Origin of the sequence: Zooshikella ganghwensis, assembly GCF_018263875.1 — a bacterium.
GTDB classification, from domain to species: domain Bacteria; phylum Pseudomonadota; class Gammaproteobacteria; order Pseudomonadales; family Zooshikellaceae; genus Zooshikella; species Zooshikella ganghwensis.
Genome location: NZ_JAEVHG010000016.1, coordinates 57,672 through 115,342, shown reverse-complemented (window position 1 = coordinate 115,342; position 57,671 = coordinate 57,672). Strand labels below are relative to the sequence as shown.

The window sequence follows — 57,671 nt, the reverse complement described above, 5'->3', positions numbered from 1 at the left end:
TACATTAATTATTAATGAATACCTGAAAGTCAAGCCTTGAATCACAGCGGATTACCCCCATATTGCTGGAAAAATAGCCATTTATACGGTTGCCCTGAACAGCTATAGCAATTAACGGAGAGACTGGGATGACTGATAAAAAGTCGACACCTGAGGTTGAAGAAGTCGTAGCGAATGATCAACAGCCTGAAGTTGAAGATGCTAGTGTAGAAGCATCTGAAGTTGAAGTGGATCAGCTAGAAATCGAAGATGCTGCTGCTGATAAGCATGACATTGAGTCTCTACAAACAGAAGTAAATTCGCTGCAGAATGCCCTGGTGGAGGCTCAGGAACAAGCACTACGAGCGCAAGCTGAAGCTCAGAACATTAAGCGCCGTTCTCAGCAGGATGTGGAAAAAGCGCATAAATTTGCACTGGAAGGTTTTAGTAAATCACTGTTGCCAATTATTGATAGCCTGGAACGTGGCTTAGAAACCGCTAATCGCGATGAGCCTGGGCAAAAGGCAATGTGTGAGGGTATTGAGTTAACGTTAAAGATGTTCATTGATGTGCTGCAAAAACACAATGTTGAGCAACTTGATCCCGTTGGAGAGCCTTTTGATCCTCAATACCATGAGGCAATGTCCATGCAAGAAAGCCCTGATGCTGAGCCAGGTACTGTACTTGCTGCACTGCAAAAGGGGTATACACTTAATGGTCGGTTGATTCGCCCAGCGATGGTGATTGTGGCTAAACCCAGTGAAACAAAAATCGATGAGAAGGCTTGAAATCGCTGGAACAGGACGCATATAGCAAAGCAAATAGAGTAATCACTGGCAATCTCCTTTATGTGCGGACAGCGGTTATCTCAAGGTTTTCAAATTAGGGTTATTGACGAATTAGCTACTCTACAGAGCTAGGGTATGGAGAGATAGAAAATGGGTAAAATCATCGGTATAGACCTGGGTACAACCAACTCATGTGTTGCACTTTTGGATGGTGACAAACCAAAAGTGATTGAAAATGCAGAAGGTACGCGTACGACGCCTTCTATTATTGCTTTCACGGATGATGGTGAAACGCTTGTAGGCCAGCCAGCAAAACGCCAAGCGGTAACAAACCCCAACAACACATTGTTTGCGATTAAGCGGTTGATTGGTCGTCGTTTTGCTGATGATGTGGTGCAAAAAGACATTAAGATGGTTCCCTACAAGATCGTTGAAGCAAAAAATGGCGATGCTTGGGTTGAAGTAAAAGGGGATCAAAAAGCACCACCCCAAATCTCTGCTGAAGTCTTGAAAAAAATGAAAAAGACGGCTGAGGACTACCTCGGTGAAGCAGTCACTGAAGCAGTAATCACTGTACCTGCTTATTTCAATGACTCACAGCGTCAGGCTACAAAGGATGCAGGTCGTATTGCAGGCTTAGAAGTTAAGCGGATTATTAACGAACCTACCGCTGCTGCTCTGGCCTACGGACTGGATAAAAAGCGTGGTGACTCCACTATTGCGGTATATGACTTAGGTGGTGGTACATTCGATATTTCCATCATCGAAATTGCGGAAGTGGATGGCGAGCACCAGTTTGAAGTATTAGCTACTAATGGTGATACTTTCCTGGGTGGTGAAGACTTTGACTTGCGCTTGATTGACTATCTGGCAGATGAGTTCAAAAAAGAGCAAGGTATTGACTTACACAATGACCCACTTGCGTTGCAGAGACTTAAAGAAGCTGCAGAAAAAGCCAAAATTGAGCTTTCTTCAAGCCAGCAAACAGATGTAAACCTGCCTTATATTACAGCTGATGCGACAGGTCCAAAGCACTTGAATGTTAAGGTGACACGCGCGAAGCTTGAGTCACTGGTAGAAGACCTTGTTACTCGCTCTATTGAGCCATGTCGTATCGCATTAAAAGATGCAGGTCTGGACATTTCAGAAATTAATGAAGTGATCCTGGTGGGTGGTCAAACCCGTATGCCTATGGTTCAGCAAAAAGTTAAAGACTTCTTTAACAAAGAGCCTCGTAAAGACGTTAACCCTGACGAAGCTGTGGCAATGGGTGCGGCTATCCAGGGTGCAGTACTGTCTGGTGATGTTAAAGATGTATTGTTGCTTGACGTTACACCACTTACGTTGGGTATTGAAACCATGGGTGGCGTGATGACACCGCTGATTGAGAAAAATACGACAATTCCAACGAAGAAGTCGCAAGTTTTCTCTACAGCAGAAGACAACCAAACAGCTGTAACTATCCATGTGTGTCAAGGTGAGCGTAAGCGTGCAGGTGATAATAAGTCCCTAGGCCGCTTTGATTTGGCTGATATTCCTCCTGCGCCACGTGGTGTTCCACAAGTTGAGGTAACGTTTGATATAGATGCTAATGGTATTTTGAACGTTTCTGCTAAAGATAAGGCGACAGGAAAAGAGCAATCTATTGTGATCAAAGCATCGAGCGGCTTGTCTGATGATGAAATTGATACAATGGTGCGTGATGCAGAGGCCCATGCTGATGAGGATCGTAAGTTTGAAGAGTTGGCAAGTGCTCGTAATGCGGCTGATGGTTTGATCCATGCTACAAAGAAAACAGTAGAAGAAGCTAAAGATAAAGTTTCTGCTGATGAGAAGGAAAAAATTGAGAAAGCCATTGAGGAGCTGGAAGCAGCCCTTAAAGGTGATAATAAAGAAGAAATTGAAGCTAAAACTAAAGCGTTAACAGAGGCTTCTTCTGCACTTGCTCAGCGTATGTATTCAGAGCAAGCACAACAGGGCGAAGCTGGCCAAGCTCAATCAGAAGCTGATAGTGCTAGCAAGTCTTCTGATGATGCGGTGGATGCTGAGTTTGAAGAAGTAAAGGATGAGAAGAAGTAACCTTTGGCAAGGGAACGTTTTTCTCAACAGGGTGACAACCCTAACGGTATAACGCGGGAGCATTCCCGCGTTGTCGTTTGTATCGATAACTGTCTTGTGCCGAAACAGCAATTGTTTTTCGGGGTAATAAGCACGTAGGTTTCCTAAAGCTATGGCCAAAAGAGATTACTATGAAATTCTGGGTGTATCCCGGGATGTTTCTGAAAAAGACTTGAAAAAAGCCTACCGACGTATGGCCATGAAGTATCACCCTGACCGAAACCCAGGGGATAAAGATGCAGAAGAGCATTTTAAAGAAGTAAATGAAGCATTTGAGGTGCTTTCTGACTCGCAAAAAAGAGCTGCATATGACCAGTTTGGGCATGCGGGTGTAGATGGTCAGGCAGGTGCAGGTGGCTTTGGTGCAGGTAGCTTTAGTGATGTTTTTGGCGATATTTTTGGTGATATCTTTGGCACTGCAGCGGGTGCTGGGCGAGGGCGTAGCAGTGTGCAGCGTGGCGCTGACTTGCGCTACTCGATGGACTTAGAGCTTGAAGAAGCGGTAAAAGGTGTCGAGAAGAAAATCCGTATTCCTACTCAAGTAGAGTGTCGTACTTGTGATGGTTCTGGAGCACGAAAAGGTTCTTCACCTGAAACATGTAGTACATGTGGTGGTGTTGGTCAGGTACGAATGCAGCAGGGATTTTTCTCTGTTCAACAAACTTGTCCTGCCTGTCATGGCACGGGTAAGGTTATTAAAGATCCATGTCGTGACTGTCATGGCGAAGGTCGTACTGAAGAATACAAAACCCTTTCAATTAAAATTCCTGCTGGAGTAGATACTGGCGATCGGATTCGTCTAGCAGGAGAAGGGGAAGCAGGGCTGAATGGTGGGCCTGCAGGTGACTTGTATGTTCAGGTCTCTGTGCGTGAACATAAGATTTTCCAGCGTGATGGTAAGCACCTTTATTGTGAAGTGCCAATTACTATCTGTGATGCTGTTTTAGGGGGTGAGCTAGAAGTCCCTACGCTGGATGGTAAAGTTAAATTAAAAATTCCACCTGAAACCCAAACAGGCAAGCTTTTCAGAGTTCGAGGTAAAGGTGTAGCTCCGGTTCGTGGTGGTGCTCAGGGTGACCTATTGTGTCGTGTAATTATTGAAACCCCTGTCAGCTTGACTAAGCGTCAACGTGAATTATTTGAAGAACTGCAAGCTACATTTGAAGGTGAGGGTGGTCATAAACAGTCTCCGCGAAAAACCTCTTGGTTTGAAGGCGTAAAAAACTTTTTTGAAAATATGTAGCTTTTGTAAAAGTCGAGCTTATGTAGGTAAACTCGATGTAGGTACTTCAATATAGTGTTATTAGTTTGGCCAGAAGGTGATTATACGATAATCATGTTCTGGCCAAATTTGTATGGGCCTACTGGTTTTAATAAATTGCTTTGGTGATATAGACTCGGCTCAGTAGGATAGAGTGTTTTATATTTCGCAAAAATCATAAAGTTGAGGGGCGTATGATTCGCATAGCAGTTGTTGGGGCCGCAGGTAGGATGGGACGTACACTCATTCAAGCCATCACTGAAAGTAATGAGTGTCAATTAACTGTAGCGACTGACAGAGCTGACAGTTCTTTGGTCGGCGCTGATGTGGGCGAGTTAGCGGGCTTGGGAAAAATGCATATTAAACTGTCGGCTAGTCTGGATAGCTGTAAAGATCAGTTTGATGTGGTTATAGATTTTACGCGCCCGGAACATACGCTAAACAATGTTGCTCTTTGTCAGCAGTGGAACAAATCGATTGTCATTGGTACCACGGGGTTTAGCGACGAGCAAAAACAGCAATTACAGGACGCCGCCCAATCGACTGCTATTGTTTTTGCCCCAAATATGAGTGTGGGTGTCAATTTATGCTTTAAGTTGCTGGAGCTGGCCGCAAAAGTCATGGGTGATGATGCGGATATCGAAGTAATAGAAGCACATCATCGCCATAAAGTTGATGCACCTTCAGGCACAGCACTGCGTATGGGTGAGGTTGTGGCTGATGCGCTAGGCCGAGACCTTAAGACGTGTGCTGTGTATGGTCGTGAAGGAATAACAGGCGAACGGGATCGCCAGACTATTGGCTTTGAAACGATTCGAGCTGGTGACATTGTTGGTGATCATACTGTGCTGTTTGCGACTGAGGGCGAGCGTGTTGAGATTACTCATAAAGCCAGTAGTCGTATGACATTTGCGCAAGGTGCTGTCCGTGCGGCTAAGTGGCTAGCGAAAAAAGAAACAGGACTTTATGACATGCAAGATGTTTTAGGCTTACGTTAAGGCAGAGGCATTAAGATAAGAAATAGTGCTCAACGTAATTTTTTGTAAGCGACCTTAATTTTCCAATAGACGCCGGGCAGGATTTTATTTTAAAATTCCGAAAATTTGTGCCAAGAAAAGGGGTTTGGTTTCAAATGTCCGGCTATCAAAAAAAAGCAAGATGGAGCAGATAACAACTGCAGGCATCTTGCTTTTTTTTTGCCTATGAAAAATGCATCAGAAAATGTGAGGGAGTTAGCTTTGTCAACACCAGCAATATTAGCCCTTGAAGACGGCTCGATATTCTCAGGAGTGTCGATCGGCGCTGATGGGCAAACAGCAGGAGAAGTAGTTTTTAATACGGCTATTACAGGTTATCAGGAAATCCTGACAGACCCTTCTTATGCTCGTCAGCTTGTCACTTTAACGTATCCACATATTGGTAATACGGGTATTAATCTGCAAGATAATGAATCTGCTCAAGTATGGGCAAGTGGGTTAATTATTCGAGAATTATCACCGGTTGTGAGTAATTGGCGCAGTCAACAATCGTTGTCTGAATTTTTAAAAGAAAAGGGTATTGTCGCCATTGCAGAAATTGATACACGTCGTCTGACTCGTATTCTTCGCGAGAAAGGCGCACTGTCTGGCTGTATTATGGCTGGTACGACAATCTCAGAAGCCGCGGCATTTGCGCAAGCTGAATCTTTTCCTGGTTTAAAAGGAATGGACTTAGCATCCGTTGTTAGCACAGATAAAATTTATGAATGGAATGAAGGTGAGTGGCAGCCATCCACGAATGACTTTTCAGCGACTGTGGATAAACCCTATCATGTGGTCGCTTACGACTTTGGTGTTAAGCATAATATTTTAAGAATGTTAGCCCAACGTGGTTGCCGTATTACGGTGGTACCTGCTACTACTCCTGCCAGTGAAGTGTTGGCGTTACAGCCAGATGGGGTATTTCTATCAAATGGTCCTGGCGATCCCGAACCTTGTGTTTATGCTATTGACGCTATTCAAGCACTGCTGGAAGCTAACATACCATTATTTGGTATTTGTTTGGGGCATCAGTTATTAGCGCTAGCCAGTGGTGCAAAAACAGAAAAAATGAAGTTTGGGCATCATGGTGCTAATCATCCCGTCCAGGACGTTCATACCCGTAATGTAATGATTACCAGTCAGAACCATGGCTTTGCAGTAAGTGAAGACTCTTTACCGAAAAACGTTGAGGTGACTCATAAATCTCTGTTTGATCACTCACTACAGGGTATTCAGTTAACAGACAAACCTGCGTTTAGTTTTCAAGGGCATCCTGAAGCAAGCCCTGGTCCCCACGATGTAGCTCCCCTCTTTGATCGCTTTATCGATTTAATTCGATCTCGACGCTGATTAGCCCTTACAGCAATCACCTCTGCATAAACGTAAACATATAAAACAGTTGTAACTAATTTATCGTCAGTGAAGAGAAAACCATGCCTAAACGTCACGATATCAAAAGTATTCTAATCCTTGGTGCAGGTCCTATTGTAATTGGCCAGGCTTGTGAATTTGACTACTCAGGAGCACAAGCATGTAAAGCACTTCGAGAAGAAGGTTTTCGCGTTATTCTCGTGAACTCTAACCCCGCAACCATCATGACTGACCCTGTGATGGCTGATGCAACTTATATTGAACCTGTTCGTTGGGAAACTGTTGCCAAAATTATTGAGAAAGAAAGACCAGATGCCTTATTGCCTACGATGGGGGGGCAAACAGCACTGAACTGTGCGTTGGACTTATATAAGCATGGTGTTTTAGAAAAGTTTGGCGTAGAGATGGTTGGTGCTAATCAAGATGCCATTGATAAAGCTGAGGATCGGCAACGCTTTGATATCGCTATGAAGGCTATTGGCTTGGAAACACCTAAGTCTGGCATTGCTCACTCCCTTGAAGATGCATTGCAGGTGCTTGAAGAAGTAGGCTTCCCTTGTATTATCCGCCCTTCATTTACCATGGGAGGAAGTGGTGGTGGGATTGCGTACAATCGAAAAGAGTTTTTAGAAATCTGTGAACGTGGTTTAGACCTTTCACCAACCCGTGAATTGCTGATTGATGAGTCATTGATTGGCTGGAAAGAGTTTGAAATGGAGGTCGTGCGGGATAAACAAGACAACTGCATTATTGTCTGCTCCATTGAAAATATTGATCCGATGGGGGTTCATACTGGGGATTCGATTACTGTTGCACCTGCTCAGACTTTAACGGATAAAGAATATCAGTTGATGCGAAATGCATCTGTTGCTGTATTGCGGGAAATTGGTGTTGAGACAGGTGGCTCAAATGTCCAGTTTGCATTAAATCCTGCTAATGGACGTATGGTTGTCATTGAGATGAATCCTCGGGTTTCTCGCTCTTCTGCCTTAGCCTCAAAGGCAACAGGGTTCCCTATAGCTAAAGTCGCTGCCAAGCTGGCAGTCGGTTATACCCTTGATGAGCTGCAGAATGAAATTACAGGAGGGTCAACCCCAGCATCATTTGAGCCTGCAATTGATTATGTAGTGACAAAAGTGCCACGTTTTGCATTTGAAAAATTTCCAAAGGCCGACAGCCGTCTTACAACACAAATGAAGTCTGTCGGCGAAGTGATGGCGATGGGGCGAAACTTTCAAGAGTCATTTTTAAAAGCATTACGTGGCTTGGAAGTGGGTGTTACAGGTCTGGATGCCAAGCTTAATTTAAATCAGGATGGGGCTTTGGAGCAGTTAAAGGCTGAGCTTATAACCCCTCGTGCTGAAAGGATTTGGTATGTTGGCGATGCTTTCAGGGCGGCAATGACTATAGAAGAAGTGCATCAGCTGACGCATATTGATCCATGGTTTTTGACATATATTGAAGACATCATAAAAACTGAGCAGCAGGTGAAGTCTGGAGGTGGACTGAATAGCCTGAGTAAACAAGTCCTTTGGCAATTAAAGCGTAAGGGTTTTTCTGATGCTTGCTTAGCTAAATTACTCAGTGTCAGTGAAAAAGCTGTGCGGGAATATAGGCAAAAATTAGGTGTACATCCTGTATACAAAAGGGTAGATACGTGTGCGGCTGAGTTTGCAACAAGTACAGCCTATATGTACTCCACCTATGACGAAGAGTGCGAAGCATTACCAACTCAGCGTGAAAAAATGATGGTGCTGGGTGGTGGACCCAATCGGATTGGTCAGGGTATAGAGTTTGACTATTGTTGTGTGCATGCGGCTCTGGCGCTTAGGGAAGAGGGTTATGAAACCATTATGGTTAACTGTAACCCAGAGACAGTATCAACAGACTATGATACGTCAGATCGACTCTACTTTGAGCCTGTTACCCTGGAAGATGTGCTGGAAATAGTCGCTATTGAAAAGCCAAAAGGCGTTATTGTTCAGTATGGTGGACAGACACCGCTTAAGCTTGCCAGAGCTTTGGAGGCAGCAGGTGTACCTATTATTGGTACATCACCAGAAGCGATTGACCGTGCAGAGGACCGTGAGCGTTTTCAACATATGATCCAACGCTTAGGGTTGCTGCAACCAGAAAATGCAACGGCAAGAAGCAGTGAAGAAGCGGTCAAAAAAGCAGAAGAAATTGGTTATCCATTGGTTGTTAGACCTTCCTATGTGTTGGGTGGGCGCGCAATGGAGATTGTTAGTCAAGAGTCTGAATTGGTGCGCTATATGCGTGAAGCAGTTCAGGTTTCCAATGAAAGTCCTGTGTTATTGGACTCATTCCTCAACCGTGCCATTGAGGTTGATGTGGATGCAGTTTGTGATGGCGAAACAGTGGTGATCGGTGCTATTATGCAGCACATTGAACAAGCTGGAGTCCATTCGGGCGATTCTGCTTGTTCCCTGCCTCCTTACAGCTTAAGCCAAGAAACTCAGCAAACCATTCGTGATCAGGTGACATGTATGGCACTTGAACTTGGTGTTATTGGTTTGTTAAATGTTCAGATGGCCGTGCAGGATGACAGGGTTTATGTTATCGAAGTTAATCCTCGTGCGTCGCGCACAGTACCTTTTGTGTCTAAATGCATTGGTCACTCGCTGGCAAAAATTGCTGCGAAAGTGATGGCGGGACAGTCACTTGCTGATGTTGGATTTACCTCTGAGGTTATCCCGAATTACTGGTGTGTAAAAGAATCAGTGTTCCCCTTTAATAAATTTCCAGGGGTTGATCCTATTTTGGGACCTGAGATGAAGTCTACAGGTGAAGTGATGGGCGTTGGTGACAGTTTTGCTGAAGCGTTTGCTAAAGGGCATGCTGCTACCAATTTGCCGAATTCAGGAAAAGTAATTATCAGTGTGCGTGATGAAGATAAACCACGTGCAGTGAATGTTGGAAAACTGCTTATTTCACTAGGTTTTGAGCTTTATGCTACAGAAGGTACTGCCAATGCACTTGAAGTGGCAGGTGTTCCTGTAACTAAGGTGAATAAGGTAAGCGAGGGACGCCCACATTTGGTAGATATGATCAAAAATGACGAAATCAGTCTGATGATCAATACCACTGAAGGGCGTCAAGCGATTGCAGACTCTTATACTATTCGCGGCTCTGCCTTGCAGCACAAGGTCCCTAATGCAACGACCATTGCAGGTGCTGAGGCGGTTGCCGAAGCGATCCGTTTTGGACCAGAAAAAACGGTAAGACGCTTACAAGATTTACATAAAGGTGTGACTGGATGAATAGAATACCAATGACAGTCAGTGGTGAGGTAGCACTTAGAGAAGAGCTAAAGCACTTGAAGACTGTAGAGCGTCCTCGGATTATTCAAGCAATAGCTGAGGCTCGAGAGCACGGAGACTTAAAGGAAAATGCTGAATATCACGCAGCCCGTGAGCAGCAAGGTTTTACGGAAGGTCGTATCAAAGAAATAGAAGGTAAACTTTCTTCTGCGCATATCATTGATGTCACAAAGATTACGAAAACAGGCAAAGTAATTTTTGGTGTAACCGTTGAGCTGCTCAACTTAAACACCGATGAAGAGGTGGAGTACCAAATTGTTGGTGATGATGAAGCAGATATTAAGCAAGGGAAAATATCTGTGAACTCTCCCATTGCGCGCGCGTTGATTGGTAAAGAAGAAGGCGATGTGGCACTTGTCAGAACACCAAATGGTGAAGTGGAGTACGAAATAGAGGAAGTTAAACACCTCTAAACATCGTAAAGCTGAGAATGTTGTTTGAATAGTTGCAAACCCCTCTTTCAATTGTGAGCGAGGGGTTTGTTATATTCGGTCAGAAGGAAGCTACAGCGGTTAATGCCGGTGTAAATTCGAAAGTTGTAGATTGGGTTCTTCTGCAGGGCGGTAAATTAGTGCAATGTTACCAATGGTTTGCACCAGTTCAGCTTGGCACTCATTGCAAAGTGCTTGAATTAACTGTTGTTTAACCTCTCGATCACCTACTTGAAATTTCACTTTTATCAGTTCGTGATCATTGAGTGCTCTTAAGGTTTCTTCAACAATGCTACTGGAAGCACCTTTTCCGGCTACAGTTACAATAGGTTTAAGATTGTGCCCGATAGCACGAAACTGCTTTTTCTGACTGGCAGACAACGACATTATTTATAAATCCACTGTGAAAACATAAAATACTCACGGATAACAATACCCGAGTTGGAATAATTTTAGCCTATGAGTACGGTTGATAACTATTTTACAGGCTATTTTTCTAACAATGAATGCTTGCGTTAGTAAGCCAGATAACAGAGTTGTACGTTATGGGTAAGTCGAAAAGTAGTCATCGTTGGTTACAGGAACATTTCTCTGACCACTACGTTAAAAAATCTCAGCAGGATGGATACCGCTCAAGGGCCAGTTATAAATTACTGGAAATTCAGCAAAAAGATAAATTGTTACGGCCTGGAATGACTGTCGTTGATTTGGGTGCAGCACCAGGAGGTTGGTCACAAGTTGCTGTCAGCCTGGTTGGAGATCAAGGAAAAGTTGTAGCATCAGATATTTTGCCAATGGACCCTATCGCTGGTGTCGACTTTATTCAGGGTGACTTTACTGAGGATGAAGTCCTGCAGGAAATTCTTGCTGTAATTGGTGATGCACCGATAGACCTTGTAATTTCAGATATGGCCCCCAATATGAGTGGGGTGCTTGCAGTTGATCAACCAAAAGCAATGTATTTAGCTGAGCTGGCTGTTGATTTGGCACAGCAGGTGCTTAAACCTGGAGGGGGCTTTCTGACGAAAGTATTTCAGGGTGAAGGTTTTGATGCTTACCTTAAGTTATTGCGTCAGCACTTTAAGCAGGTACAAACCCGAAAACCATCATCATCTAGACCTAGATCCCGTGAAGTTTATTTGCTTGCCCGTGGTCTAAAGCGTTAAGGCTGAGATGAGAGTGTCATCAATCTTACGATGAGCTTTAAATGAGAAACTGTTGCAAATAGATAATCTGTAGTATCGTATGGATTACTCCTTGAGCGCTTCTCCAATAACGTGATGAAGCTGGTACGATTACCAGTTGGAAATCTGGTCAGGCAGACTGAGTGACTGTCAAACTTTGTTCACTCTATAGAGGATAGGCCTTTGAATGACATGGCAAAAAATCTGGTGTTGTGGCTAATAATAGCTTTGGTATTGCTAACAGTGTTTAAAAACTTTGGCAATATGCAGTCTTCAACCAAAGAAATTAGTTATTCCGATTTTGTCACGTACATTGAAAACAAACAGGTTAGTAAAGTCGAAATTGATGGTTCTAAAGTAAATGGCCGCTTTACTGATAATCAAACGTTTGAAACCAACTTACCCTTGGCTATTCGTGATGACAAATTAATGGATGATTTGTTGCGTAACCAAGTTGAGGTATCTGTTAAGCCAATTGAAAAGCAAAGTATCTGGACTCAGTTGCTGGTCGCAAGCTTTCCAATTCTAGTCATCATAGCTGTTTTCATGTTTTTTATGCGCCAAATGCAAGGTGGTGGAAGCGGTCGTGGTGGCCCTATGAGCTTTGGTAAAAGCAAAGCCAGACTGCTAAGTGAAGACCAAATTAAAACGACATTTGCAGATGTTGCAGGTGTTGAAGAAGCAAAAGATGACGTTCAAGAGCTGGTAGAGTTTCTCCGTGACCCAGGCAAGTTTCAGCGCCTAGGTGGTCGTATTCCACGTGGGGTACTTATGGTTGGTTCACCAGGTACAGGTAAAACCTTGTTAGCCAAAGCCATTGCTGGTGAAGCGCGCGTACCCTTTTTTACAATATCTGGCTCTGATTTTGTAGAAATGTTTGTGGGGGTTGGTGCTTCCCGGGTTCGAGATATGTTTGACCAGGCTAAGAAGCAATCGCCTTGTATTATCTTTATTGATGAAATTGATGCGGTAGGTCGTCATCGTGGCGCAGGCTTGGGTGGTGGTCATGATGAGCGTGAGCAAACCTTGAACCAGCTACTGGTGGAGATGGATGGTTTTGAAGGTAATGAAGGCGTTATTGTGATTGCTGCAACAAACCGCCCTGATGTGCTTGATCCTGCACTTTTACGTCCAGGTCGCTTTGATCGACAGGTTGTTGTTCCTTTACCAGATGTACGTGGTCGTGAGCAAATTCTTAAAGTGCATATGCGTAAAGTGCCGATTTCTGAAGATGTAAAGCCTGCAGTTATTGCGCGAGGTACACCGGGTTTTTCAGGTGCAGATTTGGCTAATCTGGTGAATGAGGCTGCATTATTTGCGGCTCGTGGTAATCGCCGTGTAGTGGGCATGGAAGAATTTGATAAAGCTAAAGATAAAATCATGATGGGCGCTGAGCGCAAGTCCATGGTGATGAGTGAAAAAGACAAGGAAATGACCGCTTATCACGAAGCAGGTCATGCCATTGTTGGCTTAAAAATGCCAGAACATGATCCTGTATATAAAGTGACGATTATTCCTCGTGGGCGTGCATTAGGTGTCACCATGTATTTACCTGAGGAAGATAAGGTTTCATACAGTAAACGCTATTTGCTAGGCCGCATTGCCTCTGCCTATGGTGGCCGTATTGCTGAGGAGCTGATTTATGGGGCTGATGGTGTCTCAACAGGAGCCCAAAACGATATCCAGCAAGCTACGCAAATGGCCAGAAATATGGTTACTAAATGGGGCTTATCAGAAAAAGCTGGTCCGTTACTGTATGGAGAGGAAGATGGTGAGGTTTTCCTAGGGAAATCTCAGGGGGCACACCATTTAAATGTGAGCCCTGAAACAGCGAAATTAATTGATGAAGAAGTTAAACACATCATTGATAACTGTTACATAACGGCAAAAAGGCTTATTGAAGAAAATCGAGATAAGCTGGAGCTAATGAAAGATGCATTAATGGAGTATGAAACGATTGATGCTGACCAGTTGAGTGACATTATGGCTGGCAAAAAGCCTAAGCCTCCCGCTGACTGGCCTGAAGATGGGACGAATGGAGGTGCAAAAGTTGAAGATGTGAGTGCTAGTGATAGCAAGGAAACTGACAGTTCTTCTGACTCTAAAGAAACTTCCAGTAAACCCTCTATTGGAGGACCTGCAGGTGAGCATTAAGCTCACCTTGCACGCTATTAACCTGCCTTAAAATAAGCTTCTTACTTTTCGAGTATGACAACATCTACTTTGATGCTGAGCTGTGGTGATAAGGTATTAGACTTGTCTACACCACAGGTGATGGGTATTTTGAATGTTACTCCTGACTCTTTTTCAGATGGAGGCCAGTACAGTAATTTTGACAAAGCGCTTCAGCATGCAGAGAAGATGATTTGTGCTGGTGCCTCGATCATTGATATTGGTGGTGAGTCTACTCGCCCAGGGGCAAATCCTGTTACCGTGCAAGCTGAAATGGATCGAGTGCTACCTGTGCTTTCAGCGTTGAAGCAGCATTTTGATGTCATTATTTCTGTGGATACAAGCTCACCAGAATTGATGCGTGAAGCTGCGCAACTTGGTGCTGGTATGATTAACGATGTTAGAGCATTAAAAAGGGATAATGCGCTGACAGTTGCTGCAGATCTAACTATTCCTATTTGCCTGATGCACATGCTGGGTGAGCCTGATACTATGCAGCGGCTTGCCACTTATGATGATGTAGTTGATGAAGTGATAAGTTATCTACAGCAGCGCGTGGCGGCATGCATTGAACATGGTATTGAAAAGCAGCGTTTGCTGATAGACCCTGGGTTTGGTTTTAGCAAAACGCTAGAGCATAATTTGCTGCTTCTTAAGCGACTGGATGAGTTGCAGCGACTTGAATTGCCCTTACTTGTAGGTTTATCTCGTAAGCGCATGATTGGTGATGTGCTAGGTAAGCCAGTGTCTGAAAGGCTATATGGTAGCCTTGCTTTAGCCGCCTGGTCTGTGCTGCATGGTGCTCATATTATACGAGTTCATGATGTGGCAGAAACAGTTGATGTGGTTCGTATGTTAAATGCGATACAAGCATAGTGGCTCGGCTTTAGTTTCATAAAGGGCATTTTTGGAGACAATTTAAATATGGAAAAAAAGTTCTTTGGTACTGATGGTATACGTGGAACCGTAGGCGAGTTTCCAATAACACCAGACTTTATGCTTAAGCTTGGGTGGGCTGCTGGCCGTGTGTTTGCAGGAAGACAGCAGAGCAAAATATTAATTGGCAAAGACACTCGAATTTCAGGCTACATGTTTGAGTCTGCCTTGGAAGCTGGGCTTTCTGCTGCTGGTGTGAATGTTGACTTACTAGGTCCTATGCCTACGCCAGCTGTTGCTTATCTTACCAGAACTTTTAGAGCACAGGCTGGCATCGTAATTAGCGCGTCACATAACCCCTATCAGGACAATGGCATTAAATTCTTTTCAGGAAAAGGATTAAAGCTTGATGATGACATTGAGCTACAAATAGAGAAGATGTTAGATCAAGATATGAGTGTGGTTGGTTCTGATGCAATTGGGAAAGTCACTCGTATTAATGATGCTGCAGGGCGCTATATTGAATATTGTAAAAGCACTGTAAATGGTAGTGTGAGTTTAAAAGGACTAAAAATTGTTGTCGATGCGGCCAATGGTGCAACTTATCATGTTGGACCTGCTGTATTTAGAGAGTTAGGTGCTGATGTTGTTGCTATTGGCGTATCCCCAAATGGCATGAATATTAATAAAAATGTTGGTTCAACATCGTTAGGATCATTACAGCAGGCTGTAATGGATCAGCAGGCTGACTTAGGAATTGCCTTTGACGGTGATGGTGACCGAGTGCTAATGGTAGACCACACTGGCAGTGTAGTTGATGGTGATGAGCTTCTTTATATTATTGCACGACACCAGCAGCAGCATCAGGCGCTACAAGGTGGTGTGGTAGGAACACTGATGACCAACTTAGGGGTGGAGAAAGCACTTGAGTCTGCATCAATCCCTTTTATTAGAGCTAAAGTTGGTGATCGCTATGTGAATGAGCAACTTATTTTAAATAACTGGTGCCTCGGAGGAGAATCTTCTGGGCATATTATTTGTCGCCATGTAACCACGACAGGTGATGGGATTGTTTCAGCGTTACAAGTTTTGAAAGCCATGTTTTGTGCTGAGCAGAATTTATACGACCTGAGGCAAGGTGTTGAAAAATATCCACAAATCATGATCAATGTCAAAATGAAACAGCAGCTGAATATTTCTAATAGTGCAGCTGTTCAACAGGCCGTAGCACATGCTGAAAACAGTTTAGCTGACAAGGGGCGTGTGTTATTGCGTCCTTCTGGTACTGAGCCTGTAATACGTGTCATGGTTGAAGGTGAAAATGAACAATTGGTCTCTCAGTTAGCCGAAGAGTTGGCTGGGGTTGTACAACAGGCCGCGTCGAATTAGCGAGTCGTTCAGTAGGTTGTATATTACTGGCTACTACGCTAACATTGCCGGCCTCAAGTGACTAGGCGAGGTTTTTATGCGCAAGCCCTTAGTGGTAGGAAACTGGAAAATGCACGGCAATACTGCAGAAAATGTAGCATTGCTTGAAGGTTTGCTGAGCGCTGAGTTAGGAACATCAGATGTGGCTGTATGTCCACCCAGTATTTATGTTGCGCAAGTGGCTGAAAAACTAAAGGGCAGTGCAATTGGCTGGGGTGTTCAGAATATTTCTGCAGTAGAAAAAGGTGCGTATACTGGAGAAATCAGTGCTCCTATGGCTAAGGATTTAGGGTCTAAATATGCCATTATTGGTCACTCAGAGCGCAGAACGCTGTTCGGTGAAGTAGATAAAGATGTTGCAGATAAATTTGTTGCGGCTCAGCAGGCAGGTTTGACGCCGATTGCTTGTGTTGGCGAAAATCTAGCAGAGCGTGAAGCTGGAGAAACACTGACTGTCGTTGGTCGGCAACTAGGCGCAATATTGGCTGCCCTATCTGCAGGTCAGGTTGATGGTTTTGTTATTGCTTATGAGCCTGTTTGGGCAATAGGCACTGGTAAAACTGCAACACCTGAGCAAGCGCAAGAAGTACATAAGTTTATTCGTGATCAACTTGCAGCACTATCAGCTGAATTAGCTGAGAATATTCAAATACTCTATGGTGGGAGTGTTAAAGCTGATAATGCAGAAGCCTTATTTGCAAATCCTGATATTGATGGTGGATTAGTAGGTGGAGCTTCATTATTAGTTGATCAGTTTGTAGCGATTTGTCGTGCAGCAGGTTGATGACTGAATGGATACGATCATACTGATAGTTCATGTACTTGCAGCGCTGGCCCTTGTAGGGCTAGTGCTATTGCAGCAAGGTAAAGGTGCTGAAGCTGGAGCCTCATTTGGTGGCGGTGCTTCACAAACGGTATTTGGCAGTCAGGGTAGTGGTAACTTCCTTACTAAACTGACGAGTGTTTTGGCTACTGCTTTCTTTGTCACTAGTTTTACACTTGCTATGCTTGGTAAACATAGCTCAAGTGTGGTATCAGAGTCTGTAATTCCTCAAATTGAGGAAGTTGAGCAAGTGATTGGCGATGCTCCAGTTGTTATTGATGCTGAAGATGTAGCTAATGATGCTCCAGGGGTTGACGAACAGGGTCAAAATGAAGCAAAATCTGCACCCGCTTCAGAAGCTAATGCTGATCAAGTTGATCAGCCAGCTGTAAATGAAAGCGAAGCTACTGTGGATCAGGCTGGTGAACAGCTTGGTACTGAGAGCTCACAACATAGCTCGTCTACTGAAGATAAGACAAGTGCAGTAGATGTAGAAGTAAAGACTGAAAATCAAACCTCATCTTCTGATCAATAATTACCAGTGAAGATCAGAGTGTAGTAAGGTTCTGATGAAGCAATGAAAAGCCGAAGTGGTGAAATTGGTAGACACGCTATCTTGAGGGGGTAGTGGCGTAAGCCGTGCCGGTTCAAGTCCGGCCTTCGGCACCATTTGTTTATTAAGTTGACCATGTAGATGATGCTGAATATAATCTAAGCGCCTTTTTGATGCGGGGTGGAGCAGTCTGGTAGCTCGTCGGGCTCATAACCCGAAGGTCGTTGGTTCAAATCCAGCCCCCGCTACCACTAGATTTTAAAAAACCCCTTAAATAAGGGGTTTTTTATTAGCTGAATTTTTTCAGTGAATGTTTGTGACAAGGAGTAGCCTTCACTGTAAATGTGATATTCAAGCTACTATTGATTTCAGGAGTGGGCGCTATGCCCACTTTTTGTTTGTAAAAAAATTATTTGGGTTGAGGCCGGTGACTTGTGGCAAGTAAACACCAGACACTTGAACAATTAATTGTGCCCACCGTAGAGGCATTAGGCTTTGTTGTGTGGGGTATTGAGTTTTTTTCTCAAGGAAAACACTCAAAGCTACAGGTTTTTATTGATTCCCCAGAGGGAATTAATTTAGACGACTGCGAAAAAGTTAGCCGACAAGTTAGCAGTATTTTGGATGTTGAAGATCCTATTTCTGGTGAATATACCCTTGAAGTTTCTTCGCCAGGTATGGATCGACCATTATTTACTTTGGCACATTATGAAGCGTTTAAAGGGCATCAAGTCCAGTTGAAGTTGCGCTCACCTTATGAAGGCCGAAGGAAATTTAAAGGCGTTATCACTGGTGTGGAAAATGATGAGGTTGTGGTTCAGGTTGATGACCATGAATATTTGTTCGCTATCGATCTGATCGAAAAAGCTAACATAATACCCCAGTTTTAAGGGCTCTCTGGGCTTTTGGGCAGGTTAAGTAACAGGCGAGGCGTAGCATGAGCAAAGAAATTTTACTAGTCGTTGACTCAGTATCAAATGAAAAGGGTGTGCCGCCCGATGTTATCTTTGAAGCAATTGAGATTGCTCTGGCAACTGCAACAAAAAAAAGATACGAAGAAGACATTGATGTTCGTGTAGCCATAGATCGTAAGACAGGTAATTACGATACTTTTCGGCGTTGGAAAGTTGTTGCTGATGAAGACTATGAAAACCCTGCTGCACATATAGTCATTGAAGAAGTCGATGAAAAAGACCCTAACTTGCAAATTGACGATTATTGGGAAGAGCAAATTGAGTCAGTTGAGTTTGGTCGGATCGCTGCTCAAACCGCTAAGCAGGTTATTGTCCAAAAGGTTCGAGAAGCAGAGCGTGCTCAAGTAGTAGAAGCATACAAAGAAAAACTGGGTGAGCTTGTCAGTGGTACGGTAAAAAAGGTAACGCGCGATAACATTATTGTTGACCTTGGAAATAATGCAGAAGCAGTATTACCCAGAGACCAAATGATTCCAAGAGAATCATTTAGGGTTGGTACACGGGTAAGAGCACTGCTTTTTGATATTCGCAAGGATGGACGTGGACCGCAGTTAGTGCTTAGCCGAGCCTGCCCACAGATGTTGATAGAGTTATTTAAAATTGAAGTGCCTGAAATAGCTGAAGAAGTGATTGAAGTTAAAGGTGCTGCACGTGACCCCGGCTCAAGAGCAAAGATTGCTGTAAAAACCAATGATGGTCGCATTGACCCTGTTGGGGCTTGTGTTGGAATGCGAGGGTCTCGTGTACAAGCTGTTTCTGGAGAGCTGGGTAATGAGCGGATTGATATTGTTCTGTGGGATGACAACCCTGCCCAATTAGTAATTAATGCAATGTCCCCTGCTGAAGTAGCTTCAATTGTTGTGGATGAAGATGCCCATACTATGGATATTGCAGTTGCAGAGGATAACCTTGCGCAAGCAATCGGTCGTAATGGTCAGAATGTCAGACTTGCCAGCGAGTTAACCAGTTGGACACTTAATGTGATGACTGAAGATGAAGCGCTGGCTAAACAAGCACGCGAAGTGGGAGATATTGTTAATCGCTTCCGTGAGCAGCTTGAAGTAGATGAGGACCTAGCACAGTTGTTAGTTGATGAAGGCTTTACTTCCCTTGAGGAAATAGCTTATGTACCTCTGGAAGAGATGCTGGAGATTGATGGGTTTGATGAAGACTTAGTAAATGAGTTGCGTCAGCGAGCCAAAGACAATCTGTTAACACTTGCAATTGCATCAGAAGAGCAGTTGGAAGAAGCCCAGCCAGCAGAAGATCTGCTGACCATGGAGGGGATGGATAAGCATCTGGCATTTTTATTCGCCAGTAAAGGCATCATAACCATGGAGGACCTAGCCGAGCAGTCAATTGACGACTTGCTTGAAATTGAAGGCATTGATGAAGAACGTGCTGGACAACTCATCATGACTGCGCGAGCACCATGGTTCGAAGATGGGCAGCAAGGGTAAACCACGGAGAGAGGAGATTTGTTGATGGCAGATGTAACAGTAGAACAACTCGCCCAAGTGGTTGGTGCGCCTGTTGAACGATTACTGCAGCAGATGAAAGATGCGGGCTTACCGCAAACAAAGGCCAACCAGGCTGTTTCTGATAAAGAGAAACAAGTCTTGTTGGCTTATTTAAAGCAAAGTCATGGTGGTTCAGCAGCAGATCCAGGCCGTATAACACTTAAGCGTAAAACTGTAAGCCAGCTTAAAGTAAGCGGTGGCCAAGGGAAGAGTAAAACAGTAAATGTTGAAGTACGTAAAAAACGTACTTATGTGAAACGCAATGAAGCTGAGGCTGAAAAGGCTGAGAAAAAGCGTTTGGCTGAAGAGCAAGCACGTGAGTTAGAAAAGCGTCGTAAGGAAGCGAAGGAAGATGCGAAGCGTGCTAAGGATCAAGAAGAGCGTGCACGTATTGAAGCCGAAGCTCGTAAACAGCTAGAAGCTGAGCAGTCTCAAAAAGAAAAGCCGGCTGATAAAGAAAAAAGCTCACCAAAACGCAAAGCTCGTGAAAAGAGTCGCTTTGAACGTGATGATGATGGTGATGACCGTCGTAAGAAGCGTCGTTCAGTCGATAAGGGCGATGCGAAGCCTGGTCGTGGTGGAAAAAGTACCCGGCGTGGAAGATCATCACCTCAAAAAACACAGCTGCATGGTTTTGAAAAGCCAACTAAGCCGATTATTCGGGAAGTCAATATTCCTGAGACCATTACTGTTGCTGAGCTGGCTCAGAAGATGTCAGTAAAAGCAGCCGAAGTCATCAAGGCCATGTTTAAACTAGGCACAATGGTGACAATTAACCAGGTTATTGATCAAGAAACTGCAGCCATTCTTGTTGAAGAAATGGGACATAAAGTCAAGCTTATTAAAGCTGATGCGCTTGAAGATAGCTTGGCCGTTGAGCTTAATACCGTAGAAGGAGAGCAGACTACCCGTGCTCCTGTGGTGACGGTTATGGGACACGTAGACCATGGTAAAACATCGCTACTTGACCATATCCGAAAAGCTAAGGTGCAAGCGGGTGAAGCAGGTGGTATCACGCAGCACATAGGTGCTTATCATGTTAATACTGAACGAGGCATGATTAGCTTCCTGGATACACCAGGTCACGCGGCATTTACGGCCATGCGTGCTCGTGGTGCCAAAGTGACTGACATTGTTATTTTGGTTGTAGCTGCAGATGATGGTGTAATGCCTCAGACTGAGGAAGCGATTCAGCATGCTAAGGCTGCTGAAGTGCCTATTGTTGTCGCAGTGAATAAAATTGACAAGCCTGAAGCTGATCCCGACCGGGTTAAGAACGAGCTTGCTCAGCGCGATGTCATTCCAGAGGAGTGGGGTGGTGATACTCAGTTTGTCAATGTTTCTGCACATTCTGGTGAAGGTATTGATGAGCTATTAGAAGCCTTGTTGTTGCAGGCTGAACTACTTGAATTAAAAGCTGTTCCAAACTCCCCTGCTCGCGGTATTGTAATTGAGTCTTCTTTGGACAAACGTCGTGGAGCTGTGGCTACAGTTCTAGTGCAAAATGGCACACTCTCACAAGGTGATAATGTACTTGTTGGGCAATTCTATGGTCGTGTTCGGGCCATGTTGGATGAGAATGGCAAGCCTATCAAAGAGGCTGGGCCTTCAATTCCAGTTGAAATCCTTGGCTTGGATGGAACGCCAGATGCTGGTGATGAAGTCTTTGCGGTTCAGGATGAGAAGAAAGCACGTGAGATTGCTTTGTTCCGTCAAGGTAAATACCGTGAAGTAAAACTTGCTCGTCAGCAAGCTGCTAAGCTTGAAAATGTTTTCGAGAATATGAAACAAGATGAGAAGAAAACGCTCAATATTGTTTTAAAAGCAGATGTTCGTGGTTCTCTGGAAGCACTGACCCAAGCGCTTAATGACCTTGGAAATGAAGAAGTTCAAGTAAAAGTAGTTTCTGGTGGTGTTGGTGGTATTACTGAGACCGATGCTAACCTGGCGCTCGCCTCCAGTGCAGTTATCTTTGGCTTTAATGTTCGTGCCGATGCTACAGCGAGAAAGATTGTTGAAACTGAAGGTCTTGATTTACGTTACTACAGTGTGATTTATGACATCATTGATGATGTTAAGAAAGCACTCAGTGGAATGTTGAAAGCCCAGTTTAGAGAAGAAATTGTGGGCGTGGCTGAGGTTCGTGACGTCTTCAAATCACCTAAGTTTGGCCTTATTGCTGGCTGTATGGTGGTTGAAGGTATGGTTTACCGTAATGAGCGTATTCGTGTCCTTCGCGATAACGTGGTTATTTATGAAGGTGAGCTTGAATCGCTACGTCGCTTCAAAGATGACGTCAATGAAGTACGAAGCAACATGGAGTGTGGTATCGGTGTGAAGAACTACAATGACGTGCGTGTGGGTGACAAGATTGAGGTGTACAAATCAATTCAAGTCGAGCGCAGCTTGTAAGTTTGGCTGAGCAACTAAATTAAATGTGAGAGTACATGGCTAAAGAATTTAGTCGAACACAGCGTATAGCGGATCAGATTCAAAAAGAATTAGCAGTGCTAATTCAGCTAGAAATCAAAGATCCGCGCCTGGGTATGGTGACAGTGAGCAGTGTCGATGTGAGTCGAGACCTGGCTTATGCAAATATTTATGTCACCTTTCTGGGGAAAGAAGATCAGGTCAGTAATGATGAGCAAGTTGCTGTATTAAATAAAGCAGCTGGCTTTTTAAGGTCAATGCTAGCAAAAAGACTAACTGCTAGAACTACGCCTCAACTGCGCTTTTTTTTCGATGAAAGTATTCAGCGTGGCCAATATCTGTCCAAGTTGATTGATGATGCTGTAAGTAAAGATCGTAATCACCACGATAAAGGTGTTGAGGAAGAGTAAAACGTGGCAAGACGTCGTCGTCAGCGTGGTCGCCCTGTGCACGGTATACTGGTGCTCGATAAACGCCAGGGTGTTACCTCTAATAAAGTATTGCAGGAAATTAAAAGCTTGTTTGGTGCTGCAAAAGCAGGCCATACAGGTAGCCTTGATCCATTAGCAACGGGGGTTTTACCTATTTGCTTTGGTGAGGCAACAAAGTTTTCTCAATATCTGCTTGATGCAGATAAGGGCTATCTGGCTGGAATTCGTTTTGGTGTACGAACAGCTACTGGCGATGCTGAGGGTGAACCGATTGAGCAGCGTCCAGTTAACTTTTCTGAGCAAGAATTGCTGACAACTTTAGAGCAGTTTACAGGGGAAATATCACAAGTCCCTTCAATGTATTCTGCGATAAAAGTTGATGGCCAGCCACTCTATAAGCTGGCAAGAGAAGGCATTGAAGTTGAGCGAAAGGCAAGAAATGTAGTGATTCGTGAACTGTCTTTAACGTCTTTCAATCAGGATACTGCTGAGATACAGGTTGCTTGTAGTAAAGGTACCTATATTCGAACACTTGTTGAAGATATTGGTGAGGCATTAGGGTGTGGTGCTTATGTAACATCCCTGCGCCGCACGTCTGCAGGCCCTTTTACTTTAGATAACGCCTATACTATCGAGCAGTTAGATGAGGTGTGCCAAAACGGTGGGCATGAAGCACTGGATGAACGGCTACAGCCCATAGATATGGCACTTAAACTTCTTCCTCAAGTGATTCTTGGGGAAACTACTGCTTACTACCTGAGTCAAGGCCAACCAGTGTTGGTTCCTAGAGCACCTACAACTGGTTTCGTAAGGCTCTATCAGGAAGGAAGTCAGTTGGCTTTTCTAGGGATCGGTGAGATTTTAGATGATGGTCGTGTTGCACCACGACGCTTGGTTAGAATTTACTCGTAATTACGGGTAGAATAGGCAAGCTTCTTAAGCAGTGTTGCACTTAATCACTGCTTGAATTGCGAGGATGGCTGTAAATATGCACGGTCATTCCTTCACTTTTCATAACCTGGCTTTTTGGGTAAACCACTGGTTTACAGCAGATTGCTTTGGCTATTTCAATAAGTGCATATTATTTAGGAGAAATGAATATGGCACTGAGTGCTGAGAAAAAAGCTGAGATTATTAAAAACTTTCAAACAGTTGAAGGTGATACAGGTTCACCAGAAGTTCAAGTAGCATTGTTGTCTGCTAATATTGAAAGTTTGCAAGGACACTTTAAATCTCATATTCATGACCACCACTCTCGTCGTGGTTTAATTAGAATGGTTAATCAGCGTCGTAAGCTGCTGGACTATCTGAAGCGTAAGGATGTAAGTCGCTACAGTAACCTGATTTCTCGTTTAGGCTTACGTCGCTAATAAGGTTAGCGATGAAGGTTGGCCAGCTAGACATCATAAACGTCTTAATGCTGGTAATCTGTACACCGCTAAGATCACTGATAGGAAACCCTAGCAGTGGTTAGCGGTGTTTTTATTTGTATAAAAAATATACCAAAAAAGGCCTGTTATCTCTCGCATTCAGTTGCCGCCAGTCCAGCGCCTCTTTGAATATATAGACACTGTAAGGTACGGACTAACTCAGTAGAGTTGGTGCTGCTAGCATAAATCAGTGCAAGATGAATATTTTCAGGCAAGATTATTGAAAGATTTGAAAGAAGGATAACATTGTGAATCCGGTAAGAAAGACTTTTCAGTTCGGTGATCAAACCGTAACACTGGAGACCGGGCGCGTTGCACGGCAGGCTACAGGTGCGGTATTAGTGACTATGGGCGGAGTTACCGTTTTAGTTACAGCTGTAGGCGCTAAACAAGCTGTGGAAGGCGCTGATTTTTTCCCTTTATCAGTACATTATCAAGAAAAAACATACGCTGCTGGTCGTATCCCTGGAGGATTTTATAAGCGCGAAGGGCGACCATCAGAAAAAGAAACACTCACATCTCGCTTAATTGACCGTCCCATTCGCCCACTGTTTCCCAAGGGCTTTATGAATGAAGTACAAATTCTTTGTACGGTTATTTCAACTGATAAAAAGCATGATCCAGATATTGCCGCAATGCTAGGTACCTCAGCAGCTTTAGCCATTTCTGGTATTCCATTTGATGGTCCAATAGGTGCTGCTCGCGTTGGCTTTATTGATGACCGTGGCTATGTACTTAACCCAAGCTATGCTGATTTAGAACAGTCTGAACTCGACATGGTGGTAGCGGGAACTAAAAATGCTGTACTCATGGTTGAGTCTGAAGCTGATCAGCTAACTGAAGATGAAATGTTAGGAGCTGTATTATTTGCTCACCAGGAGTATCAGGCCGTAGTTGATGCTATAACAGAGTTTGCTGCAGAAGCTGGCAAGCCCCGTTGGGATTGGCAGCCTCCAGTAGTTAATGAAGCACTGATGAGTGCTGTTGAAAGCGCCTTTGCCTCAGAAATTCGTGCGGCATACCAAATTTCTGACAAAATGGAGCGCTATGCGCGTCTTGGTGAAATTCGTGAGCAGGCTGTAAGTGAGTTGGCGAAGGAAGAAGGTGAGCCAAGTGCTGGGGAAGTCAGTAGCCTGTTTAGTAAGCTTGAAAAAAGTATTGTTCGCCAGAATGTGGTGGATGGTAATCCACGTATTGATGGTCGAGATACAAAAACAGTAAGACCTATTCATGTTGAAGTTGGAGTTTTACCTGCTGCGCATGGTTCTGCACTGTTTACGCGTGGTGAAACGCAAGCGTTGGTGGTAACAACTCTTGGTACTGCACGGGATGCACAGTTAGTTGACCAGCTTGAAGGCGAGCAACGTGAATCCTTTATGTTGCATTATAATTTCCCTCCTTACTCAGTAGGTGAGTGTGGACGTATTGGTGCAACTGGCCGCCGAGAAATAGGTCATGGCCGCTTGGCCAAGCGTGGTGTTCAGGCTGTTCTGCCACAAGAAGATTCATTCCCCTATAGTATGCGGGTAGTTTCTGAAATCACTGAGTCTAATGGCTCAAGCTCAATGGCTTCTGTCTGTGGTGCATCTCTGGCATTAATGGATGCTGGTGTACCTCTAAAAGCCCCTGTCGCTGGTATAGCCATGGGCTTGGTTAAAGAAGGTGAAAAGTTTGCTGTATTAACCGATATTCTGGGTGATGAAGACCATTTAGGTGATATGGACTTTAAAGTAGCAGGAACTGTTGATGGTGTGACTGCGCTGCAAATGGATATTAAAATTCAGGGTATCACTGAAGAAATTATGGAAATTGCTTTAGAGCAAGCACGTGATGCTCGCTTACATATTCTTGGCGAAATGAACAAAGTCCTAGCAGCATCTCGCCCAGAGTTGGCAGATAATGCTCCTACCATGCTAATGCTTAAGATTGACCCAGATAAAATCCGTGATGTTATTGGTAAAGGTGGTACCACTGTTCGTGCTATTTGTGACGAAACTGGGGCAGCTATCGATATTGATGATAGTGGTAATGTTAAAGTATATGCAGATGATAAGGCCTCTGCAGCATTAGCTGTTCGTCGTATTGAAGAAATTACCGCCGAAGCTGAAATTGGCCGGATTTACGATGGGACAGTGCAACGTATTGTTGACTTTGGTGCATTTGTGAATATCCTTCCAGGTAAAGAAGGTTTAGTTCATATATCTCAGATTTCATCGAAGCGAATTCAAAAGGTCACTGATGTGCTGCAAGAAGGTCAGCAAGTTAAGGTTGTCGTTTCAGATATTGATAACCGTGGCCGTATTAAATTGAGTATGAAAGACATAGCTCAAGAGTAGCAGTCAGTAAGGTATATAAAGAAGGGCCATCAGGCCCTTTTTTTTGCAGTTTGAAACCTGAGACAGCATTGATTTGAAAACAGGGTACTGATTTTATGACTATGGTAAAGGTAAGAGCCTTGTTTCGAAGATTATCATGAGAAGCCAAGCCTTCACTCAAGGAGAGTAGCTTTGCTACAGATTGGAATGGAAAAAGTGACTTAAGTACCCATCTTTTGAGGGTATAAATTACAATAGCCGGATGTGCTAGATAAGATTATGGGAACGTGTAAATACCATCAGGACCAGCCCGCCACATGGCAGTGTAAAAAATGTAACCATTTCTATGGTGACTGCTGTGTGCCAATTCCTTCAGATTCATCACGAAAAATAAAGTGTACGTTATGTACAGAACCTCTAACCTATTTAGGAGGTACATATTCGGCTGAACCTTTCTGGAAAAAAACCAATGACTTTTTTGTATATCCTTTTCAGAGTAATGCGCTAGTTTTTCTTGGCATCATAACACTCATCCAAACTGGCGTTTTTTTTATATTTGGCGATGTTACCTCTTTAAGTGGACTGGTATTGTTTATCGCTGCAATGATTGTTGTTGGCGGTATTCAAATTAACTACTTTTTTACAGTCATTAATTATATTGCTGAAGGCGAAATGGAGGCTCCACCACCCGCTATCGCCTTTTCGATGGAGGGTATATCTTTACTTTTTAAACAAATAGCATTAATTGTGATTGCAGTGATATGTGGTATTGCTGCATTTAAAACTTCAATTGTTATAGGCATTATTGTTTCTACTCTTTTGTATCTCTTTATTCCTGCCAGCATTATGATCTTAGCCAGAGAGCATTCATTGGGAGAAGCGATGAACCCAGGTCGTATTATCGAGATCATCAAAGGCATGGGGTGGCATTACTTACTTTTGTTTGTATTTTTATACATTCTCACAATGGGACCTAATATTGCTACAGAAATGATGTTGAAGTTCGTTAATGAGTTTTTTGTCATTCCGATTGATGCTTTTTTCAGTGCTTATTTTCATTGTGTTTCAGTCGCGATATTAGGGTATTGCATATATCAATATCAAGTGGCATTTGGTTTTGTCAGTGAGCAAGATGAAACTAAAGCACTCAATGAAGCTGACTATGATATAAAACTTGCGCTCTGTGAATCAGAAATATTTATGAAAGAAGGTCGGCGCGAGGAAGCAGGAGAAGTTATTCGTAATGCCATTAATAAGCATCAAAAAAATCTTGAGTTGAATAGACGCTATCATCATTATCTAAAAACGTTCGGTCAAAATGAATTATTGACACGACATAGCCTTCATTTTGTTAATTTATTGCTTGAGCATAATATGGATCGCGAAGCTGCTCAGGTATATATGACTTGTAAAGAAAAACAAGTGATACTTACATTTAAAGTTGCTGAAACCTGCCACCGTTTAGGTGCAGCACTCGTAAATAGTCATCGATACAAAGAGGCCATCATATTGCTGAAAAATCTTCATAAGCTCTTTCCGCAATATCGTGGTATCCCAGATGCTTATTTTGTTATGGCAAAAGCATTTTCTGAAGGGTTACATCAAGATGAACAGGCTATGAAACTATTAGCTTTTATTATTCAAAAATACCCGAATGCAATGGTAACGAAGGAAGCGAAAGACTATCAAAATGTAATACAAAATATGAAGAAGTGATTAATTTGATCGTTCTAAATAAAGGTAATAAAAATTGCTCCCTCAGCAAGACTGAGGGAGTAAATGACTGCACTATACCCTTCACGAATCATTTTTATGTGCGCTATCCATAGCGCTCACCCTAACGTGCCAGCGAAGCTGTTCTAATGTGTTCCCGACACATTAGTAGGGATTGTTGTCAGCGCTCTTGACCGTGGGAATGCAGTTTATGCATAATGACATGGATGTCATATAGTAGAGCAATGCAGGCGCTATTGCCGAGGAGCATTTAACGGCCATCCCAGTCACTTATTAATATAACCGCCCAGCAGCGCTGCTATATCAATTAAAGTGGCTACCGCAAGTTTCACAGCAGTAAACTTGCCCAGGGGCTTCATAACTTGACGGCTGCCCCTAAAAACCCTTCGTCTTGGGTATATATAGTTTCCTGATTTCAGTTTTTTTTCAGCAACTTGGCTTGCTGAGAATCTGGATAGTGATGTACTAAATAATTGAGGTAGCGCTGGTAACCTGTTTGGTCTTTATCTTTTGCACAAGCTTTGGCAACAATGAATAGTAAATTAGGAAGTCCTGCATTTTTGCCATCAAGTTTTAACAGGCGTTTAAGTAGTATTTCTGCATCAGCTCGATATCCGTGTTTTGAAAAATGTTCAGTGAGAAACGCAAGTACTTTAGGTGAATTAAGAGTTGAAATATTTTTCTGTTGGGAATATTTTTTGAAAATTTTATGAACAAAACCAATATGCTGAGGATTTTTTGCCAGCTGAAATATTTTTAAAACAGCTTGATGGAAGTTCTTATCTGTTGGATTATGACTAGTAATAGTATAATATTTTTCCAGAAGTTGGTGGTTTTCAGGATACTCATTAAGAACACTTTGGCAGACTCGCTGAGCAGCGTCTAAATTAAAGTTTGAAATATAGTTATCTGCCTGATTAATAGCACGTACGATAGGTTCATTTGGATCATTTTTTTCGATGTAATCAATATCAACTTTCACTAACCAGTTTTTTGACAAGTAAAGTAGACCAAAACCACTCACTAACCCTCCAATATGGGCCCAGTAATTTACATTATCAAATGTGAAGAATGCGCCATAAAGTTCTTTCCCTAACCAAATAGGAAAAATAGCAATAGCGGGGGCACGAAAGTAATTGAAGTAAAACCCTATCCAGTAAAAGAATTTGATTTTTCTCAAGCCATATAGTGCTAAATACATACCCATTAAACCAGCGATGGCGCCAGATGCACCTATACCGGGCTGAAAACTTTGTGGTTCAAGAACAAAGAATAGTGCATTAGCAGCTAAACCTGTGACCAAATACAAAGCAGTGAAGATGATTCTGCCAATGGCAATTTCTAGTGAAAAGCCAAAAATAAACAGGAAAATCATATTTCCTAACAAGTGATCACCACTACCATGTAAAAACATGGAAACGAAGAAACCACCTGCTGTTGGTTTTGCTGGAATTATTCCAAATCTTATATAGCTAATATCATCTCGTTGATCCGTTGCAATTTTTCGTGATTTTAGCCACTGTTCTTTATCTTCATTATCTTTGATTTTTTCTTTCAGAAATAAATCAAATCCAACACTAAGTAGTATGTTAGTAGCAACGTACTCACTGTAACCTGCTTTATCAAGCCGATAAACTTCGTTGTACAGTTTATACTCTTTGTCTATGTACAGGTAATAAAGGGGTTTCTCTTTCTCATATAAGCCACTGTTTATATAGTAGGTGACAGCTTGGTCAATTTTATGTTCATCATTACCCTGGTATCCCCAATAAATAATACAGTTAATAATAATAAGTAAGAGGGTTATAATCGGTGGCTTAGACCAGTCTAATTTTTGTTCTGCAGGAACGATTAACATTGTAAATCCATACGCTTATGAAATGAGCCTTAAAATATGTAAGACTCAATATTGAATGTATATAAATGTCGTTACTGATTATAATGCAGGCTTTGTCTATCTAACAGGAGAAATTGGAAATCAATAAATGCTTAGCAGCTGGTCTAGTTTGGTCTGTCAAAGCTAGCGACAGTACTACAGCGTTTTTTATATCTTGGTGAGCGTGGATGCAGTTTGTAAACAAGCTGTAACCTAAGAGTCCTTCTTATAGTGGATTGAGCAACATATACCCTTCACGAATGATTTCTAGGTTTTGTTATCTTCACTCCTCACCCCAATCACCTATTAATATAGGCTCATGGGACTTCGTCTCTCGATGGCCGCACCTAAAAACCATTCGCACTGGGTATATCTGCTTCATATTGTCCTTACAAGCTAAGCTCAAGTAAGTTGCTTGTGCCACTACTTGGGCACTCAGCCAATCTCTAAATTCCAAGTTGAAATTCTTGAATATCTTTTATTTCGAAAGTGAATATATAGGTTTGTATTTTTGTCAGATACGTAGAAATACAAAGTGACTTGATTCATAAAAAGAACAACAGTCCATAAATGCAGATTATTTTATGGTTTTAATAATATTATTGTAGATAATGCTGATTGATAAAATGTGTCAAAATTTCCACAGTGGAGGAATAGGTGGCCGAAAAACACTATCTGCATCACAAAAATGATGGTCTAGCATCACAAAATAATAGCTTTAACTGATAACACATAAGCAAAGTGACAATTTTGTCAACGCTCTCTAAATCCGTATGATTCCTGTTCAAATAATAGGCGCGATTAATTTTTTTCAATAAAACGCCTGGCTTAAAGGTAGTAAGCCAAACAGGGAAACGTATGAAGACAAGCACTTTTTCATGTATATTTTCTATTATCGTAGGTTTAAACTCTTTTGCTGTTATATCTCAAGAGATTCCTGCTGCAATTACACCTGGTGGTGCCGAGCCTGAGCTGAATCAAGGGCTATCACTACCTGCGATACAAGAAGAGATATTCCCAATCCCACCTGCTATAGAAAGACCTCTCGACGTTGATAGTGGTCCTAAAATATCCGTCAAAGATATCAATCTTGTTGGCTTTAGTGATTATGTTGAGAATGACATTTTTGTTGATGAGTTAAAACAAATAGTTGATGAAGAAGTTGCTAATCATCAAAATAACCAAGCAGCAGCTCAGCTAACTATTGGTCAGCTGCAAGTTATTGCTGATAAACTGACATTATATTATCGATCTCATGGATTAGTGCTTGCTCAAGTATATATTCCTGCTCAGGAAGTAAAAAATAATATAGTAGAATTTAATGTGCTTGAGGGAAAATTAGGAAAAGTCTTTGTTAATGATAATAATCATTATACTGATGAGCAGATCCTAAAGCCATTTTCCAAGTTATTAAATAAGCCTGTTTCTGCAAAAGAGATGGAGGAAGCTCTCTTATTATTAAACGATTATCCTGGGTTAACGGTTGGAGGGATGTTCACTACAGGGCAGCAAGTAGGTACTGCAGATTTAAAAGCAATGACTTTAGAGGAAAAATGGTATAGTGGACGTTTATTGTTTGATTCGTCAGGTTCAAAATATACAGGAAAAGACCGTTATTTAACCGAATTAAATTTTTACAACCTAGCGGGCTTAGTTGATACATTAAGCCTTCAGTTGTTGCAAACTGATAGACCCAGTAACTCCGTATATTGGTCTTTTAGGTATGAGTTGCAAGCATTTAATCCTCGTAATTACGTAGGAATTAGCAGCTCACAAAATAAGTTTGATGTGGGCAGTGAACTACAATCGCTAGGATTGGAAGGATACAGTACACAGCATGAAGTATATTGGCGTCATGTATTTAAAAGGAGCAGAAATCTAAATATCTATGGTCGCTTAGGTTTGGCTCTAAAAGAATCAGAAACAAAAACAAAAACAGATTTTACTTTAGGAACCGATAAGTTAACGGTATTAACAGCCCAATTAAGTTTTGATCATGTAGATAAAAAATATGCCGGTATTAACTTAGGTTCTATTAGTTATTCCCAAGGGTTTGATGGTTTATTAGGCGCTATGGAAGACAAATCCTTATCAAGCGATGGTGATCACTCAAGCCGTAGAAAAAGCAATGGCGATTATGTTGGTGGTAAATTTTCGAAGTGGAACCTTGAATTAGCGCGGGTGCAGGCTCTGAATGAGGATCAGACATTGACCTTTAACTTTAAAGGTCAATATACAAAGGATTCTTTGGTTTCTTTAGAACAGTATAGTATGGGCGGACCTAATAGTGTCCGAGCTTATCCTGCTTCCGAGTTTCTTGTTGATAAAGGTTACTTTGCATCTTTGGAGTGGAATGTTGGCTTTCCATTTATTGGCGACAATGAAACATATAATGGTAAACGTTGGAAAGACATGATCAATTTTTCAGTTTTTGTTGATCATGCAGAAGGATGGCTTAATGATCCACTGGATAATGAAGACGAGAAAAAATCGTTATCAGGTGTTGGTGTTGGTATGTATTTTACTGATATTAATGGTCTTGATGGTAGGTTTTATGTAGCAAAACCGTTTTCAAATCATGAAGCCAGCAACGATAGAGATTATCAAGTATTTTTTGAAGTTAGTTATAAGTTTTGATGATTAGGCAAAAGGAAGTAAAAAATGATTAATGAAGTCACTGTTAAACCTTTAGTTGCCTCAATTCGTCAAAGTATTTTGGCAGCAACCTTAGTGGTTCCATCTTTAGTGATGGCTGCGCCACAAAATGGTACTGTCACACATGGAAACGCTACAATCACTCAATCTGGTACAACAACTACGATTAATCAAGCATCAGACCGAGCTGTGATCGATTGGCAGTCATTTAACGTAAATAAAAATGAAAAAGTTCATTTTGATCAACCAGGTATTTCTGCGGCCACATTAAATAGAATTAATGATCAAAATCCTTCGCAGATACATGGACAAGTCACTGCTAATGGGAAAGTCTATCTTGTTAACCCAAACGGTATTATTTTTGGTAAAGATGCGACAGTAAATGTAGGTGGGTTTGTTGCATCAGGTATGAATGTGTCAGATGAACATGCTGCAAGCTTTTTTAATGATGATAAGCTAATTTTTTCAGGTAATAGTAATAGTAAAATAGAAAATAATGGCCTTATTAATGCTTCATCTGGTAGTGTTGCGTTAATTGGTAAACGAGTCGTTAATAATGGAATTATCACGGCTAAACTAAATACTTCATTAATTGGTTCTGATAAGGCATCTCTGGATTTTGATGGTGATGGACTTATCTCGATTGAAGTAGATAGAGAGCTTATCGTAAATGATAATACTTCTAGGGAAGTGGTTAATAATGGTGAAATAAATGCTCAATATATTAAGCTTTCTGCAAATGCAACGAACAATGCAATAAACAGCTTAGTCAATAATGATGGTATTCTTAAGGCAGAAGCAACTACTATTGAAAATGGTAAAATTACCTTATCAGCGAATAAAGTTATTAATAAAGGTGAGTTAAAAGTCCTTGCTCGTATTGGTACTGATACCGGTGGAACCATTGAGATTGCTGCTGATAAAGTTGAGCTATCAGGGAAAGTTAATACGTTTTGGAATAAACCGAAAGCAAATATCAACATTGATGCAAAAGATGTCACTTTGGCAATATCCGAATCATCTAAAATTAATGACCTCGTGATCAAAGCAGAAAAGACACAGTTTGAGCAACAGCTTAATGACTTAGATGTAAATAACATCAAATTAGAGGGCAACGTTGTATTTGCTGAAAATACTAAAATAACGGCTACTGACAGTGTCGACTTGGGTGAAGCTCAAGTTGTTGGTGATCAGCGTTTAACGATTAAAGCAAATAATGAAGTTATACTGGGTGATATTCATAAGTCAATAACACCACTTGATGAGCTAACAGTAGGTTCAAAATCACTATTATTGGCAGGTGATATTAGGGCTAATTATTTTGACTTAAATAATCAAGGTAGTATTAAGCTAGATAAAAATTCATCAATCAGTACCGAAAGTGATTTGACATTACCCATGGTGCAAGGAGATTACTCTTTAGCATTGAAAACACCGGGTTATATTTATTTTAAAGATAGTGTTGATGTGAACAGCTTAAGTCTTGATACAGATAGGCTTTACCTGGCGAGTGATCTTAGCTTGAATGGTGTTTTTGATATTCAAAAAGTAAACGATATTATTCTTTATAGTTATTTACCAATAAGTATTTCTAACCAGGGTGGAGATATCAGGCTCGATAAGCATAAACTTACTAATAACAACAGGCAGTTAAAGCTATCTGCCCCTGGTCATACTATAGCGCTAGGAGAAGTGAGTTTAAATGCACTTGAAATATTTGGGAATACACCCTCGAATTTAATTTTGTCTGATAATATTTATGCAAGAAAATCGATTGATTTTAGTGATGTTGAAAAGATCACATTAGCTGGAGATATTGATTTAGTAACAGGCGACTACTGGTCGGAAATAAAGTTATCAAAGCTTGTAACTGGAGATAATAATCTCAATTTAAACAGTCGTGCGGGAAATATTCAACTACAGAAGGTTGATATAAAAGGGAAGCTTAATACTGATACACAAGCAAAAATACTGCTAAATGGGAATGTCACTGCTGATAGTGGAGTTAATTTAGCTGCAGGCAATGGTCTTATTTTACAAAATGATGTATTAGTAGCCTCCCAGAGTGGAAACGTGGTTTTAAACGGTGACATTTCTGGAAGTAATAAATTAAACCTTGTTGGTAATGATGTTTACCTACAAAAAGTAAATGTAGGCTCGCTTGCTATGGAAGGTGGTGATTTCCTTTCCGTGCTAGGAGATATTACCACAGATGGTGATATTACACTCAATAATATTAAAAAGGTCCATCTTGCTGGATCACGTAAGATTAACTCTGGATCAGGTACAATTGATGTGCAGGGTTCACACTTAGTGAATGCTACCAGCTTGGAGTTAAATGCCAGCATTATAAAGCTTGGAGATTTGGGGCACGAAGGTAACCGAATAAATACAGTTAGACTAAAAAATACTGATGAGCTAGTTTTGGCTGGAGATATTTATGTTTTCAATACAATTAATTTTGATCATGTTGGAACGCTATCTGTAGCAAATGACTCTAAAATTGATATTAGTAGATGGTCATCATCATTAGACTTAGCTAATACGAATGTGAGAGGTAATGGAGATCTTTCTTTTAACCTAAATAAAGGTGATCTTACCATTGGCTTGATTAATATTGATGATAACTTAACTTCAAAAAATGTTTATTTGACGACGCTTAATAACGATATAACTTCAGGTAGTGGAGAAGTTAAATTAAATAGTGATTATGTATACTTGAATCAAGATGTAGTAGTTAGCGCTTATAAAGGAGTTGATTTATCTTCGGTAGATAGTGTTTATGGACAACGTAATCTATCACTTCTTAGTAGTGATGGTGTCATTAGGCTATCTCGTATTGGTGGTAATAGCAGTATTGCTGACTTAAATATTTCGGCAAAAGACGTATTTCTTAATGACTCAGTTAATGCCAAAAATATAACTTTTAACAGTACAAACCGTATTCATATTGAAAATGACCTCCAGTTGAAGCATTTAAGCAATGACTTAAATCTTGCCAATACAGAAATTTTAGGGAATCACCAGCTAGGTCTTTATAGTAATGGAGACCTGCAGCTAGGTTTAGTCGATTTAGGTGCTGGAGAGTTAACAGTTAGCTCGATTGGGAATATTACACTTGCTGATGATATAACAGCTAATAATGGTGTTTACTTTAAAGGTCATGGTTCTGTTACCTTGACAGATGATGTTGTAATCAATAGTAAGCAGTCCCATTTAGATTTAGCAAACAATACATTATCAGGTAAGTATGGCTTAACGCTTAATGCAAAAAAATTGACACTAGGTAAGCTCGATACTTCCAGTCCACTTAAAAAACTAGTGGTCAATCATGCTCAAAATGTCATACTGAATGATGATATTGTTGTCACTGAAACAGTTGATTTAACAAACAATGGACGTATTCAATTAAGCCAACCTTTAGCGATTCGAGCATTGCAAGGTGATGTTAGACTGGAAAATAGTAATCTCTTTGGTTCAGAGTTAAATATAGGAGCTAAAAATATCACCTTAGGAAAATTAACGGTTGATAAGCTAGGTTTTCAAGCACAATCGTTAACTCTTACAGATAACATTAAAACACAATCTGCTTTTTCTACCGCAGGAATTGATACTGTTAACCTTGTTGGAACATCTATCATCGATACAAGCTTTGGTGATGCTGATATCAATTTACAAGATAGTTTGGTTAAAGGTGATAATCTTTATATTAAGGCTGGTCAAGGTAATGTGCTATTAGGAAAAATAGACAACAAAGAGCTTACTGCGAATAACACTGGAAGTTTAATCACATCTGACAGTATTAGCACTGAAAATGGTGTTTATTTTGGAGGAAAAGGAGATTGGCTGCTTGCTAATGACACAAGTATTAATGTTAAAAATGGTTCAATTTTCGTTGATGATAAACATATATCTGGAAATTATGGTTTAAATTTGTCGGCTGGTCGTGGAAATATTTATTTAGGTGATGCTGATTTAGCAGAACTGTTAGTGTCTACCCGAAACATGCATTTAAAGGGTAATGTTGAAGTTAGTAAGGGGGTATTAGACTTTACAGATGTAGGTACTTTGAGTGTAGATGGTAACCGTTCTCTCTCAGTTATGCATACCAGCCCTTCAAATACAGCTATCGATTTAAAAAATACTCAAGTACAAGGTTCTGGAAGTTTAAATCTTATTAATGATAGAGGAAGTATAAACCTGGGGCAGGTTAATATTGATGGTCGCTTTACGGTTGGAAGTACCCAAGCTAATTACTCAGAAAATATTAATCTTTATGGAAATCTAACGGCTGAAAAGGGATTTGAGTTTAAGAATGGAGGCAGTATTGTATTGCATCAGGATGTACTGCTAAGTTCACCAAAGTATAAGTTGGATTTTTCCCATAAAACACTTGCAGGCAATTACGCGTTAAACATAAATGCTAATTCTGTTAGATTGGGTAAATTTTCTAATAATTCTCTTATTAATGTGCTAACGATAAGTCACTCAGACTCAATCGATATTTATCATGATATAATAACTCAAAGTGGAATATATTTTAATAATAATAAAGCAATTAATACCTACCAAAATACGCTCTTTAATGCTCTGGATGGTCAAGTCTTTATCAATAATTCTATAGTTAATGGTAATGTCACATTATTCGGAAATACTGTTTCGTTAGATAATGCCTCAGCATATATGCTTAATGTGAAGGCAAAAGACCTAAATTTAGCAGGAAATATTGTTACCTATGATGGCATAAATACGGTGGGTACTGACCTAATCACTTTGCGAGATAATGTTTTTTTGTCAGCGCATCGAGGTGCTGTTAATTTATCTAGTGCTCAAGTTAAAGGTAATGGCTTAACAATAAATGCTAATGGGGGAGATGTAAATTTATCTGATGTTGCTGTTGATGCTCTCACAGTGCTTAATACCGGGGTATTAACAACAGACGGTAGGATACAAGCTGTTAATGATGTGCATTTTAACGGTGTGGGTTTGTGGCTACTAGAACATGATACCTCGGTTGCTTCCACAACAGGTAGTATCTTTGCAGCGGATAAATATCTCCGTGGTAATCACACATTATTACTTGCTGCTCCTAATGGGTATATCAAATTGGCTTCTGCTCATATTGGCTCTCTGAATATTTCTGCCCAAGAAGTACAGTTAGAGGGAGATCTTAGTGTTAAGCAGGGAGGCTTAGATTTTCGACATGTTAGAACACTGGATCTAGCCAAGTATGCTAGTTTGCAGACACAACAAAGTGCCGGAAATATCAACCTGTCTCATACATCCGTAGTAGGTAGAGGTAACTTAGCCTTATATAGTGGGTTGGGTAGAACCCTGCTTGGACGAGTATCACTTGATGGTCAGTTAATTGCCCAAAATCAAAGTCGTGTCGATGTCTATCAGCCGGTATCGGCTAACAAAGGCATTAGCCTGGAACAAACACCAGAAGTGTATTTGCATAATAGTGGTATTTTTACTAGTGATGCGGGTGATATCCATTTACCAAATGTTGTTGGAAGTGGGTATGGCTTTTTAGCGAAAGCTGCAGGCAATGTTCATGTTGGTTCACTATCTACTGCTAACGTTAATATTCAAAGTGGTAAAGGGGTAGTATTGGGAGATGTTAATACTAACTATTTAAATGTTATTGCGCAGAAAGATATTAACCTGAATGGGAACACCAATGCTCTGCAAGCTGCCTCTATTATAAGTAGTCAAGGACAGGTTAATATGTTTAGTAATCGCGCATTGAATACGGTAGGAAATGCAGTACTCAATGGGTATTCTGGTGTAAATATTTCACATATCAAGGCTGATGATGTACGAATTACCTCTAAAGTGGGAAATATTCATACATTACCCACTCCATATGGACGCAACATTATTGCGCGAAGAGCTGAGTTAAATACGCGTGGTGAAATTGGTAGTAACTATCAGCCAGTTAACTTATTAGTGAGCAAAGACTTATTAATTTATAACGCTCGTAAAGCGGTATTAGCTGGATTATTCAATAAACCAACGTTAGTTAATACATCCGAAACAACAACGATTATGTTACCCAAAGTTTCTAAAGATGCGGCAAAAACAGCTTTAATTACACTTGAAGATACACGTTATTTTGATAGCAGTATCTTTATTGATGGGGTAACACTATTTACTTATAGTGATGAAGATTTGCTACAAGTGGAAAGATTGGAGTCAATGACTACTATGAAGGAATAAATAGTATGATGTTGTAAGCAAATGAACACGAACAACGCGTTTTATCAACATATCGTTCCGCTCAGCATGGAAGACCATGCTGAGTACAAAATTATCGAAAATGCTAACTACAATTTTGCAGTAGATACCAGTGCTGTTTATTTAACCTCCACAGAGTTTAGTCAGGCTTCAAAAGTTTTTCCCATTGTCTTTGTTGAACAAGATGATCAGATTCAACCTGCTGCCGTACTTGGTTTGGAGAAACACCATAATGTCTTTGTGACAGACAGAGGAAGTTGGACTGCTAAATATATTCCTGCCTATATAAGACGATATCCGTTCATACTGGCTGAAGTTAGTGATCCTGAAAAGGACTGGATTGTCTGTATTGATGATCAATCATCCGTATTAAATAAAGAACAAGGTGTAGATCTATTTCATTCAGGTAGTGTGAGTGAGTATACAAAAAATAAAATAAATTTCTTAAAGTCTTTTCAACAGGCAAGTGAGGACACACATACCTTTTGTGAGTATATAAAGGAGCTTAATTTATTGGAGCCTATGAATGCTCAAGTAAAAATGAATAAGGGAGATGATTTATCCGTCACAGGTTTTATGGTGATTAGTAAGGCACAATTGCAAAAACTAACAGAAAAACAGTTGAAGGAACTTATTACACGCGATTATATGATGCTCCTTTATGAACACCTATCGTCATTAACTAATTTTTCGGTACTTGTGGATAAAATAGCAGCACAAAGGATTATTGAGGGGCAAAGCAGTTATGAGTGAGTTGGATGTCAGTTATTTTCAGCAAGTCGCAACGGCTAAATTGCCTGAAGATGCGCCATCTGGGTCTGATGCTCGTTATGCCTCCACCTATGAAACGCTTGAAGCGGAATTTGCTAAGTTGACAGCTCTTACTGATCAAGGTTCTGTCACTTGGAAAAAAGTTGTTGCTCAAGCTGAAGAGCATTTACAGCATCAATCAAAAGATATTTTAGTCGCTTGTTATCTCTGTCGCGCTCTTTATGAAATGCATGGCTTTGAAGGGTTGTTTGCAGGCTTTCAAATGCTGAACAGTTTTATTGAGCAGTGTTGGGATAATATTTTCCCCCCAAAAAAACGGTTAAGAGCTCGAGCAAGTGCTTTGGAGTGGTTGCTTGAAGACCTCCATGAAATGGTGGGTTCCTATAAGCCAGTGCAGGAAGATCTTGCTAAGCTCTCCAAAGCAACTGAAGCAGTAAAAGCTTTGGAACAGCAAGTGAATGATATTATGGGGGATTATGCACCTGCTCTGGGACCTTTCCGTCGTTTGCTGACAGGTTTTATTGAAGATATTGAGCTATCAATGCCAGCCCAGCCTGTTAATCAGCAACCTGAAAGCAGCCCGTCACAAAACGTCGATACTTCAAAAACTGCATCATCAACCGAGCAAGTCACTGCACAAGAAGAGAAGCAAATAACTAAAACCAAGCCGCAAGCACAAAAACCGGAAACTAAAGCTACTTCGACTTCAGTTAAAACAGACATCAAACCTTTAGAAGGTGATCTTACTGATGATCGAGAGTGCAACAAGGCTTTGCGAACTTGTCAGGATTATTTAAGACAAATAGCGGCTTATAAGCGTGAGCAACAATTGAGTGATGCATTTGCCTATGAAATCAATCGTTATGCTGCATGGTTGAATGTTTGGCAATTGCCGCGTCATCAGCAAGGCAAAACAGATTTACGACCGATTCCAAAAGACAAGCGAATAGCTTACGAAAACCTTATGGCAAATGGCCAGTATCAGAAACTTGTTGATGAAGTTGAAAACAGTATTTCAAAAGCCCCATTTTGGTTGGATGGTCATCGTTTAGTTGCAGAAGCGTTACTCCAATTGGGTTTTCAAGAAGCTTATGAAGCAGTGATTACACAAACAGCGAGTTTTTTAAGAAAGTTTCCAGAGTTACTTGAATTAACGTTTTTTGATCAGATGCCTTTCGCTGATGAGGAAACCAAAGACTGGGTAAAGTCCACGGTATTAGTGAACAATAAACAGTCATCTTCCAGTCAGCTTCAAGATATGAGCCAGCCTTGGCTAGAAGCATTTAAAGAGGCAAAAGCGCTAGCAAGTAAAAAACAAATACAAGAAGCATTATGTCTTTTTAGACAAGGTTTACGGTCAGCATCACCAAGAGAATCTATGTACTGGAAACTACAACAGGCGCAGTTTTGTTTTGATATAAAAAAATATGAGCTGGCTTGTCCTATTCTTGAAGAAATGGATCGTTATCTGGTAACACACCATTTAGATCAGTGGGAACCCGAATTATGTATTCAGGTGCTATCACTATTATTACGAAGTTATAAACGACTCCCTGATAAAAAAGTGGCACCAGAAACTATTGAAAGTTTGCATGCACGGCTATGTTGTTTTGATGTTGCAGCTGCACTCGAGTTATAACGTTAATAGAATAGAGGGATAGAAAATGGCAAAAGAAGGTTCTGTCGCACCTAAAGAACGTATTAATATTTCGTATAAACCTGAAACGGGTGGTGCACAGGAAGATGTTGAATTACCACTTAAAATGTTAGTGGTTAGTGATTTTACGTTAAGGGAAGATGATCGTTTAATTGAAGAGCGTAAAACAATTAGCGTTGATAAAGATAACTTTAATGAAGTGTTAAAAAAGCAAAATCTTGCCATTGATATTGCTGTACCAAATACATTATCTGAAAATGAAGATGATGATATGGGGTTATCGCTAAAGTTTGAAAATATTAGAGACTTTGAACCGGAAAGTATTGTTAAGCAAGTACCTGAACTCAATCAGTTATTGGAATTAAGAAATGCTTTAGTCGCGCTCAAAGGCCCACTAGGTAACGCTCCTGCGTTTAGAAAAGCTATTCAAAATGTATTAAATGATGCTGACTCTAGAGAGAAACTACTGAAAGAACTAGGGTTAGATAAAGAAAATTCTGGCGAATAATCTTTAAGGTATTTAGTAGGAGAGCGTTATGTCTGATTCACCAGAAATGAATCAACAAACAAGTGAACAGGTTACTGATAGTAGTTCGCTCTTAGATGAAATTGTGCAACAGACAAAAATTGCCCCTGAGGAAGAAGGCTATGATGTTGCCAAAAAGGGCGTAACGGCTTTTATAGCTGAATTACTTAAGCCGCAAAATCAAGAAGAGCGCGTCAATAAAAGCCTTGTTGATAAAATGATTGCTGAGATTGACGGGCGTATTAGTAAGCAAGTTGACCAAGTATTGCATAACAAAACATATCAACAGTTGGAGTCAACTTGGCGAGGTTTGAAAGTTCTGGTTGATCGGACAGACTTCAGAGAAAATATTAGAATTGAAATCTTAAATGCCTCCAAGCAAGATTTGTATGAGGATTTTGAGGATGCACCAGAAATAACCAAGTCCGGCCTTTATAAAACAGTATATACAGCTGAATACGGCCAGTTTGGTGGACAACCGTTTGGTGCCATTATTGGTGATTATGACTTCTCGCCTGCAGCAGCTGATGTAAAATTATTGCAGAATATTGCCAGTGTATCAGCTATGTCTCATGCACCATTTATTGGTGCAGCGGGGCCAAAATTCTTTGGCTTAGATTCATTCGAGGGTCTACCAAACCTAAAAGATTTGAAAGCCATTTTTGAAGGTCCTCAGTATGCTAAATGGCATAGTTTCCGGCAGTCAGAAGACTCACGCTATGTAGGTTTAACCATGCCTCGTTTCTTGCTGCGTCAACCTTATGACCCAGAAGAAAACCCTGTGCGAGCATTTGAATATAGAGAAGATGTATCTTCCAGCCATGAAGATTATTTATGGGGAAATACAGCATTTACTTTTGCTACACGCTTAACTGACAGTTTCGCAAAATACCGTTGGTGCCCCAATATTATTGGACCACAAAGTGGTGGAGCGGTAGAAGATCTACCGGTACATTTATTTGACTCGATGGGTGATGTGGAAATGAAAATTCCCACAGAAATCCTAGTCTCAGATCGAAGAGAGTATGAGTTATCAGATGAAGGCTTTATACCTTTAACCATGCGTAAGGGCAGTGATAATGCGGCCTTTTTCTCTGCAAACTCTGTTCAGAAACCGAAGAAATTTTCTAACAATCCAGAAGGTAAAGCGGCCGAAGTTAATTATAAACTAGGTACACAACTGCCTTATATGTTTATTATTAATCGGTTGGCACATTATCTAAAAGTACTGCAGCGTGAGCATATTGGTAGTTGGAAAGAGCGTTCAGACCTTGAGCGAGAACTGAATACATGGATCAGACAGTATATTGCTGATCAGGAGAATCCATCACCAGAAGTGCGGAGTCGTCGTCCACTAAGAGCAGCCAAAGTGATGGTGTCTGATGTCGAAGGTGAGCCAGGCTGGTATCGTGTTAATTTATCAGTGCGGCCACACTTCAAATATATGGGGGCGGATTTTACGTTGTCACTCGTAGGCAAGCTTGATAAGTCATAGGTGATAGTGAACATATTTGATTGAGTTTATCAGCGTTGTTGATTTTGCTGAATCCGTAAGAAGTGTATACATCGACTAGTATGGATTTAGCAATAATAACCATCTGAACTTCTATCTAAATGTTTATTATCTAGCCAGAAATATACCTTTTTAATGAAAGGTATATTTCTTATCAAAGGGTTTAACTCCAACTTGTTTAATTAAGAGCACGCATGACTGCAGAGCGTTGTTTATTTGAGCGAATCATCAATGCAGAAACGGTTAATCAAAGGACACTTGCATTCGATGAGCATAAACTTCAAAAATCGATTCTTTCCCACGTTCAGGATATGTTAAATGTACGGCAGGGAAGTGTGATGGCATTACCTGATTATGGTATGCCTGATTTTAATGATTTAGTGTCTCAATTTCCTGATGCCATTATTCAAATAAAACAAGCCATTAAAGAGTACCTAAACTTATATGAACCTAGGTTGTCCACGATACGTGTTGAACACTATGAAGATGTAGATAATCCACTCGTGCTCAAGTTTGGTATAACTGCAGAAGTCGTCTCTGAGAATCAACATTCACGTATTTCATTTGAAACTGAGTTAGCAGGTTCTGGCCAAGCACGCGTAAAAGGTTGATAAGGGGAAAAATGCGGTGTCTTTTAATAAGTATTTTCAGGATGAACTTAATGCCGTTCGTGAGTTGGGTAAAGAGTTTGCAGAAAAAAACCCCAGGCTTGCCCCTTACCTGTCTGTACAGGAGCAAGACCCTGATGTTGAGCGTTTAATAGAAGGTTTTTCATTTCTAACAGGGCGTTTACGGCAAAAGCTAGAAGATGAGTTACCTGAGTTATCTCACTCAGTAATGAGTTTGCTTTGGCCTAATTATTTAAAGCCTGTTCCTTCTATGAGTATTTTGGAATTTACAACACAAGGTGGGTTATCTGAAAAGCAGGTAATTGAGCGTGGTGCTGAAGTTCAATCACTTCCTGTTGATGGTACACGTTGTAAATTTCATACGTGTTATGATGTTGATATCTATCCTATTGCCCTAGATGATCTTGAGTATACACTTCAAGCGACAGGAAGTAGCTTAAGATTACATTTTTCATTGAAAAATTTCACGACGTTACAAGATATATCGTTACAAAGCTTACGTCTTTTTTTACATGGACAATTCAATATAGCTCAAACGCTGTATTATTATTTATGTCGCCATGTAAAAAAAATAATGATTACTACCTCTGTTGAGGGTGAGTCAATTGATCTATATGGTTTAACCCCTAACCATGTTAAGCCAGTTGGTTTTGCTGAGAGTGAAAGCTTATTACCTTACTCTGATAATACCTTTATGGGGTATCGTTACATTCAGGAATATTTTGCTTTACCCGAAAAATACTTGTTTGTGGATATTGAAGGCCTGGACAAAATATATCAAAAAGAAACTATTAAAGATGTTTTGCAAACAGCAGGAGAGTTTAACTTAGTCATTGAGTTCGATCGACCCATTGAACGACAAGATATGCCTAAGCTTGAAAATGTCCGCTTATTTTGTACACCCGTCGTTAATTTATTTGAACATGAAGCGACACCTATCCGAATGGATCAGCGTCGAACTGAATACAGGGTATTGCCTGCAGGTGAGAATCCCTCACATTATGAAATTTACAGTATTGATAATGTTGTGGGATGGGGACATGGTGACCAGCTAAAACGAGCCTACAAACCCTTTGAATCGTTCGATCATGCCATTTCAATTGGAGGTAGTCAAAAGAATATTTATTATCGTACACGTTTAAAAGATTCTGTTGTACAGCAAGGCGTAGATACTTATTTATCATTTGTTTCATTTAATGATGAAGATTTGGCACCTCAAGCAGAGACTATTTCCGTTGAGTTAACCTGTAGTAACCGTAACTTGCCAAGTAAGTTGTCGATAGGTGATATCAATGTTGAAACAGGAGATACACCTGAGTTTGTTGACTTTACAAATATCACTAAAGTCACGCAATCATTTACGCCACCATTGGACAAAGGGTTTCACTGGCGAGTTATCTCCAACATGTCATTGAACTATGTTTCATTGGTTAATACGGAAGCGTTAAGGATTATTTTATCAACTTATGATTATCGTAGTTACTATGATCGTCAATATGCCAGAATTAGTAAAAATAGGCTTGAAGGTGTTGAGAAAATTGAGCATGAAAATATTGATCGATTATATAAAGGTTTACCAATACGAGGCATAAAAACCCGATTACATGTAAGAGTTAGCAAGTTTGCAAATGAAGGTGAAATGTTTTTATTTGCTTCGGTGTTAAATGAATTTTTTGCTTTATATGTGTCATTAAACTCGTTTCATATTCTTGAAGTAATTGGTATTGAAAATGGGGAGATTTATACGTGGGAGCCTCGCATAGGTCAGCAGCCAGTGCTTTAATGTATGATTTGCTGGTCAACAGCAGGCAATATAGCTTTTATCAAGCGGTTCATTTATTAACGTCATACTATATTCCTGTATCTGGCAAGTTTGATGATCAGCCAATCAATATGCGTTATCGGGCAAATGCCACTCTTGCATTTCCACCGAGTGATATTGCTTCGCTTGAAATAAGGCAGCTGGAAGCAAGGCAAGATTATTTATTGACAGTTAATTTTATGGGGCTGTATGGACCCGCTTCCCCGTTACCTGCTTTTTATACAGAGCGAATAGTACAAAATGATCCAGAAAATCATCCGATACGTGATTTCATGGATTTATTTAATCATCGGTATATTGAATTACTGTATCACGGTTGGAAAAAGTATCGATACTACCTTAACTATCAAGAAGAAGCGCTAGATGATTTTTCTAAGCATATGTTTTCGTTGATAGGGTTAGGTGAAATTAATCTTAGAAAAAGCACTCATCTTCATTGGCACAGGCTACTACCTTATTTAGGTCTGTTGAGTATGCGTATACATTCTGCAGGAGTACTGTCAGGAATTATGCGCCATTATTTCCAACACAAAGCTATTTCAATTCAGCAATGTATGTTGCGTGTTGTGCCAATCCCTGAAGAACAGCGAAACAGGCTCGGGGCCGCCAATTGTGAAATGGGCATTAATTTGGTACTAGGTGCTTCAGTAAGAGATCGCTCTGGCAAGTTTAGAGTTGTTATTGATGATTTGGATTTTGCGCGATTTGAGCGATTTCTGCCCTCTGGAGATGATTATCGCCCATTACATGAGTTAATAAAGTTTATCCAAAGAGATCAGCTGGAATATGACATTAAGCTGGGGCTTCGACCTTATGAGGCTCCTAAACTTGAATTGAAGCAATCCAGTCGTTGCCGATTAGGTTGGACAACATGGCTAGGTGAACATCAGTCCTTAAAAAATCATCATGAAGTGGTGCTGCCAAGCTATCACTGGTTTTCTGCGGATCAACAGCAACAGGATATCGTGACACATGAAGCTTGATCTTAATTTACTTATTTCCCATTTAAATCCAGAAAGCCGATCAGCATTAGAATCTGCTGCCAGTCGTTGTGTAGCAAGGCAGGGCTTTGAAATTACAGTCGAGGATGTTTTATTAGAACTACTGGCTGTTGAAGATGGTGAAGTTCAAAAAGCGCTGAAACATTATGAAATTGAAAGTAGCCGGTTTGAGAAAGCACTACAGCATGAACAGGATATGCGAGGTGGTCATAATGGTCGGCCGGTGTTTTCTCAGTTTTTGCAAGACTGGTTACAGGAAGCATTTTTATTAGCAACTGTAGAATTAAAAATGGACTTTATCACACCAGGTATTTTACTGTGTGCCGTACTTAATAATGAGCTACGATTTTCGCGGCTGGCTTATTATAAAGTGTTAAGCACTATACCCGTTGATGAATTAAAGCAACTATTACAAGGTGCAGATGAAGATAAAAAAGTACCTAGCTCAAAACCGTTATCTTCACCTGGTGATCAGCAATCTGTTTTAGAAAAATTCACCATTAATTTCACAGAGCTTGCTAAAAAGGGAAAAATTGACCCCGTTTTTTGCCGAGAAAATGAAATACGGCAAATGGTTGATGTATTATCTCGTCGAAGAAAAAACAATCCTATTACAGTCGGCGAACCAGGAGTAGGTAAATCTGCTGTAGTAGAAGGTTTGGCACTAAAAATTATTGAAGGTGATGTTCCTGCCATATTAAAGGATGTTACGTTGTTAGGCCTGGACATGGGTCTATTACAAGCTGGGGCTAGTGTAAAAGGGGAGTTTGAAAAAAGGTTAAAAGGCGTTATTGAAGCTATTCAAGCATCTGTAAAACCTATTATTTTATTTATTGATGAAGCCCATACGTTAATTGGTGCGGGTAATCAGGCTGGTGGTGGCGATGCGGCTAACTTATTAAAACCAGCATTAGCACGAGGTGATTTGCGCACTATAGCGGCCACCACCTGGTCAGAATATAAAAAATACTTTGAAAAAGACCCTGCTTTAGCACGACGTTTTCAACTTGTTAAACTAGAAGAGCCTAATGCAGATCAAGCAGCAATTATTTTACGTGGTTTGAAAGGGATTTATGAAAAAAATCACGGAGTTTATATTCGTGATGATGCTGTTGTCGCAGCAGCTCAGCTTTCAGAGCGCTATATTTCAGGCCGCCAATTACCAGATAAAGCAATTGATGTGATTGATACCGCCTGTGCTCGGGTAAAAGTGAGTATGGCTGCAAAACCAGCACAAGTAGAAGACCTGCTGTTTAAACAAGCGTGCTTGCAGCGTGAATTTGCAGGTTTAGAGCGAGATAAAAAGCTTGGGGTTAAATACGATAGTGAGCGTCATCAGGAGCTACAAACATTATTAGAAGAAGTTGCTGAATCGTTAGCTGCTGTAGAACAGCAGTGGCAAGAGCAGCAACAGCAGGTTAATGAGATACTTGAGCTGAGACAAAAGTTACGTGATATTCAGCATCATCCTGAAGAGTCCATACCAGAGGATCAGGAGATAAAAAACAGTTCAAGCGATATTAACAGTGAAATTGATAATGAAGATGATGCGCCTTTAACCGTTGAAGATGCGGTTGTTGAGCCTGCTGCCGATGTAAGCCAGTTGCTATTGGCTCTGGAAGAAGCTGAGCAAAAACTGGAAGTCATGCAGCAAGAGCATGTTTTAGTCAGTTTTGAAGTTGACCCTGAAGTGATTGCACAAGTTATTTCAGCCTGGACTGGCATTCCTGCGACTAAAATGTTGGCAACAGCTGTTCAAGGAGGAGCTGATTTTGTTGTTGAAATGGCAGGTCGGGTTAAAGGACAGGATCACGCTGTTGCTGAGATTGATAAAGCACTGAAGGCTGCCAAAGTAGGATTGAATAATCCAGATACCCCAATGGGGGTATTTTTATTGGTTGGGCCTAGTGGGGTAGGTAAAACAGAAACGGCTCTTAACGTGGCTGACCTTTGCTTTGGTGGTGAACGTTTCATGACGACTATCAATATGTCGGAGTTTCAAGAGAAACATACAGTGTCTCGTTTGGTAGGTTCACCTCCTGGCTATGTTGGGTATGGTGAAGGTGGTGTGCTCACTGAAGCGGTTCGTCAGCGGCCTTATTCCGTGGTGTTATTAGACGAAGTTGAAAAAGCTGATTTGGAAGTGATGAATTTATTTTATCAAGTGTTTGATAAAGGTACGTTATCCGATGGTGAAGGGCGAGAAATTGACTTTAAGAACACCCTAGTGTTTATGACCAGTAATTTGGCATCAGATATTATTTGTGATTTATGCCAGGATGGAAAACAGCCAACCCAAGATGAACTCACCAAAGCGATTCGCCCAGTACTCAGCGCTCACTTTAAACCAGCATTGTTAGCTAGGATGAAAATAGTGCCTTTCTTCCCGATTGCAAGTGATGTAATGGCTGAGTTGGTTGAGCTGAAATTAAATAAACTCCATCAGCGTCTTACTCAACAGCAAAAGCTGGCTTTAAGTTATGATCCGGAGCTATTAGCACAAATGGCGGCAAGGTGTACTGAAGTTGAAGCAGGAGCACGCAACATTGATCAGCTAATTAATGGAGGGCTGTTACCTAAAATATCTGATTGTATTTTACGCTTAGGCTCTGATCAGCATGCATATACCAAACTGCATGTAAGTTTGGATCAGGACTTTGCTTTTGTGGTAACACCTGCATAGTAGGAAAAGGATGTCAGCAATTTCTGTTGAAGAGCTATTGGCAACCAGTGTTGCCTTAGCGACAGAGCGGGATATTGACCGTCTAGCCCAGCAGATTGTTTTGCTGGGTTGTAAGCTGTGTACCGCTGATGGTGGTGCGATTTATATACTGGATATCACCAAGTCTCATTTGGAACCAAAAGCGGTGGTTTGGCAGGGTAAACCAATTGCTATTGATTATGCGACAGATGTTCCTTTACGTGAGCATGGGCAGTTTAATACACAGAATATTTACAGTTACGTCGCTTTTACGGGACAACAAACCTATATTGATAGTGCTTATCAATTTGCGGGATTTGAATTAACTGAAGTTTACCAGCGAGATCAGTTACTAAAGTGTAAATCTGAGACACTTTTAGTGATGCCGCTTAGAGACTGCAATCAACAGACGCTTGGAGTCTTAGAGCTGTTTAAGGTACGAAATGGACATTCCAGCTCATTTCGTGAGGTAGAGAAAGTTGCTCAAGCCTTTGCATTACAGGCAGCCGTTGCCTTGGATAATGCTATGTTGATGGCTATGAATCGACATTTGATTCAAGTGCTTGATGCCTCTAACCGTCAACTGGAAGCAGAGAATAAGCAGCTACGCTTACAGCGGAAGTCGTCGCAAAACTACGAAATTATTGGTGAAAGTGAGCCAATGCAGCAGGTTTATGCCTTAATGGATAAAGTGCTTAGCTCAAATGTCACCGTGCTACTGAGGGGCGAGACAGGAACAGGTAAGGAAGTTTTTGCTCGGGCGATTCACCGGCATAGCGACCGTAACACTCAGCTTTTTGTCACACAAAACTGTGCTGCAGTTCCTGAACACCTCTTGGAAAGTGAATTATTTGGCTATAAAAAAGGTAGCTTTACGGGGGCCACCACAGACCGAAAAGGACTACTAGATGAAGCTCATCGTGGTACGTTGTTTTTAGATGAAATTGGTGACATGCCATTAAATTTGCAAACCAAGCTGCTACGCGTACTACAGGAAGGAGAAGTAAAGCCCATAGGTGAAAATAAAGTCCATAAAGTTGATGTACGGATAATTGCTGCAACGCACTGTAATTTGGAAGAAAAAATTACAAAAGGCGAGTTTCGTGAGGATTTATACTATCGATTAAGTGTATTTCCAATTGCTTTACCCCCTTTGAGGGAACGTAAGGAAGATATTCCAGCACTTATAAATCATTTTATCAAAGGTTATTGTCAAACCTATGGGCGAAAAGTAATTCAGGTTTCGCCGGCAGTGATGGATATCCTTATGCGATATAACTTTCCTGGTAATGTGCGACAACTGCAAAATATCATTGAACGTGCAGTACTGCTTTGTGATAAGGAAACTGTTATTTTGCCACAGCATATGCCGGATCAGATTCTCTTGGATAATGGCGCTGCTTTGGAAGCATCTGATGAATTAGCTGTGTATACACAAAATGAGCTGCCTTTGAAAGAGATGGTGCAACAGTATGAGAAAAAACTACTTGAATCACATTTACGAGCGAATAACTGGAATCAAACGCAAACTGCAAAAGTACTAAAAATGCCACGACGTACGTTAGTAGAAAAAATACAGCGTTATAGAATTCACAATGAAGTGTGACCCCGTAAATATTATTGATGAAAGGCGTTTTTACTGTTAATTATCGAAGGATAAGAATACTTATAAACCCATCACTATAAATGTGTGATTCACATTACTTCTATTTTAAGGAAATATGCTCGTAACGGGGGTAAGCCGATAAACGGTATTGAGTGGCTTGGGGTGTTTCGCACTTTGCTTTTAGTTTTGTCTTTATAATTCCTATCAAAATAATATACCCAATCCGAATCATATTTAGGTTTTTTGGACGGCGTTTTTAAAACTACGATTGTCGCTATCGATAGTCTTAACAGATCAAACTAGCCCCACTAAAGACCCTTCGTATTGGCTATACCTTGTTTTACTGAACTTGAATTAACCAATAATTATCTGCAATGGAGCTGCCATGAGTATTGTAGGCATTGATCTTGGCACTACACATTCGCTTATTGCCGTTTGGCAAAATGGTAAGACAGTTGTTATTCCCAATGCGTTAGGAGAAAAGCTTACCCCCTCTGTGGTAGGCATTGATGATAATGGCGATTTAGTTGTTGGTCATGTAGCACAAGAACGATTATTTACCCACCCTCAGCATACCTTTGAATTGTTCAAGCGTTATATGGGAAGCCAGCGTGAGATTTGTCTGGGTTCGCAGCAATTCTTACCTCATGAGCTTGCTTCATTTGTGTTACGTGCATTGAAAGAAGATGCAGAAAACTACTCGGGACACTCTATTTCAGAAGCCGTTATAAGTGTGCCAGCATATTTCAGTGAGCATCAACGCAGAATGACACGTCTGGCAGGAGAAATGGCTGGGTTAAAGGTAAGACGCTTAGTCAATGAGCCAACCGCTGCAGCGCTTGCTTATGGTGTTCAGGAGAAAAGTGAGCAACGAGCCATTGTACTTGACTTAGGTGGGGGGACTTTTGACGTTTCGCTTCTTGAATTGTTTGATGGAGTGATAGAGGTTAATGCCAGTGCTGGTGATAATCACTTAGGAGGAGAAGACTTCTTAGAGCAGCTGGTACGTTATTGTTGTGCAAAACAGGCCGTTATTTTGGAGTCATTAACTCAAACAGAACGGACAACCCTTCGGCAAACAGTAAAACGAGTTTTGCATGATTTAAGCATAAAACAGCAGGCTTCACTTAAAGTAGCCTTGGCATCAACATCGATCGACACTGAGATTGAACGATCAGAGTTTGAGCAAGTGGCTGCAAATCTACTTGATCGTTTACGTAAACCTATAGAGCGAGTGCTGACAGACTCTGAATTACAGCCATCCGATATCGATCAATTGATCTTAGTGGGTGGTGCTACACGCATGCCAATGGTCAAAACAATGGCTACAAAGCTATTTTCACGATTTCCTGTCACAGGTATAGACCCCGATCAGGTTGTTGCTATTGGGGCGGCAATACAAGGTGGCTTGCTTATGCAGGATAAAGCCTTTGAAGAAGTGGTAATGACAGATGTTTGCCCTTATTCTCTTGGCGTGGAGGTAGCTGCATCACGTGGAAAATATACTGAAACAGGTCTTTATCAGCCGATTTTAGAAAGAAACTGTGTAGTGCCAATTTCACGTGTGGAACGTTTTTATACGACAGCTGATCATCAATCGAAAGTATCTATTCAGATTTATCAAGGCGAGAATCGTCGGGTTAAAAATAATATCAAACTGGGGGATATCTCCGTTGATATTCCGATAGCTCAAGCAGGTCAAGAAGCGGTTGATGTTCGCTTTACTTATGATGTCAATGGACTGCTTGAAGTCGAGATTACAGTGGTATCTACGACTAACACTTTTCGTACAATTATTGAAAAAAATCCTGGGCAGTTATCTCCTGAAGAAATTACAAAACGTTTTCATGCCCTGAGCCGCTTGAAAATTCACCCACGCGAGCACCTACCAAATCGCTTTTTACTGGCGAGAGGTGAGCGTCTTTTTGAACAGGCTTTAGGTGAAAAGAGAACATTAATAGGTCAGCTTATTTTTGATTTTGAAAACGCTTTGGCTCGGCAGGATCAGCATTATATTGCTGAGGCTTATCATGAGGTGAGTGCTTTGTTAGACCACTTGGAAGCTGAGATGTAGTTTAAAATTAACCAAAAGTGATGACTATGGATTGTTGGGAACAATTAAGGATTAAGCCTACGACTGATGTGAGGTCAATTAAAAAAGCTTATGCCAAACAGTTGAAAGCATTTGGTAATTTAGACGATATTTCAACATTTCAGAACTTAAGGGAAGCTTATGAGCAGGCCCTGTTAAGAGCTAAGCATAATAAACTTGATGTAGATGGTTTTCCTGTTTATAAGCATAAAGTTGGTCTGACCGACGTTGAGCAGGCACTGTATGTAGCTGAAATGATTTATTCAGATTTTGCTCAACGTATACAGTGTACGGTATGGGATCAATGGCTAACGAGTATTAAACCACTGAACAAAGAAGCAAAAGATGAGCTTTCTGTAATACTATTACAGTTTTTTTTACATCACCCTTTTGTTCCTCCTAAAATTTTAAAGCGGCTAAGTTGCCACTTTGAGTGGATTGCAAATCAATGGATGTTTTATCGGCAATATCCTGAGAGTCTGGTGGACCGTTTCTTTGGTAGTTTTAAGGATGGCCCGGGTTTTTTAAATTATGATGGCCTTGAAGGGTTAGCGTCCGTAAATGCTGATGAGTATTTACAACGTAGGCTTGAGGGTCGTCATGCTTTAATTTGCAATGATATCAGTGCTGCTATCGAGCACTTGATGTCAGCTTATGCATTGTATGATACAGATCCAGTGCTCTTAAGGTTGCTGGGATGTGCATTTGAGCTGGCTAATTTACTTGAGCGAGCTAAAGACTGCTTTTATGCAGGTTATCAATTAGATAATAATCTTGATTTTTTATTAAGAGTAGCAGCCATAGAAGTAAAACAACAAAACTGGAGCCAATCTCTTAATTTATATATTTTGATTGTTAATGCTGACCCTTTGAATAATGATGCACTTCAAGGGCTTTATGTCTCAATTCTAAATTCAAATCAAATTCCAACATCTGTTGATGTTGACAGTGCGTTAGTAAGGTTAATAGAAGCACCTCTTGATGAAGGGTTGCTAATATTGATAGCTGAAAATGAATATCAAAGAAATGGACATCATGTATTTGATGTTGTGACGGCTTTACTTAAGGCTAAGGTATCATTAGCCTTAGGTGACGCAAGTGATGCGTTGAATATTATTAGTCAACTGCCAACAATTCTCGATTATCGGCTTGCTACATGGAGTAGCTTACTCAAGACTAAAGCTTATATAAATTTAAACCAATATAGTGATGCCAAGCATTACATAACATACTTGCAGCAAGGTGATGAATTATGCCCAGAGGTTAGGTATGAGCTGTTGGTCTGTTATTTAGAGCTCGGTTATTACTCGCTCGCAATGAAATTGATCAATGAAGATATTGATGATGATAAGCCCACTTATAGGGTGCTACGTGCTCGCTGTCATTATAAATTAGCGAGTTACAATGATGCGATTAAGGATTATCAAGCTGTCTTGACGCAATTGGAGTTAGCGACTGAAGATTGGTTTCAGTTAGGTCGCTGCTATTATTTAGTAGGAGACTACTCACAAGCATTAACAAGTTTCCGTAAATGTACCCAGCTTGATAATGAAAGTTTAGATGCAAAAGTTGAGATTGCTGCTTGCTTACTAGGTTTAAAAGATTTTTCGCAGGCAGAAAGTTATATAAATGAACATGACTTATATCGTGTGAGATTTTCGATACGAGTATTATGGTTATTAACTGAAATAAACTTTGGCTTGGGTCGCACAAATAATGCTATAGGTTATGCTTTACAGGCATGGGAGCTTTTTTCATGTCAAAAGCTGATTCGACGTTGTGGTTATTGGTGCATAATCCATGGATATTATGAGCAATTCATTGATTTATCTGAAGTTATCAACAAGCAATCATCAACAAGTAGGTGGTGGCTTTGGCATAAACTGATTACTTTGTTTTTGCAAAAAAAATACGCGATAGCTTTTGACTTATTAAAAGAAATGAAGGCAAATTGCGGATTGCCTCCTGAGTTAGCAGTTAGTATCCACACTTTTTTTTCTGGTTTACTTTATCTTTGGAGATCTAGTCCAACTAAAGCGATTGAAACAATCACCGTAAGAGAAGATCATTCTGAAATTTGCTGCATATTATTAGGGTTGGCTGAGTTTAATAGGCGAAATTTTGTTGCGGCGATGCACCATTGGCTGAAAGCAAAAAGGTTGCTTAATGTGCAGAGTGAAGAATATGAGCAGTGGCTTTTACTACTGAATCATTGGGTTGTACTTGCATCTGAATCAATGAACTTCCAGTGTGCATCAGACGTTGAAGAAAGCAATGTTAAAGGATCTCATATAAGTATATATTCTCTTTTGGATACCATTGATTGGACTGATTTTGTTATAAGTCCTGAAGATGAGTTAACTAATTCAAATATTTCTCCTCAAGGGTTAAGGACTGAATAATGAAGTTAGATAACCCTCATCTGACAAGCAAGCAGCTAAAAGCAATTGGACTTACATGTTTTCATGATTTCTTTCTAGATGAGTCTAGCCAAATATTTTTTGGCTGTGATAGTAGTGAAGAGTGCAAATTGCGTTGGCAAACTCAGCTGCAAAGAGATTGGAAAGTCACCTGTGGTAACTCGCTTATTGAGTTAAGAAACTGGTTAATTGACCAAGGAGGATATAGTGCAGCCTTTGGTGCAAGAGCAAGATTTTTAAAGACCATCGATAGCAAGAGACAATTATTGTATATTGATAGTTATAAGCAAGAGCAAGAAGAATACCAAACACTCCAATTCGTAAAACGTACTCTTCCTTTACTAACCCATATGGGAATAAAAGCGTGGGATATAGCAACATGTATTCATCTTTTTAGGCGTGGGGCTTTGGCTGGTTATATTAGTGAGGATGAGACATGGGAAAATATATTCGAGGCTGCTGATTTAGCTTTTTCTTGTTTTGTCAGTTGGCGCGAGTTTGCTTTGAGTTTTCTTTATGGTCGACAGTTTTGCCTAAAAGAGTTTTCTATGGAACAGGCTTTAGAAAATCATTGTTGCTGGAAAACACTATTGAAGAACAGTCATAGCCCAGTAAATGCGTTTAGCTGGAATAATAAATTGAGCACAGTAGGCGCTTTTTAGGCTAATATAAGCTGCGTTAGGAGTATTTAGAGCTGATAAGTCAGTGGGTTTTCGCTTTTTGTGGATTAGTTTTGAGCTTTTTTAGTAAGTCATTTTTATATAGGGAATTAATTATATCTTTGTTATGAGTAAAATATTTCTCTATTAGAATATTTTTGCACATAGCGTGTAAACCGAGTATAGTTATCTTAAGTTAGTTAATTGCTAAATTATTACGACATAAGTCGTAAGTGTCTGACAAGACTAATAAGTTCAGAGTAAAACTTATTTATCCTAAGTTATTCTAAATCGCTATAAGAAAATAATAGAAAAGAATATTAAGTCTTCTTGCTTAACACTGTGATGTAGTGCACGGCAGTAATGTAGTGGTTGTCGTAGGCTTGCTAAAATGAATTTAAGATAGCGGAAGAACATATATGGAAATTCCTTTTATTATGGCTGACATAGGGTTAAGTCAGCAACTCTCAACTCGTTTGCGGCAAGCAATGATTGATATAGAAATTGATGTGGATGAGCTTTCAACGCGTTCAGGTGTAGATGTCTCTGTTATTGAGCAGTTACTTGTGCAAGGGATACCTGCTAGTGAGTCAGTCAGTCGTTATAGTGATATACTTCGCAAATTAACCCATGTGCTGTTAGTTCCTATGGATTATCTACTTGGGGTTGAAGAATCCCCTGGAACGCTTATGCCTGATGAAAGGCACTTTCTTTCCGTTTTTACCTGTCTCCCTAAAGATATGAGAGATCAGGCAAGGCAGATAATTAAACTATTAACTGATGCACCTGATCACATCGTTGAGGAGTGCACTGAGCGGATGCAAAGCCAGAAGTATTCTCTTTCTCAGTTACTTGAGTGGCTTGAACATGCGGTAGAATTACATAAGCTTGGTTGCCACTAAGTATATGTTGAGAAATAAAAAAACCACCGGAAGGTGGTTTTTTTATTTCTTTACTTTTATCGTTTTGAATAAAATTGTACAGATATGTATCAGTGACTCTAGTTGATAGCGTGTTGAAAACCTGCAGCGTTATCATAGAATTGGTATATAGGCAGTCAAGGTAAGCACTATGGATAGTGTATATAATAATGATTTGAGAAAGGATGATTGAGTGTAAGGCTTTAAGTGATATAACCACTTTATTAGTTATAATTTGCAAAATATTACAGTGGATCTGGTGTTTTAAAGCTGGCAGTGGAATGATAAGGCTTTCTATTAAAAGGCATATCTGGTGGTTACTGTGATGGCTGAGAAAAAAGTACAAGTAATTTTATTTAGCGAATCCATAAGCGCTAATGTAACTCCTATCCTCGACTCCAGAAT

At 40.7% G+C, this 57,671-nt stretch carries 39 protein-coding genes and 2 tRNA genes (1 of these 41 only partly in view); 39 read left to right on the top strand and 2 right to left on the bottom strand.

Features of this window, described 5'->3' with window-relative positions; all coding sequences use genetic code 11:
• The first annotated feature begins 128 nt into the window (after positions 1–128).
• The 7 genes from grpE to greA all read left to right on the top strand — a co-directional run bounded on the left by grpE (position 129) and on the right by greA (position 10,290).
• The gene (gene grpE / locus KHS79_RS19470) at positions 129–767 is read left to right on the top strand and encodes a nucleotide exchange factor GrpE (protein WP_212721143.1); all 639 of its coding nucleotides are present in this window, start codon (positions 129–131) and stop codon (positions 765–767) included.
• Between the two features lie 150 nt (positions 768–917).
• Positions 918–2,846 (top strand): molecular chaperone DnaK, encoded by a 1,929-nt coding sequence (gene dnaK, locus KHS79_RS19465; RefSeq protein ID WP_212721141.1) that lies wholly within the window; start codon positions 918–920, stop codon positions 2,844–2,846.
• 151 nt (positions 2,847–2,997) lie between these two features.
• On the top strand, positions 2,998–4,128 hold the full coding sequence (gene dnaJ, locus KHS79_RS19460) for a molecular chaperone DnaJ (protein WP_027707243.1): 1,131 nt from the start codon (positions 2,998–3,000) through the stop codon (positions 4,126–4,128).
• 212 nt (positions 4,129–4,340) lie between these two features.
• Positions 4,341–5,144 (top strand): 4-hydroxy-tetrahydrodipicolinate reductase, encoded by an 804-nt coding sequence (gene dapB / locus KHS79_RS19455; protein WP_212721139.1) that lies wholly within the window; start codon positions 4,341–4,343, stop codon positions 5,142–5,144.
• A 240-nt stretch (positions 5,145–5,384) separates the two neighbouring features.
• Positions 5,385–6,515, top strand: a complete 1,131-nt coding sequence (gene carA / locus KHS79_RS19450; protein ID WP_233468506.1) for a glutamine-hydrolyzing carbamoyl-phosphate synthase small subunit — start codon at positions 5,385–5,387, stop codon at positions 6,513–6,515.
• A gap of 83 nt (positions 6,516–6,598) precedes the next feature.
• Entirely contained in the window at positions 6,599–9,817 is a 3,219-nt protein-coding gene (gene carB, locus KHS79_RS19445; protein ID WP_212721136.1) for a carbamoyl-phosphate synthase large subunit, read from the top strand.
• Positions 9,814–10,290, top strand: coding sequence for a transcription elongation factor GreA (gene greA, locus KHS79_RS19440; RefSeq protein ID WP_027707247.1), 477 nt, complete (start codon positions 9,814–9,816; stop codon positions 10,288–10,290). The genes carB and greA overlap by 4 nt, the downstream gene beginning before the upstream one ends.
• 99 nt (positions 10,291–10,389) lie before the next feature.
• On the opposite strand, the gene KHS79_RS19435 is transcribed toward greA, so the two are convergent.
• Positions 10,390–10,695, bottom strand: coding sequence for a YhbY family RNA-binding protein (locus tag KHS79_RS19435; RefSeq protein ID WP_212721129.1), 306 nt, complete (start codon positions 10,693–10,695; stop codon positions 10,390–10,392).
• 158 nt (positions 10,696–10,853) lie between these two features.
• Here KHS79_RS19435 and rlmE point away from each other — a divergent pair, with 158 nt between their 5' ends.
• The 16 genes from rlmE (at position 10,854) to KHS79_RS19355 (ending at position 28,160) form a co-directional block, all read left to right on the top strand.
• A complete protein-coding gene (gene rlmE, locus KHS79_RS19430; protein ID WP_094788693.1) occupies positions 10,854–11,474 on the top strand; it encodes a 23S rRNA (uridine(2552)-2'-O)-methyltransferase RlmE in 621 nt (206 codons plus the stop codon).
• A gap of 210 nt (positions 11,475–11,684) precedes the next feature.
• A complete protein-coding gene (ftsH, locus tag KHS79_RS19425; RefSeq protein ID WP_094788692.1) occupies positions 11,685–13,646 on the top strand; it encodes an ATP-dependent zinc metalloprotease FtsH in 1,962 nt (653 codons plus the stop codon).
• A gap of 54 nt (positions 13,647–13,700) precedes the next feature.
• Positions 13,701–14,540 carry a dihydropteroate synthase gene (gene folP / locus KHS79_RS19420; RefSeq protein ID WP_094788691.1) on the top strand — a complete coding sequence of 280 codons (840 nt, stop codon included), beginning with the start codon at positions 13,701–13,703 and terminating at the stop codon, positions 14,538–14,540.
• A gap of 48 nt (positions 14,541–14,588) precedes the next feature.
• On the top strand, positions 14,589–15,929 hold the full coding sequence (gene glmM, locus KHS79_RS19415; protein ID WP_027707252.1) for a phosphoglucosamine mutase: 1,341 nt from the start codon (positions 14,589–14,591) through the stop codon (positions 15,927–15,929).
• 76 nt (positions 15,930–16,005) lie between these two features.
• Positions 16,006–16,752: a triose-phosphate isomerase gene (gene tpiA, locus KHS79_RS19410; protein WP_027707253.1), complete on the top strand. Its 747-nt coding sequence runs from the start codon at positions 16,006–16,008 to the stop codon at positions 16,750–16,752.
• Positions 16,753–16,759: 7 nt separating this feature from the next.
• Positions 16,760–17,326 (top strand): preprotein translocase subunit SecG, encoded by a 567-nt coding sequence (secG, locus tag KHS79_RS19405; RefSeq protein WP_084611115.1) that lies wholly within the window; start codon positions 16,760–16,762, stop codon positions 17,324–17,326.
• Positions 17,327–17,375: 49 nt separating this feature from the next.
• A tRNA-Leu gene (locus tag KHS79_RS19400) sits at positions 17,376–17,460 on the top strand.
• A 58-nt stretch (positions 17,461–17,518) separates the two neighbouring features.
• Positions 17,519–17,595: transfer RNA gene (locus tag KHS79_RS19395), tRNA-Met, on the top strand.
• Between the two features lie 183 nt (positions 17,596–17,778).
• Positions 17,779–18,234, top strand: a complete 456-nt coding sequence (gene rimP, locus KHS79_RS19390; protein ID WP_027707254.1) for a ribosome maturation factor RimP — start codon at positions 17,779–17,781, stop codon at positions 18,232–18,234.
• 47 nt (positions 18,235–18,281) lie between these two features.
• Positions 18,282–19,778 (top strand): transcription termination factor NusA, encoded by a 1,497-nt coding sequence (nusA, locus tag KHS79_RS19385; RefSeq protein WP_212721127.1) that lies wholly within the window; start codon positions 18,282–18,284, stop codon positions 19,776–19,778.
• Positions 19,779–19,802: 24 nt separating this feature from the next.
• The gene (gene infB / locus KHS79_RS19380) at positions 19,803–22,250 is read left to right on the top strand and encodes a translation initiation factor IF-2 (RefSeq protein ID WP_094788688.1); all 2,448 of its coding nucleotides are present in this window, start codon (positions 19,803–19,805) and stop codon (positions 22,248–22,250) included.
• Between the two features lie 35 nt (positions 22,251–22,285).
• A complete protein-coding gene (gene rbfA / locus KHS79_RS19375) occupies positions 22,286–22,678 on the top strand; it encodes a 30S ribosome-binding factor RbfA (RefSeq protein WP_094788687.1) in 393 nt (130 codons plus the stop codon).
• A gap of 3 nt (positions 22,679–22,681) precedes the next feature.
• Positions 22,682–23,611: a tRNA pseudouridine(55) synthase TruB gene (truB, locus tag KHS79_RS19370; protein ID WP_027707258.1), complete on the top strand. Its 930-nt coding sequence runs from the start codon at positions 22,682–22,684 to the stop codon at positions 23,609–23,611.
• 188 nt (positions 23,612–23,799) lie between these two features.
• Positions 23,800–24,069 (top strand): 30S ribosomal protein S15, encoded by a 270-nt coding sequence (rpsO, locus tag KHS79_RS19365; RefSeq protein WP_027707259.1) that lies wholly within the window; start codon positions 23,800–23,802, stop codon positions 24,067–24,069.
• Positions 24,070–24,377: 308 nt separating this feature from the next.
• A complete protein-coding gene (gene pnp / locus KHS79_RS19360; RefSeq protein WP_212721124.1) occupies positions 24,378–26,465 on the top strand; it encodes a polyribonucleotide nucleotidyltransferase in 2,088 nt (695 codons plus the stop codon).
• Positions 26,466–26,804: 339 nt separating this feature from the next.
• A complete protein-coding gene (locus KHS79_RS19355; protein ID WP_212721122.1) occupies positions 26,805–28,160 on the top strand; it encodes a DUF4013 domain-containing protein in 1,356 nt (451 codons plus the stop codon).
• Between the two features lie 433 nt (positions 28,161–28,593).
• Here KHS79_RS19355 and KHS79_RS19350 read toward each other — a convergent pair whose 3' ends face one another.
• Positions 28,594–30,036: a rhomboid family intramembrane serine protease gene (locus KHS79_RS19350; protein WP_212721120.1), complete on the bottom strand. Its 1,443-nt coding sequence runs from the start codon at positions 30,034–30,036 to the stop codon at positions 28,594–28,596.
• An 876-nt stretch (positions 30,037–30,912) separates the two neighbouring features.
• Between KHS79_RS19350 and KHS79_RS19345 the strand changes: the two genes are divergently transcribed.
• The 16 genes from KHS79_RS19345 to KHS79_RS19270 all read left to right on the top strand — a co-directional run.
• Complete coding sequence (locus tag KHS79_RS19345) at positions 30,913–32,691, top strand: ShlB/FhaC/HecB family hemolysin secretion/activation protein (RefSeq protein ID WP_212721118.1); 1,779 nt, start codon at positions 30,913–30,915, stop codon at positions 32,689–32,691.
• 24 nt (positions 32,692–32,715) lie between these two features.
• Positions 32,716–38,931 (top strand): two-partner secretion domain-containing protein, encoded by a 6,216-nt coding sequence (locus KHS79_RS19340; protein ID WP_212721116.1) that lies wholly within the window; start codon positions 32,716–32,718, stop codon positions 38,929–38,931.
• 21 nt (positions 38,932–38,952) lie between these two features.
• Positions 38,953–39,702 carry a SapC family protein gene (locus tag KHS79_RS19335; RefSeq protein WP_212721112.1) on the top strand — a complete coding sequence of 250 codons (750 nt, stop codon included), beginning with the start codon at positions 38,953–38,955 and terminating at the stop codon, positions 39,700–39,702.
• On the top strand, positions 39,695–41,359 hold the full coding sequence (tssA, locus tag KHS79_RS19330) for a type VI secretion system protein TssA (RefSeq protein ID WP_212721110.1): 1,665 nt from the start codon (positions 39,695–39,697) through the stop codon (positions 41,357–41,359). Before KHS79_RS19335 ends, tssA begins: the two co-directional genes overlap by 8 nt.
• A gap of 25 nt (positions 41,360–41,384) precedes the next feature.
• Entirely contained in the window at positions 41,385–41,885 is a 501-nt protein-coding gene (tssB, locus tag KHS79_RS19325; protein WP_027707266.1) for a type VI secretion system contractile sheath small subunit, read from the top strand.
• 28 nt (positions 41,886–41,913) lie between these two features.
• On the top strand, positions 41,914–43,398 hold the full coding sequence (gene tssC / locus KHS79_RS19320) for a type VI secretion system contractile sheath large subunit (RefSeq protein ID WP_027707267.1): 1,485 nt from the start codon (positions 41,914–41,916) through the stop codon (positions 43,396–43,398).
• Positions 43,399–43,610: 212 nt separating this feature from the next.
• The gene (gene tssE, locus KHS79_RS19315) at positions 43,611–44,027 is read left to right on the top strand and encodes a type VI secretion system baseplate subunit TssE (RefSeq protein ID WP_212721109.1); all 417 of its coding nucleotides are present in this window, start codon (positions 43,611–43,613) and stop codon (positions 44,025–44,027) included.
• Positions 44,028–44,043: 16 nt separating this feature from the next.
• Positions 44,044–45,828 (top strand): type VI secretion system baseplate subunit TssF, encoded by a 1,785-nt coding sequence (gene tssF, locus KHS79_RS19310; protein ID WP_094788678.1) that lies wholly within the window; start codon positions 44,044–44,046, stop codon positions 45,826–45,828.
• Positions 45,792–46,850: a type VI secretion system baseplate subunit TssG gene (gene tssG, locus KHS79_RS19305; RefSeq protein WP_157365383.1), complete on the top strand. Its 1,059-nt coding sequence runs from the start codon at positions 45,792–45,794 to the stop codon at positions 46,848–46,850. Before tssF ends, tssG begins: the two co-directional genes overlap by 37 nt.
• Positions 46,840–49,551, top strand: coding sequence for a type VI secretion system ATPase TssH (gene tssH / locus KHS79_RS19300; protein WP_212721108.1), 2,712 nt, complete (start codon positions 46,840–46,842; stop codon positions 49,549–49,551). Before tssG ends, tssH begins: the two co-directional genes overlap by 11 nt.
• A 10-nt stretch (positions 49,552–49,561) precedes the next feature.
• Positions 49,562–51,175: a sigma-54-dependent Fis family transcriptional regulator gene (locus tag KHS79_RS19295; RefSeq protein ID WP_212721107.1), complete on the top strand. Its 1,614-nt coding sequence runs from the start codon at positions 49,562–49,564 to the stop codon at positions 51,173–51,175.
• A 385-nt stretch (positions 51,176–51,560) separates the two neighbouring features.
• A complete protein-coding gene (locus tag KHS79_RS19290; protein ID WP_212721106.1) occupies positions 51,561–53,249 on the top strand; it encodes an Hsp70 family protein in 1,689 nt (562 codons plus the stop codon).
• Positions 53,250–53,275: 26 nt separating this feature from the next.
• On the top strand, positions 53,276–55,669 hold the full coding sequence (locus KHS79_RS19285) for a tetratricopeptide repeat protein (RefSeq protein WP_212721105.1): 2,394 nt from the start codon (positions 53,276–53,278) through the stop codon (positions 55,667–55,669).
• Positions 55,669–56,349 carry a DUF1266 domain-containing protein gene (locus KHS79_RS19280; protein WP_212721104.1) on the top strand — a complete coding sequence of 227 codons (681 nt, stop codon included), beginning with the start codon at positions 55,669–55,671 and terminating at the stop codon, positions 56,347–56,349. Before KHS79_RS19285 ends, KHS79_RS19280 begins: the two co-directional genes overlap by 1 nt.
• A 416-nt stretch (positions 56,350–56,765) precedes the next feature.
• Positions 56,766–57,248 carry a hypothetical protein gene (locus KHS79_RS19275; protein WP_212721103.1) on the top strand — a complete coding sequence of 161 codons (483 nt, stop codon included), beginning with the start codon at positions 56,766–56,768 and terminating at the stop codon, positions 57,246–57,248.
• A 343-nt stretch (positions 57,249–57,591) separates the two neighbouring features.
• Positions 57,592–57,671: the 5' portion of a Card1-like endonuclease domain-containing protein gene (locus KHS79_RS19270; protein ID WP_212721101.1), read on the top strand. The gene runs 1,078 nt beyond the window's last position; the window shows 80 of its 1,158 coding nt (coding positions 1–80); its start codon is at positions 57,592–57,594; its stop codon lies beyond the right edge, outside the window.

Excerpts from the sequence above, each read along its gene's own strand:
- tpiA (WP_027707253.1), top strand. The coding sequence starts at position 16,006 with ATGCGCAAGCCCTTAGTGGTAGGAAACTGGAAAATGCACGGCAATACT.
- glmM (WP_027707252.1), top strand. The coding sequence starts at position 14,589 with ATGGAAAAAAAGTTCTTTGGTACTGATGGTATACGTGGAACCGTAGGC.
- tssH (WP_212721108.1), top strand. The coding sequence starts at position 46,840 with ATGAAGCTTGATCTTAATTTACTTATTTCCCATTTAAATCCAGAAAGC.
- rlmE (WP_094788693.1), top strand. The coding sequence starts at position 10,854 with ATGGGTAAGTCGAAAAGTAGTCATCGTTGGTTACAGGAACATTTCTCT.
- KHS79_RS19350 (WP_212721120.1), bottom strand. The coding sequence starts at position 30,036 with ATGTTAATCGTTCCTGCAGAACAAAAATTAGACTGGTCTAAGCCACCG.
- rbfA (WP_094788687.1), top strand. The coding sequence starts at position 22,286 with ATGGCTAAAGAATTTAGTCGAACACAGCGTATAGCGGATCAGATTCAA.
- KHS79_RS19280 (WP_212721104.1), top strand. The coding sequence starts at position 55,669 with ATGAAGTTAGATAACCCTCATCTGACAAGCAAGCAGCTAAAAGCAATT.
- folP (WP_094788691.1), top strand. The coding sequence starts at position 13,701 with ATGACAACATCTACTTTGATGCTGAGCTGTGGTGATAAGGTATTAGAC.
- KHS79_RS19340 (WP_212721116.1), top strand. The coding sequence starts at position 32,716 with ATGATTAATGAAGTCACTGTTAAACCTTTAGTTGCCTCAATTCGTCAA.
- carB (WP_212721136.1), top strand. The coding sequence starts at position 6,599 with ATGCCTAAACGTCACGATATCAAAAGTATTCTAATCCTTGGTGCAGGT.
- secG (WP_084611115.1), top strand. The coding sequence starts at position 16,760 with ATGGATACGATCATACTGATAGTTCATGTACTTGCAGCGCTGGCCCTT.
- ftsH (WP_094788692.1), top strand. The coding sequence starts at position 11,685 with ATGGCAAAAAATCTGGTGTTGTGGCTAATAATAGCTTTGGTATTGCTA.
- KHS79_RS19345 (WP_212721118.1), top strand. The coding sequence starts at position 30,913 with ATGAAGACAAGCACTTTTTCATGTATATTTTCTATTATCGTAGGTTTA.
- tssC (WP_027707267.1), top strand. The coding sequence starts at position 41,914 with ATGTCTGATTCACCAGAAATGAATCAACAAACAAGTGAACAGGTTACT.
- KHS79_RS19275 (WP_212721103.1), top strand. The coding sequence starts at position 56,766 with ATGGAAATTCCTTTTATTATGGCTGACATAGGGTTAAGTCAGCAACTC.
- grpE (WP_212721143.1), top strand. The coding sequence starts at position 129 with ATGACTGATAAAAAGTCGACACCTGAGGTTGAAGAAGTCGTAGCGAAT.
- rpsO (WP_027707259.1), top strand. The coding sequence starts at position 23,800 with ATGGCACTGAGTGCTGAGAAAAAAGCTGAGATTATTAAAAACTTTCAA.
- greA (WP_027707247.1), top strand. The coding sequence starts at position 9,814 with ATGAATAGAATACCAATGACAGTCAGTGGTGAGGTAGCACTTAGAGAA.
- dapB (WP_212721139.1), top strand. The coding sequence starts at position 4,341 with ATGATTCGCATAGCAGTTGTTGGGGCCGCAGGTAGGATGGGACGTACA.
- infB (WP_094788688.1), top strand. The coding sequence starts at position 19,803 with ATGGCAGATGTAACAGTAGAACAACTCGCCCAAGTGGTTGGTGCGCCT.
- KHS79_RS19435 (WP_212721129.1), bottom strand. The coding sequence starts at position 10,695 with ATGTCGTTGTCTGCCAGTCAGAAAAAGCAGTTTCGTGCTATCGGGCAC.
- KHS79_RS19285 (WP_212721105.1), top strand. The coding sequence starts at position 53,276 with ATGGATTGTTGGGAACAATTAAGGATTAAGCCTACGACTGATGTGAGG.
- dnaJ (WP_027707243.1), top strand. The coding sequence starts at position 2,998 with ATGGCCAAAAGAGATTACTATGAAATTCTGGGTGTATCCCGGGATGTT.
- nusA (WP_212721127.1), top strand. The coding sequence starts at position 18,282 with ATGAGCAAAGAAATTTTACTAGTCGTTGACTCAGTATCAAATGAAAAG.
- tssE (WP_212721109.1), top strand. The coding sequence starts at position 43,611 with ATGACTGCAGAGCGTTGTTTATTTGAGCGAATCATCAATGCAGAAACG.
- KHS79_RS19335 (WP_212721112.1), top strand. The coding sequence starts at position 38,953 with ATGAACACGAACAACGCGTTTTATCAACATATCGTTCCGCTCAGCATG.
- KHS79_RS19295 (WP_212721107.1), top strand. The coding sequence starts at position 49,562 with ATGTCAGCAATTTCTGTTGAAGAGCTATTGGCAACCAGTGTTGCCTTA.
- KHS79_RS19290 (WP_212721106.1), top strand. The coding sequence starts at position 51,561 with ATGAGTATTGTAGGCATTGATCTTGGCACTACACATTCGCTTATTGCC.
- tssA (WP_212721110.1), top strand. The coding sequence starts at position 39,695 with ATGAGTGAGTTGGATGTCAGTTATTTTCAGCAAGTCGCAACGGCTAAA.
- dnaK (WP_212721141.1), top strand. The coding sequence starts at position 918 with ATGGGTAAAATCATCGGTATAGACCTGGGTACAACCAACTCATGTGTT.
- tssB (WP_027707266.1), top strand. The coding sequence starts at position 41,385 with ATGGCAAAAGAAGGTTCTGTCGCACCTAAAGAACGTATTAATATTTCG.